This is a genomic window from Pseudomonas sp. MF08831 (genome assembly GCF_059862645.1).
The window spans coordinates 115,343-173,013 of record NZ_JCBCUX010000012.1; the positions used below are offsets into that span (position 1 = coordinate 115,343).

At 61.4% G+C, this 57,671-nt stretch carries 47 protein-coding genes and 1 pseudogene (1 of these 48 cut by a window edge); 25 read left to right on the top strand and 23 right to left on the bottom strand.

The annotated features are described in order from the left end of the window. Nucleotides 1-111: 111 nt before the first annotated feature. The 9 genes and pseudogenes from fdhA to AC19YS_RS22960 all read right to left on the bottom strand — a co-directional run bounded on the left by fdhA (nucleotide 112) and on the right by AC19YS_RS22960 (nucleotide 10,439). Complete coding sequence (gene fdhA, locus AC19YS_RS22920; protein WP_034116135.1) at nucleotides 112-1,311, bottom strand: formaldehyde dehydrogenase, glutathione-independent; 1,200 nt, start codon at nucleotides 1,309-1,311, stop codon at nucleotides 112-114. Between the two features lie 184 nt (nucleotides 1,312-1,495). Next, the gene (gene purU / locus AC19YS_RS22925) at nucleotides 1,496-2,353 is read right to left on the bottom strand and encodes a formyltetrahydrofolate deformylase (protein WP_500602716.1); all 858 of its coding nucleotides are present in this window, start codon (nucleotides 2,351-2,353) and stop codon (nucleotides 1,496-1,498) included. Between the two features lie 172 nt (nucleotides 2,354-2,525). Then, nucleotides 2,526-3,158: a sarcosine oxidase subunit gamma gene (locus tag AC19YS_RS22930; protein WP_106575580.1), complete on the bottom strand. Its 633-nt coding sequence runs from the start codon at nucleotides 3,156-3,158 to the stop codon at nucleotides 2,526-2,528. A gap of 122 nt (nucleotides 3,159-3,280) precedes the next feature. Next, complete coding sequence (locus AC19YS_RS22935) at nucleotides 3,281-6,298, bottom strand: sarcosine oxidase subunit alpha (protein ID WP_200622084.1); 3,018 nt, start codon at nucleotides 6,296-6,298, stop codon at nucleotides 3,281-3,283. Further along, nucleotides 6,295-6,597 (bottom strand): sarcosine oxidase subunit delta, encoded by a 303-nt coding sequence (locus tag AC19YS_RS22940; RefSeq protein ID WP_074847785.1) that lies wholly within the window; start codon nucleotides 6,595-6,597, stop codon nucleotides 6,295-6,297. The genes AC19YS_RS22935 and AC19YS_RS22940 overlap by 4 nt, the downstream gene beginning before the upstream one ends. Before the next feature lie 15 nt (nucleotides 6,598-6,612). Further along, entirely contained in the window at nucleotides 6,613-7,863 is a 1,251-nt protein-coding gene (locus AC19YS_RS22945; RefSeq protein WP_010207084.1) for a sarcosine oxidase subunit beta, read from the bottom strand. A gap of 22 nt (nucleotides 7,864-7,885) precedes the next feature. Further along, entirely contained in the window at nucleotides 7,886-9,139 is a 1,254-nt protein-coding gene (gene glyA, locus AC19YS_RS22950; protein WP_124418618.1) for a serine hydroxymethyltransferase, read from the bottom strand. Nucleotides 9,140-9,374: 235 nt separating this feature from the next. Next, nucleotides 9,375-9,482 (bottom strand): annotated as a pseudogene (locus AC19YS_RS22955) (TraX family protein); the annotation flags it as partial. Between the two features lie 228 nt (nucleotides 9,483-9,710). Beyond that, the gene (locus tag AC19YS_RS22960) at nucleotides 9,711-10,439 is read right to left on the bottom strand and encodes a TraX family protein (RefSeq protein WP_500602719.1); all 729 of its coding nucleotides are present in this window, start codon (nucleotides 10,437-10,439) and stop codon (nucleotides 9,711-9,713) included. A 90-nt stretch (nucleotides 10,440-10,529) separates the two neighbouring features. On the opposite strand from AC19YS_RS22960, the gene AC19YS_RS22965 reads away from it, so the two are divergent. Beyond that, the gene (locus AC19YS_RS22965) at nucleotides 10,530-11,570 is read left to right on the top strand and encodes a threonine aldolase family protein (RefSeq protein ID WP_106575584.1); all 1,041 of its coding nucleotides are present in this window, start codon (nucleotides 10,530-10,532) and stop codon (nucleotides 11,568-11,570) included. A 139-nt stretch (nucleotides 11,571-11,709) separates the two neighbouring features. On the opposite strand, the gene gbcB is transcribed toward AC19YS_RS22965, so the two are convergent. Continuing rightward, nucleotides 11,710-12,810 (bottom strand): glycine betaine monooxygenase reductase subunit, encoded by a 1,101-nt coding sequence (gene gbcB / locus AC19YS_RS22970; protein WP_119737577.1) that lies wholly within the window; start codon nucleotides 12,808-12,810, stop codon nucleotides 11,710-11,712. Between the two features lie 283 nt (nucleotides 12,811-13,093). Here gbcB and gbca point away from each other — a divergent pair, with 283 nt between their 5' ends. Next, the gene (gene gbca / locus AC19YS_RS22975) at nucleotides 13,094-14,389 is read left to right on the top strand and encodes a glycine betaine monooxygenase oxygenase subunit (RefSeq protein WP_106575586.1); all 1,296 of its coding nucleotides are present in this window, start codon (nucleotides 13,094-13,096) and stop codon (nucleotides 14,387-14,389) included. Nucleotides 14,390-15,254: 865 nt separating this feature from the next. Here gbca and etfB read toward each other — a convergent pair. From etfB to AC19YS_RS23005, 6 genes are all read right to left on the bottom strand, one after another. Continuing rightward, a complete protein-coding gene (etfB, locus tag AC19YS_RS22980; protein ID WP_500602721.1) occupies nucleotides 15,255-16,025 on the bottom strand; it encodes an electron transfer flavoprotein subunit beta in 771 nt (256 codons plus the stop codon). Nucleotides 16,026-16,035: 10 nt separating this feature from the next. Beyond that, nucleotides 16,036-17,256 carry an electron transfer flavoprotein subunit alpha gene (etfA, locus tag AC19YS_RS22985; protein WP_500602722.1) on the bottom strand — a complete coding sequence of 407 codons (1,221 nt, stop codon included), beginning with the start codon at nucleotides 17,254-17,256 and terminating at the stop codon, nucleotides 16,036-16,038. After that, complete coding sequence (gene dgcB / locus AC19YS_RS22990; RefSeq protein WP_119737565.1) at nucleotides 17,256-19,199, bottom strand: dimethylglycine demethylation protein DgcB; 1,944 nt, start codon at nucleotides 19,197-19,199, stop codon at nucleotides 17,256-17,258. Before dgcB ends, etfA begins: the two co-directional genes overlap by 1 nt. Before the next feature lie 158 nt (nucleotides 19,200-19,357). Next, nucleotides 19,358-21,418 carry a dimethylglycine demethylation protein DgcA gene (gene dgcA, locus AC19YS_RS22995; protein ID WP_119737562.1) on the bottom strand — a complete coding sequence of 687 codons (2,061 nt, stop codon included), beginning with the start codon at nucleotides 21,416-21,418 and terminating at the stop codon, nucleotides 19,358-19,360. Between the two features lie 16 nt (nucleotides 21,419-21,434). After that, the gene (locus tag AC19YS_RS23000) at nucleotides 21,435-21,965 is read right to left on the bottom strand and encodes a DUF5943 domain-containing protein (protein WP_106575592.1); all 531 of its coding nucleotides are present in this window, start codon (nucleotides 21,963-21,965) and stop codon (nucleotides 21,435-21,437) included. A 77-nt stretch (nucleotides 21,966-22,042) separates the two neighbouring features. Continuing rightward, nucleotides 22,043-23,020 (bottom strand): dipeptidase, encoded by a 978-nt coding sequence (locus tag AC19YS_RS23005; RefSeq protein ID WP_119737560.1) that lies wholly within the window; start codon nucleotides 23,018-23,020, stop codon nucleotides 22,043-22,045. A gap of 218 nt (nucleotides 23,021-23,238) precedes the next feature. On the opposite strand from AC19YS_RS23005, the gene AC19YS_RS23010 reads away from it, so the two are divergent. The 3 genes from AC19YS_RS23010 to AC19YS_RS23020 are packed head-to-tail and all read left to right on the top strand — an operon-like array spanning nucleotide 23,239 to nucleotide 24,617. Further along, complete coding sequence (locus AC19YS_RS23010; RefSeq protein ID WP_119737558.1) at nucleotides 23,239-23,640, top strand: lysozyme inhibitor LprI family protein; 402 nt, start codon at nucleotides 23,239-23,241, stop codon at nucleotides 23,638-23,640. 40 nt (nucleotides 23,641-23,680) lie between these two features. After that, entirely contained in the window at nucleotides 23,681-24,163 is a 483-nt protein-coding gene (locus AC19YS_RS23015) for a hypothetical protein (RefSeq protein ID WP_106575594.1), read from the top strand. Between the two features lie 37 nt (nucleotides 24,164-24,200). Continuing rightward, a complete protein-coding gene (locus tag AC19YS_RS23020; protein WP_106575595.1) occupies nucleotides 24,201-24,617 on the top strand; it encodes a DUF3010 family protein in 417 nt (138 codons plus the stop codon). A 124-nt stretch (nucleotides 24,618-24,741) separates the two neighbouring features. On the opposite strand, the gene AC19YS_RS23025 is transcribed toward AC19YS_RS23020, so the two are convergent. Both AC19YS_RS23025 and AC19YS_RS23030 read right to left on the bottom strand, forming a co-directional pair. Then, entirely contained in the window at nucleotides 24,742-25,908 is a 1,167-nt protein-coding gene (locus AC19YS_RS23025) for an AAA family ATPase (RefSeq protein ID WP_106575596.1), read from the bottom strand. 68 nt (nucleotides 25,909-25,976) lie between these two features. Further along, a complete protein-coding gene (locus AC19YS_RS23030) occupies nucleotides 25,977-26,921 on the bottom strand; it encodes a GlxA family transcriptional regulator (protein ID WP_500602723.1) in 945 nt (314 codons plus the stop codon). Between the two features lie 194 nt (nucleotides 26,922-27,115). Here AC19YS_RS23030 and AC19YS_RS23035 point away from each other — a divergent pair, with 194 nt between their 5' ends. The 6 genes from AC19YS_RS23035 (at nucleotide 27,116) to AC19YS_RS23060 (ending at nucleotide 32,554) form a co-directional block, all read left to right on the top strand. After that, nucleotides 27,116-28,060 carry a choline ABC transporter substrate-binding protein gene (locus AC19YS_RS23035; RefSeq protein ID WP_106575598.1) on the top strand — a complete coding sequence of 315 codons (945 nt, stop codon included), beginning with the start codon at nucleotides 27,116-27,118 and terminating at the stop codon, nucleotides 28,058-28,060. Nucleotides 28,061-28,137: 77 nt separating this feature from the next. Beyond that, entirely contained in the window at nucleotides 28,138-29,025 is an 888-nt protein-coding gene (gene cdhC, locus AC19YS_RS23040; RefSeq protein WP_179676557.1) for a 3-dehydrocarnitine:acetyl-CoA trimethylamine transferase CdhC, read from the top strand. Between the two features lie 164 nt (nucleotides 29,026-29,189). Beyond that, the gene (locus AC19YS_RS23045) at nucleotides 29,190-30,155 is read left to right on the top strand and encodes an L-carnitine dehydrogenase (RefSeq protein ID WP_119737551.1); all 966 of its coding nucleotides are present in this window, start codon (nucleotides 29,190-29,192) and stop codon (nucleotides 30,153-30,155) included. Between the two features lie 118 nt (nucleotides 30,156-30,273). Continuing rightward, a complete protein-coding gene (locus AC19YS_RS23050; protein ID WP_124418626.1) occupies nucleotides 30,274-30,753 on the top strand; it encodes a thioesterase family protein in 480 nt (159 codons plus the stop codon). Between the two features lie 9 nt (nucleotides 30,754-30,762). Continuing rightward, nucleotides 30,763-31,923, top strand: a complete 1,161-nt coding sequence (locus tag AC19YS_RS23055; RefSeq protein ID WP_500602724.1) for a gamma-butyrobetaine dioxygenase — start codon at nucleotides 30,763-30,765, stop codon at nucleotides 31,921-31,923. Nucleotides 31,924-32,290: 367 nt separating this feature from the next. Next, nucleotides 32,291-32,554, top strand: a complete 264-nt coding sequence (locus AC19YS_RS23060) for a hypothetical protein (protein WP_106575603.1) — start codon at nucleotides 32,291-32,293, stop codon at nucleotides 32,552-32,554. Between the two features lie 105 nt (nucleotides 32,555-32,659). Here the strand turns inward: AC19YS_RS23060 and gbdR are convergent, their stop codons facing one another. The 3 genes from gbdR to AC19YS_RS23075 form a co-directional block, all read right to left on the bottom strand. Further along, nucleotides 32,660-33,763, bottom strand: coding sequence for a choline metabolism transcriptional regulator GbdR (gbdR, locus tag AC19YS_RS23065; protein ID WP_005792167.1), 1,104 nt, complete (start codon nucleotides 33,761-33,763; stop codon nucleotides 32,660-32,662). 499 nt (nucleotides 33,764-34,262) lie between these two features. Then, entirely contained in the window at nucleotides 34,263-35,639 is a 1,377-nt protein-coding gene (locus AC19YS_RS23070; RefSeq protein ID WP_124418628.1) for an L-serine ammonia-lyase, read from the bottom strand. Between the two features lie 51 nt (nucleotides 35,640-35,690). Next, nucleotides 35,691-35,843: a hypothetical protein gene (locus AC19YS_RS23075; RefSeq protein WP_500602726.1), complete on the bottom strand. Its 153-nt coding sequence runs from the start codon at nucleotides 35,841-35,843 to the stop codon at nucleotides 35,691-35,693. 210 nt (nucleotides 35,844-36,053) lie between these two features. On the opposite strand from AC19YS_RS23075, the gene AC19YS_RS23080 reads away from it, so the two are divergent. From AC19YS_RS23080 to choV, 3 genes are all read left to right on the top strand, one after another. Then, complete coding sequence (locus AC19YS_RS23080) at nucleotides 36,054-37,001, top strand: choline ABC transporter substrate-binding protein (RefSeq protein WP_106575605.1); 948 nt, start codon at nucleotides 36,054-36,056, stop codon at nucleotides 36,999-37,001. A 66-nt stretch (nucleotides 37,002-37,067) separates the two neighbouring features. Beyond that, entirely contained in the window at nucleotides 37,068-37,913 is an 846-nt protein-coding gene (choW, locus tag AC19YS_RS23085) for a choline ABC transporter permease subunit (protein WP_015886271.1), read from the top strand. Beyond that, on the top strand, nucleotides 37,910-39,088 hold the full coding sequence (choV, locus tag AC19YS_RS23090) for a choline ABC transporter ATP-binding protein (RefSeq protein WP_106575606.1): 1,179 nt from the start codon (nucleotides 37,910-37,912) through the stop codon (nucleotides 39,086-39,088). Before choW ends, choV begins: the two co-directional genes overlap by 4 nt. A gap of 97 nt (nucleotides 39,089-39,185) precedes the next feature. Here the strand turns inward: choV and AC19YS_RS23095 are convergent, their stop codons facing one another. Next, nucleotides 39,186-41,120 (bottom strand): BCCT family transporter, encoded by a 1,935-nt coding sequence (locus AC19YS_RS23095; protein WP_500602736.1) that lies wholly within the window; start codon nucleotides 41,118-41,120, stop codon nucleotides 39,186-39,188. 391 nt (nucleotides 41,121-41,511) lie between these two features. Between AC19YS_RS23095 and betI the strand changes: the two genes are divergently transcribed. The 10 genes from betI to yccS all read left to right on the top strand — a co-directional run bounded on the left by betI (nucleotide 41,512) and on the right by yccS (nucleotide 56,410). Further along, on the top strand, nucleotides 41,512-42,105 hold the full coding sequence (gene betI / locus AC19YS_RS23100; protein WP_500602727.1) for a transcriptional regulator BetI: 594 nt from the start codon (nucleotides 41,512-41,514) through the stop codon (nucleotides 42,103-42,105). 110 nt (nucleotides 42,106-42,215) lie between these two features. After that, a complete protein-coding gene (gene betB, locus AC19YS_RS23105; protein ID WP_106575609.1) occupies nucleotides 42,216-43,688 on the top strand; it encodes a betaine-aldehyde dehydrogenase in 1,473 nt (490 codons plus the stop codon). 135 nt (nucleotides 43,689-43,823) lie between these two features. After that, entirely contained in the window at nucleotides 43,824-45,527 is a 1,704-nt protein-coding gene (betA, locus tag AC19YS_RS23110) for a choline dehydrogenase (RefSeq protein WP_119737535.1), read from the top strand. Nucleotides 45,528-45,723: 196 nt separating this feature from the next. Continuing rightward, nucleotides 45,724-47,166: a TldD/PmbA family protein gene (locus tag AC19YS_RS23115; protein WP_500602728.1), complete on the top strand. Its 1,443-nt coding sequence runs from the start codon at nucleotides 45,724-45,726 to the stop codon at nucleotides 47,164-47,166. Next, complete coding sequence (locus AC19YS_RS23120; protein WP_119737530.1) at nucleotides 47,166-48,482, top strand: TldD/PmbA family protein; 1,317 nt, start codon at nucleotides 47,166-47,168, stop codon at nucleotides 48,480-48,482. The genes AC19YS_RS23115 and AC19YS_RS23120 overlap by 1 nt, the downstream gene beginning before the upstream one ends. Nucleotides 48,483-48,778: 296 nt before the next feature. Continuing rightward, on the top strand, nucleotides 48,779-49,669 hold the full coding sequence (locus AC19YS_RS23125; RefSeq protein WP_500602729.1) for an alpha/beta fold hydrolase: 891 nt from the start codon (nucleotides 48,779-48,781) through the stop codon (nucleotides 49,667-49,669). Nucleotides 49,670-49,705: 36 nt separating this feature from the next. Beyond that, nucleotides 49,706-51,133, top strand: coding sequence for a multidrug transporter subunit MdtD (mdtD, locus tag AC19YS_RS23130; protein ID WP_119737527.1), 1,428 nt, complete (start codon nucleotides 49,706-49,708; stop codon nucleotides 51,131-51,133). A 198-nt stretch (nucleotides 51,134-51,331) separates the two neighbouring features. After that, on the top strand, nucleotides 51,332-52,669 hold the full coding sequence (gene dbpA, locus AC19YS_RS23135; protein WP_234452441.1) for an ATP-dependent RNA helicase DbpA: 1,338 nt from the start codon (nucleotides 51,332-51,334) through the stop codon (nucleotides 52,667-52,669). Between the two features lie 163 nt (nucleotides 52,670-52,832). Further along, nucleotides 52,833-54,011 (top strand): BaiN/RdsA family NAD(P)/FAD-dependent oxidoreductase, encoded by a 1,179-nt coding sequence (locus tag AC19YS_RS23140; protein ID WP_500602730.1) that lies wholly within the window; start codon nucleotides 52,833-52,835, stop codon nucleotides 54,009-54,011. Nucleotides 54,012-54,226: 215 nt separating this feature from the next. After that, nucleotides 54,227-56,410, top strand: a complete 2,184-nt coding sequence (gene yccS / locus AC19YS_RS23145) for a YccS family putative transporter (protein WP_106575617.1) — start codon at nucleotides 54,227-54,229, stop codon at nucleotides 56,408-56,410. A 111-nt stretch (nucleotides 56,411-56,521) separates the two neighbouring features. Here yccS and AC19YS_RS23150 read toward each other — a convergent pair whose 3' ends face one another. Continuing rightward, a complete protein-coding gene (locus tag AC19YS_RS23150) occupies nucleotides 56,522-57,259 on the bottom strand; it encodes a substrate-binding periplasmic protein (protein ID WP_179609937.1) in 738 nt (245 codons plus the stop codon). Nucleotides 57,260-57,457: 198 nt separating this feature from the next. On the opposite strand from AC19YS_RS23150, the gene AC19YS_RS23155 reads away from it, so the two are divergent. After that, nucleotides 57,458-57,671: the start of a GNAT family N-acetyltransferase gene (locus tag AC19YS_RS23155; protein WP_106575619.1), read on the top strand. The gene runs 239 nt beyond the window's last position; the window shows 214 of its 453 coding nt (coding positions 1-214); it begins with the start codon at nucleotides 57,458-57,460; the stop codon falls past the right edge of the window.

The window sequence follows — 57,671 nt, forward strand, 5'->3', positions numbered from 1 at the left end:
TCCCACATTTTGATCTTCGTCGGCCAGACGACCTGCTCACGGCGCTTGCAGGCTTAAGCACTCGACGCAAAAAGGGCGACCCATGGGTCGCCCTTTTGTTTGGCCTAAGCCTTACGCCGCACTGAACAACTTATGCGGATCAATCACAAACTTCTTCGGCACACCCGCATCGAACTCGCCGTACCCACGCGGCGCGTCATCCAGGCTGATGACCTGCACACCAACAATTTCAGCAATGTTGATGCGGTCCCACATGATTGCCTGCATCAGCTGGCGGTTGTACTTCATCACTGGGGTTTGGCCGGTGTGGAAGCTGTGGGATTTAGCCCAGCCCAGACCGAAGCGAATGCTCAGGCTGCCCATTTTCGCGGCGGCGTCGACGGCGCCTGGGTCTTCGGTGACGTACAGGCCAGGGATACCGATTTTGCCCGCCACGCGGACCACGCCCATCAGCGAGTTGAGCACGGTGGCCGGTGCTTCTGCCTTGGCGCCTTCATGGCCGTGGCCACGGGCTTCGAAGCCCACCGCATCGACGGCGCAGTCAACTTCGGGCTCGCCCAGCAGTGCGGCGATCTGTTCGTGCAGCGGCGTGTCTTTGGACAGGTCGGCAATTTCAAAGCCCTGCGCCTTGGCGTGTGCCAGGCGAATCGGGTTGACGTCGCCGATGATCACCACAGCGGCGCCCAGCAACCGCGCCGAAGCGGCCGCGGCCAGGCCAACCGGGCCGGCGCCGGCGATATACACCGTGCTGCCCGGACCAACGCCAGCGGTGACGGCGCCGTGGTAGCCGGTTGGCAGGATGTCGGAGAGGCAGGTCAGGTCGCGAATTTTCTCCATGGCCTTGTCGCGGTCCGGCAGTTTCAGCAGGTTGAAGTCGGCGTACGGCACCAGCACGTATTCGGCCTGGCCGCCGGTCCAGTCGCCCATGTCGACATAACCGTATGCGCCACCGGCACGGGCCGGGTTGACGGTCAGGCACACGCCGGTGTGTTGTTCTTTGCAGGAGCGGCAGCGGCCGCATGCGACGTTGAACGGCACCGAGACCAGGTCGCCGATTTTCAGGTTTTCGACGTCGCTGCCCTTCTCGATCACTTCGCCGGTGATTTCGTGCCCCAGGACCAGGCCGGTCTGGGCGGTGGTGCGGCCGCGCACCATGTGTTGGTCGGAGCCGCAGATGTTGGTGGAGACCACGCGCAGGATGACGCCGTGCTCAATCTTCCTGCCACGGGGGTCCTGCATTTTGGGGTAGTCGATTTTCTGTACTTCGACCTTGCCGTTGCCGAGATACACGACACCACGATTACCAGACATGCTTTCACCTCGCTGTTGTTTTTATGGAACCGCGTTGCCCAGGCAGGCAGCGCGTTTAAGTGCTCGGGTTACAGATGCTGTGTTTGCGTTGTTTGTCAGGGCCTCATCGGGGGCAAGCCCCCTCCTACATTTGACTGCATTCACCTATCAAAGGTGGGAGGGGGCTTGCCCCCGATGGCGTCAGTCAAAGCACCACCGTTCTATTGGCGTTCAAGAACACCCGCCGCTCAATGTGATACCCCACCGCCCGGGCCAACGTCAGCCCTTCGATATCCCGCCCCTTGGCAATCAAATCCTCGGGATAGTGGCTGTGGTCCACCACCTCCACGCCCTGGGCGATGATCGGGCCTTCATCCAGATCGTTATTGATGTAATGCGCGGTGGCGCCAACCAGTTTCACGCCCTTGTTGTAGGCCTGGTGATACGGCTTGGCGCCCTTGAACCCCGGCAGCAACGAGTGGTGGATATTGATGGCCTTGCCATCCAGCTTGCGGCACAGCTCTGGCGACAGCACTTGCATGTAGCGCGCAAGAATCACCAGTTCGGCGCCGGTCTCTTCAATCACTTGCCACACCTGACGCTCCTGGGACGGCTTGTCGTTGGGGTCGAGGGGGAAATGGTAGTAGGGAATCTGGTGCCAGTCGGCCAATGGCTTGAGGTCAGGGTGATTGGACACCACGGCGACCACGTCCATCGACAGTTGGCCGATGCGCTGGCGGTACAGCAGGTCGTTGAGGCAGTGATCGGCCTTGGAGACCATGATCACCACTTTTGGCCGGTAATTCGGCGCCGTCAGCTCGAAGATCATGCCAAACGCTTCACCGCGCGTGGCCAGGCCGTCGCGAAACGCCTGCTCGTCAAACCCGTCGGGCTGGCGGAATTCCACGCGAATAAAAAACCGGCCCGAGAGTCGGTCATCGAACGAATGGTGCTCGGTGACGTAGCAGCCCTGTTCGAACAGGTAGCGGGTGACCGCGTCCACCGTGCCGAGCACGCTGGGGCAGTCGGCGGTCAAAATCCATGTATCAAGTGCGCGGCTCATAGTGAATCCTCAGGCCCTTGTGGCGAGGGGGCTTGCTCCCCGTTGGGCGGCGAAGCAGCCCCAAAACCTGCCACTCGGCTGTTTCAGAAAAAATACGCGAATCCTGGGACCGCTGCGCGCTCCAACGGGGGGCAAGCCCCCTCGCCACAACAGCCCTCTGGTGTTCATTCGATCAGGCTTGGACGCTCAAGCCGAATTCGGCCGAGGCATCCTGCAGCCACAACCACCAGTAGTCCGAGAAGCTGCGACGAATCACCAGTTCCCAGGTGTCCTCAGCCGTGTGGCGGATCACCAGTTGGGACTTGGCGAACACCGTGCCCACCGCCTTGCCCACCGGGAAGTTGTTGGGGTGCACGTCGTAGCTGGTGGACTTCATCAGCACGTCGCGCACATTCGGGCCGCTGAGTTCGAGGATCTGCTGACCGCCGCTGACGTTGACGACCTGGATATGCAGGTCGCCCAAGGCAGCCCGCAGGTTTTGTTCGGCGGCGAATTCTTCACCGCTTGGCACCACCAGCAGCCACTCATCCGGGCCGAGCCATTGCAGGCTGGTTTCGCCGTTGATGATGACTTGCAGGGCGCCAGGCAGTTCGATGCCGAGGGCTTTGTGCACGCCGGCAGCGAAGGCCGCATCGTGGCCATCGCCACGGAGGGTCAGGTGGCCGAGCAGTTTCTTTTCACGCACGGTCACGCCGGCGTTCTTGCGGCCCTTGCCTACCAGGCTGGCGAGGTCGGCATGGTGCAGCGACGACTCGGCCTTGGCGCCGGCGGTGGGGCGTTGTTGGTAAACATTGGCTGCTGTCATAAAGCACCTATCTGAATTCTGTTGTGCGGCTACTGGCCTCATCGGGGGCAAGCCCCCTCCCACAGGGGAATGCATTTCACAATGTGGGAGGGGCTTGCCCCCGATGCAGGCACCTCGGTCTATCAGATGTTCTGCCGCTCACCTTTCGGGTCAAAGAACACCGAGGACACAATCTCCGCCTCGATCACGCTGCCATCGGCCTGCGGTGAGAACACCCGCTCGCCGATGCGCTTCAAACCGCCCTTCACCACCGCCATCGCAAACGAGTAACCCAGCGAGTTATGCGCATAGCTTGAGGTCACGTGGCCGACCATCTTCATCGGGATCGTCTGCTTCGGATCGAACACCAGCTGCGCGCCTTCCGGCAGCCACACCGTCGGATCAATCGGCTTCAAGCCCACCAGTTGCTTGCGCTCTTCGCGTACGCAGTCTTCACGGTTCATCCCGCGCCAGCCGATCCAAGAGAACGGTTTGGTGCGGCCTACGCACCAGCCCATGTTCAGGTCGTCCGGGGTCATCGAGCCGTCGGTGTCCTGGCCGACGATGATGAAGCCCTTCTCGGCCCGCAGCACGTGCATGGTCTCGGTGCCGTACGGGGTCAGGTTGTACTTTTTGCCCGCCTCGACGATCTGCTCGAGCACGCCCATGGCGTAGTCGGCCTGCACGTTGACCTCAAACGACAGCTCGCCGGTAAACGAAATACGGAACACCCGCGCCGGCACGCCGCCGACCAGGCCTTCTTTCCAGGTCATGAACGGGAAGCCGTCCTTGTCCAGGTCGATATCAGTCACTTCGGCCAGCAGCTTGCGGCTGTTGGGGCCGGACAGGGTCATGGTTGCCCAGTGGTCGGTGACCGAAGTGAAGTACACCTTCAGGTCTGGCCACTCGGTCTGTTGATAGATCTCCAGCCATTGCAATACGCGCGCGGCGCCGCCGGTGGTGGTGGTCATCAGGAAGTGGTTGTCAGCGAGGCAGGCGGTCACGCCGTCGTCGAAGACCATGCCGTCTTCCTTGCACATCAGGCCGTAGCGCGCCTTGCCCACGTCGAGCTTGGTCCAGGCATTGCTGTAGATGCGGTTGAGGAACTCGCGCGCATCCGGGCCTTGAATGTCGATCTTGCCGAGGGTGGACGCATCCAGCAGGCCGACGCTGTCGCGCACGGCCAGGCATTCGCGTTTGACGGCGGCGTGCAGGTCTTCACCGTTACGCGGGAAGTACCACGGGCGTTTCCACTGGCCGACGTCTTCAAACTCGGCGCCGTTTTTCACGTGCCAGGCGTGCAGCGCGGTGTAGCGCACCGGCTCGAAGATGTGCCCACAGTGGCGGCCCGCTACGGCGCCGAAGGTCACCGGCGTGTAGTTGGGGCGGAACATGGTGGTGCCCATCTGCGGGATGGTCACATTCAGCGAACGGGCCGCGATGGCCAGGCCGTTGACGTTGCCGAGCTTGCCCTGGTCAGTGCCGAAGCCCAGCGCGGTGTAGCGTTTGACGTGCTCGACCGACTCGAAACCTTCGCGGGTGGCGAGTTCGATGGCGGCGGCGGTCACGTCGTTTTGCAGGTCGACAAATTGCTTCGGCGCCCGTGCAGTGGCTTTCTCGTGAGGCACCTGGAACAGCGCCAGGGTCGGCTCTTCCAGACGGCTCAAGGCTTTGGGCAGCGTGCCTTCCACCGGCGCAAAACCGGCTTCGCTGGCCGCGCGCACGCCGCCTTCAAAGCCATCGGCCAGAGAATCGCCAAGGCCGTAGACGCCATTGATCCCACCCACGCACACGCGTTTTTGCGGTGCTTCGCCCGGCACAAAACCGAGGATGTCTTCACGCCAGGTCGGCTTGCCGCCCAAGTGCGAAGCCAGGTGAACCACCGGGCTGTAGCCGCCGGAGCTGGCGACCAGGTCGCAGTCGAGCCACTCACCGGGGCTGGTGACTTTGTGCGCTTTAACGTCAATGGCGGCGACGCGAGCAGCGGTCACGTGCTTGCTGCCACGCGCTTCGATCACGGCGCTGCCGGTGAGGATGCGAATGCCTTTGGCGCGGGCTTCTTCCACCAGCGCACCGCGAGGGTTGTGGCGCGCATCGGCCACGGCGACGACGGTAAGGCCCGCGTCGAACCAGTCCAGCGCCACGCGGTAGGCGTGGTCGTTATTAGTCGAGAGCACCAGCTTTTTACCGGGTGCCACGCCGTAACGACGCACGTAAGTCGAGACCGCGCCGGCGAGCATGTTGCCCGGCACGTCGTTGTTGCCGTACACCAACGGGCGCTCGCAGGCACCGGTCGCCAGCACCACGCGCTTGGCCCGCACACGGTGGATGCGCTGACGCACCACGCCAATCGGCGCGCGGTCACCGAGGTGGTCGGTGAGGCGTTCGTGAATGGTCAGGAAGTTGTGGTCGTGGTAACCGTTGACGGTGGCGCGGGGCAGCAGCACCACGTCCGGCAGAGCCTTGAGCTCAGCGATCACACTGGCAACCCACTCGGTGGCCGGCTTGCCGTCGAGGCTTTCGCGCGAATCCAGCAGCGAGCCGCCGAACTCTTCCTGCTCGTCGGCGATGATCACTCGCGCACCGCTGCGCGCAGCCGCCAGAGCAGCCGATAAACCGGCAGGGCCTGCGCCCACAATCAGCACGTCGCAATGACGGTTCATGTTGTCGTAGGTGTCCGGATCGTTCTCGGTGGGCGAGCGCCCCAGACCTGCTGCCTTGCGAATGTACTTCTCGTACGTCATCCAGAACGATTGCGGGTACATGAAGGTTTTGTAGTAGAAACCCGGTGGCATCAGCTTGCCGCCGACCTTGCCGAGAATGCCCATCATGTCGTTGTTCACGCTCGGCCAGCCGTTGGTGCTGGTTGCGACCAAACCCTGGTAAAGCGCCTGTTGCGTGGCACGCACGTTAGGGATTTGCGTGGCTTCGGTGGCGCCGATCTGCAGCACCGCGTTCGGCTCTTCGGCACCGGCGGCAAAGATGCCGCGCGGGCGCGAGTACTTGAAGCTGCGGCCGATGATGTCGACGCCATTGGCCAGCAAGGCGGCGGCCAGCGTGTCGCCCTCAAAGCCTTTGTAGCTCTGGCCGTTGAAGCTGAAGGTCAGGACTTTGTTACGGTCGATGCGACCACCGTTGGACAGGCGATTGATCTGGCTCATACCTTCTCTCCAGAAGCCTTGGCGGTGAATTGCGGCTGAGTGCCTATCTTGTAGGTTTCAAGAATTTCGTAGGTCACGGTGTCGCGCGTGGCGTTGAAATACTGGCGGCAACCGGCGGCGTGAATCCACAGCTCGTGGTGCAGCCCGCGGGGGTTGTCGCGGAAGAACATGTAGTCGCCCCACTGCTCATCGGTGCAGGCATTCGGGTCCAGCGGGCGCGGGATGTGCGCTTGGCCGGACGCGTGGAATTCCTCTTCGGAGCGCAGTTCGCCACAGTGAGGACAGAAGATATGCAACATAGGAAATTTCTCCTGTTAGTGGGCGACGGCTGCAGCGCCGTGTTCGTCGATCAACGCACCGTTGTGGAAACGGTCGATGGAGAAAGGCGCGGCCAGTGGGTGCATTTCACCCTTGGCGAGGCTCGCGGCAAACACGTTGCCTGAGCCCGGCGTGGCCTTGAAGCCACCGGTGCCCCAACCGCAGTTGAAGAACATGTTCGGCACTGGCGTCTTGGAGATGATCGGGCAGGCGTCCGGCGTGGTGTCGACGATGCCGCCCCACTGACGGTTCATGCGCACGCGCGACAGCACCGGGAACATCTCGACGATGGCCTGAATGGTGTGTTCGATCACCGGGTACGAGCCGCGCTGGCCATAGCCGTTGTAGCCGTCGATGCCGGCGCCGATCACCAGGTCGCCCTTGTCGGACTGGCTGATGTAACCGTGCACGGCGTTGGACATGATCACGCTGTCGATAATCGGCTTGATCGGCTCGGAAACGAGCGCTTGCAGCGGGTGGGATTCGATCGGCAAGCGGAAGCCCGCGAGCGAAGCCATGTGCCCGGAGTTACCGGCCGTCACCACACCGACGCGCTTGGCGCCGATAAAGCCCTTGTTGGTTTCCACACCGATGCACACGCCGTTTTCCTTGCGAAAGCCGATCACTTCGGTCTGCTGGATCAAGTCCACGCCGAGGGCGTCGGCAGCTCGCGCAAAACCCCAGGCCACGGCATCGTGACGGGCCACGCCGCCGCGCCGTTGCACGGTGGCGCCGAGTACCGGGTAGCGGGTGTTTTTCGAGCAGTCGAGGTACGGGATCTCGTCGGCCACTTGTTTGGCGTTGAGCAGTTCGCCGTCCACGCCGTTGAGGCGGTTGGCACTGACGCGGCGCTCGGAGTCACGGATGTCTTGCAGGGTGTGGCACAGGTTGTAGACGCCACGCTGGGAGAACATCACGTTGTAGTTCAGGTCCTGGGACAGGCCTTCCCACAGTTTCATCGCGTGTTCGTACAGGTGCGCCGACTCGTCCCACAGGTAGTTGGAACGCACGATGGTGGTGTTGCGCGCGGTGTTACCGCCGCCCAGCCAGCCTTTCTCGACCACGGCCACATTGGTGATGCCGTGTTCTTTGGCCAGGTAGTAGGCGGTCGCCAGACCATGCCCGCCGCCGCCGACGATGACCACGTCGTAGACCTTTTTCGGTGTGGGCGTGCGCCACATCTTCTGCCAGTTTTCGTGGTGGCTGAGTGAGTGCTTGAAGAGGCCGAAGCCCGAGTAGCGTTGCATAGTCATTACTCCAAAACCGCGCTCAGCGATAAACCGGGAAATCAGCGCACAGGGCAGACACGTGCTTGGCCACGTTGGCCTCGACATCGGCGTCGCCGAGGTTGTCGAGGATGTCGCAGATCCAGCCGGCCAGCTCGATGCACTGCGGCACTTTGAAGCCACGTGTGGTCACCGCTGGGGTGCCGATGCGCAGGCCCGAGGTCACGAACGGCGACTGCGGGTCATTCGGCACGGCGTTCTTGTTGACCGTGATGTGGGCGCGACCAAGGGCGGCGTCCGCCTCTTTGCCGGTGAGGCCCTGACGGATCAGGCTGACCAGGAACAGGTGGTTGTCGGTGCCGCCGGACACCACGTCGTAGCCACGTTTGATAAACACACTGGCCATGGCCTGGGCGTTTTCGATCACTTGTTGCTGGTAGACCTTGAAGCCAGGCTCCGCCGCTTCCTTGAAGCACACCGCCTTGCCGGCGATCACATGCATCAGCGGGCCGCCCTGGGCGCCGGGGAATACGGCGGCGTTGAGTTTTTTCTCAATCCCTTCGTTGGCCTTGGCCAGGATCAAGCCGCCACGCGGACCGCGCAGGGTTTTGTGGGTGGTGGTGGTGACCACATCGGCATACGGCAGCGGGTTCGGGTACAAACCGGCGGCCACCAGGCCGGCGACGTGGGCCATGTCGACGAACAGCAGCGCGCCAACCTTGTCGGCGATCGCGCGGAAACGCGGGAAATCCAGGGTTTTGGAGTAAGCGGAGAAACCGGCCACCACCATCTTCGGCTTGTGCTCCACCGCCAGGCGCTCGACTTCGTCGTAGTCGATCAGGCCGGTGTCAGTGTTGATGCCGTATTGCACCGCGTTGTACAGCTTGCCCGAGGACGACACTTTGGCGCCGTGGGTCAAGTGACCGCCATGGGCCAGGCTCATGCCGAGGATGGTGTCGCCGGCGTTCAGCAGCGCCAGGTACACCGCGCTGTTGGCGGACGAGCCGGAGTGCGGCTGCACGTTGGCGTAATCGGCGCCGAACAGCTGCTTGGCGCGTTCGATGGCCAGGGCTTCAACCTTGTCGACGTGCTCGCAGCCACCGTAGTAGCGCTTGCCGGGGTAGCCTTCGGCGTATTTGTTGGTGAGGCCGCTGCCCTGAGCTTCCATCACGCGTTTGCTGGTGTAGTTCTCTGACGCGATCAGCTCGATATGATCTTCCTGACGCTGCTCCTCGGCATTCATCGCCGCCAGCAAGGCGTCGTCATATCCCTGGATCTGGTCTTTTTTGCTGAACATCGCGTCTCTCCCAGCCTTTCGTATTGTTGAGGCCCGTGCAGGGCCTTTGATGCGATGGTAGGGCTGGCGCAGACAGGTCAAATGCCTACGGACGCCACGCAAAGGTGCGTTTACGACATAGCGGCAACAACACCGATCAAATGTGGGAAGGGGCTTGCCCCCGATAGCGGCGGATCAGCTTGCACCTAGGCTGGCTGACACACCGCAATCGGGGGCGAGCCCCCTCCCACAGGGGTTAGGCGATGATCTGACGCACGAGTAGCAGCAGCAGAAAATGCACGGGATAGAGGGCATACGCCCAGCGCCGCATGGCGGGCGGCGTCACAGGGTTGGCGTGTCGCAAGCCCCCTCCACAGGGGTTAGGCGATGATCTGGCGCACGAGTAGCAGCAGGAAATGCACGGGATAGAGCGCATACGCCCAGCGCCGCATGGGCGGTGGCGTCACAGGGTTGGCGTGTCGCGATAAGACGATCAAATGTGGGAGGGGGCTTGCCCCCGATAGCGGCGGATCAGCTTGCACCTAGGCTGGCTGACACATCGCAATCGGGGGCAAGCCCCCTCCCACAGGGGTTAGGCGATGATGTGGCGCACGAGTAGCAGCAGCAGGAAATGCACGGGATAGAGTGCATACGCCCAGCGCCGCATGGCGGGCGGCGAGACGTTTTGGGCATGTCGCAATAAGACCAAGCCAGCCAAAGGCGCGATCAGGCAGGCGGCCAACCCGGTCAGCGCCACGATTGAGCCGCTGTTGAGCAAAATCTGCCATTGATTCGCCGCCACGCAGACCAACCCCGGCAACACACCGAAATACCATGGCCGACTGAACACCAGCAGCATCGCCAGTGGCAGCAATACGCCAAAAAAACCGAACATCAAATGCGTGGAAAACACTGCGCCTAAAGTGAGGGCGATCAGCGCCAATCCTCGCTCAACAAGCGCCTTCTGCTGCCATCCTCTGGCAACCAGCAGGCCCAGCGCCAGGGTCGGCAACACGTTCAAGGTATCGGCATCGTCGATAAACAGTCGGTACGGCACTTCACTGATCACACTGAACAGCAACAACCAGCCCAGGTAACGCCATTGGCCCGTTACCGGCGCATCTTTGACCCGGTGCAGGTTCGCCGCAATCGCCAGGCAAAACCAGGGGAATGCCAGGCGCCCCGGCACGTACAGGCCATCCAGGCTCAAACCGACATAGCGCAGGTGATCCAAAACCATGCTCAGCAGCGCCAGCCACTTGAGCAGGTCCAGGGCGCCATCGCGCGCCTGCTTGGCAGGAATCGTTTCAGTACCGTGCATAATTCCCCAGTGACTTTGCATTTACAGTGCGTGCGCCCGCCCAACATTCTTGGTTACAGTGCGCACCAACATCGACCACAGGAATGGGCCATGACCGACAAGAGCCAACAATTCGCCAGCGACAACTATTCCGGCATTTGCCCGGAAGCCTGGGCCGCCATGGAACTCGCCAACCAGGGCCATCAGCGCGCCTACGGCGATGATGAATGGACCCACCGCGCCGCCGACGGTTTCCGCAATCTGTTCGAAACCGACTGCGAAGTATTCTTCGCCTTCAACGGCACCGCCGCCAACTCCCTGGCGTTGTCCTCGCTGTGCCAGAGCTACCATAGCGTGATTTGCTCGGAAACCGCCCACGTCGAAACCGACGAATGCGGCGCGCCGGAGTTTTTCTCCAACGGCTCCAAGCTGCTCACTGCCCGCACCGAAAACGGCAAGCTGACCCCGGAATCGATCCGCGAGATCGCGCTCAAGCGCCAGGACATTCACTACCCCAAACCACGCGTGGTCACCCTGACCCAAGCCACCGAAGTCGGCAGCGTGTACACCCCGCAAGAAATCCGCGCGATCAGTGCCACCTGCAAGGAACTGGGCCTGAACCTGCACATGGACGGCGCACGCTTTTCCAACGCCTGCGCGTTCCTCGGCTGCTCCCCGGCCGACCTGACGTGGAAAGCCGGCGTGGACGTATTGTGCTTCGGCGGCACGAAAAACGGCATGGCGGTGGGTGAAGCCATCCTGTTCTTCAACCACAAATTGGCTGAAGACTTCGATTACCGCTGCAAACAGGCCGGTCAGCTTGCATCAAAGATGCGCTTCCTCTCGGCGCCCTGGGTGGGCCTGCTGGAAAACGACGCCTGGCTCAAACACGCCCGCCACGCCAACCACTGCGCGCAATTGCTGAGCAGCCTGGTGGCGGACATTCCTGGTGTGGAGTTGATGTTCCCGGTGCAAGCCAACGGCGTGTTCCTGCAACTCTCGGAAGCGGCCATCGAGGCCTTGACGGCCAAGGGCTGGCGCTTCTACACCTTCATCGGCAAAGGTGGCGCGCGCTTCATGTGTGCGTGGGATACCGAGGAAGAGCGCGTGCGCGAATTGGCAGCCGATATACGCGAAGTGATGGGCGCCTGAATTCACCACTGAAGAAAATGTGAGAGGGGGCCTGCCCCCCGATAGCAGTCTTTCAGTCAATGCATCAGTGACTGTTCCACTGCCATCGGGGGCAAGCCCCCTCCCACATTTGCCCCTGCCCGCTTGAGGGTTCGGCCTATCAGAACTCGATCCGCACATCACCCTTCGGCACGCTGCAGCACGACAGGATGTAGCCTTCGGCCTCGTCTTCCTCGGTAATCCCGCCGTTGTGCTCCATCTCGACCTCCCCGCCCAGCTTCATCACCTTGCAGGTGCCGCAGATGCCCATGCCGCAGGCTTTGGGAATCAGCAAACCAAGCTTGGCCGCAGCGGCGTGGACGGTTTCGCCCGGCGCCACGCGAATGCTCTTGCCCGACGCAATGAACTCCACCTGATGCAGATCGGCCAAGTCGATTTCGGGGGCGTCGGCGGCCTGTTCGGCTTGCTCCACCGCGTCGGCACGCGCTTCCGGCGGCGTCGCGCCGAAGGACTCTTCGTGGTAGCGCGTCATGTCAAAGCCCGCCACTTCCAGCAGACGCTTCACCGCGTTCATGTACGGCGTAGGGCCGCAGCAGAACACTTCGCGCTCGAGGAAGTCCGGCACCATCAGTTCGAGCATCTTGTGGTTCAGGTAGCCGCGATAACCGGCCCAGGGCTCGCCGAGGCCGTGTTTTTCACAGATCAGGTGCAGGCTGAAGTTGTCGATTCGCGACGCCATGTGTTCCAGCTCGCGGTGGTAAATGATGTCTTTGGGCGAGCGCGCGCTGTGGATGAACGTCATGTCGACATTGGCGTTGGTGTCGTAATACCAACGCGCCATGGACATCACCGGCGTGATGCCGACGCCGCCGCTCAGATACAGCACTTTCGGGTTGCTGAAATCGATGGCATTGAACAGCCCCACCGGCCCGTGCACCGCCAGCTCCTGGCCTTCGTGCAGCGTGTCGTGCAGCCAGTTGGAGACTTTGCCGCCCGGCACGCGCTTGATCGTCACCGAAAAGCTGTACGGCACCGACGGTGAACTGGAGATGGTGTAGGAGCGCATGATCGGCTGGCCGTCGATTTCCAGCTCCAGGGTGACGAACTGCCCCGGCTTGAAAAAGAACAGGATCGGCTGGTCGGCCATAAAGCAGAAGGTGCGCACGTCCCAGGTTTCCTGGATGACTTTGACGCAACGGACAATGTGCCGACCATTGGCCCAGGTCTGGGTGGTGACCGGATTCAGGAAGCTGTTGGACATGCTGTTCTCCGCAGCCGTATATCGGCCTGATGGTGGCGATTCTGCGTAACGCGAGAAGCGTCCATTTACCTATCTGCGACATTCACATACTTATCGCGACCAGCCCCCATACCACGGGGGTTGCGCGTCGGGATCAGAGTGGGCCATGTCGCTAATGGACAAGGTTCTGGCCTTTGCCGGGCCCACACTCGCTCCCAACACAGACGCTTTCTTTACGCCTTGCTGCAAAACCTGATTAGCCACTTTTCGCCGGCCACACAGAATGGCCCTGAGGACACACACGATGGACGTCACCGCAACCTTAAGCTTGGGCGATCCGCTGGAACCCGCACGCAAGGCCACCGCGCAAATGCTGCAAGAGCGCGAGCGCACTTTTTCGCTGCCGCAGCCGTTTTACTCTGACGAGCGGCTGTTTGATATCGACATGCAGGAGATCTTCCAGAAAGAGTGGTTGATCGCCGGCATGACCTGCGAGATTCCCACCAAGGGCAACTACCTGACCCTGCAAGTGGGCAAGAACCCGATCATCGTGATCCGTGGCGCCGAGGGCGTGGTGCATGCCTTTCACAACGTGTGCCGTCACCGTGGCTCACGCCTGTGCACCAGCGACAAGGGCAAGGTCGCCAAACTCGTCTGCCACTACCACCAGTGGACCTACGAGCTGGACGGCCGCCTGCTGTTCGCCGGCACCGAGATGGGCGCCGACTTCGACATGAAGCAGTACGGCTTGAAACCCGTGAACGTGAAGACCGCCGGCGGCTACATCTTCATCAGCCTGGCCGAGAACCCGCCGGCCATCGACGACTTCCTGTCGACGCTGAACCACTACATGGAACCCTACGACATGGAAAACACCAAGGTGGCGATCCAGACCACCTTGTTCGAAAAAGCCAACTGGAAGCTGGTGCTGGAAAACAACCGCGAGTGCTACCACTGCAACGCCTCGCACCCGGAACTGTTGAAAACCCTGCTGGAGTGGGACGACGTCACCGATCCGCGCGCCGACCAGGCCTTCAAGGACCACGTCGCCGCTTCCGCCGCCGCGTGGGATGCCGAGAAGATCCCTTACGCCCACGCCAGCTTCGGCCTGCGTAACCGCATCGTGCGCATGCCGCTGCTCAAAGGCACTGTGTCGATGACCCTGGACGGCAAACAAGGCTGCAACAAGCTGATGGGCCGCATCAAGAACCCGGACCTGGGCTCGATGCGCATCCTGCACCTGCCGCACTCGTGGAACCACTGCATGGGCGATCACATCATCGTGTTCACCGTGTGGCCGATCAGCGCCCAGGAAACCATGGTTACCACCAAGTGGATCGTGCACAAGGACGCCGTCGAAGGCGTGGACTACGACGTGGAGCGCATGCGCAAGGTGTGGGACGCCACCAACGACCAGGACCGTCGCCTGGCCGAAGAAAACCAGCGCGGTATCAACTCCACCGCCTATCAGCCAGGGCCTTACTCCAAGACGTATGAGTTTGGTGTGGTGAATTTTGTGGATTGGTACAGCGAGCGTTTGCTGAGCAACCTGGGCGCCGCGCCTGCGCCGTATCTCAAGGGCGTGGCCGTACACGAGTAACTGACACGCGACCGATCAAAATGTGGGAGCGGGCTTGCCCGCGAATGCGGCGGATCAGCCAGCCCATCTGGCGACTGACACACTGCTTTCGCGAGCACGCCCGCTCCCACATTAGGTTTGCGCACTGCTCAAAATTTGATCAACTGCCTTGCAACCCTTTACAGCCCTGCCCTCCAGCCTTCGCCCAACAACTTATCCACAAAGCCACCCACAGCAATTGTGGGCAAGTGCACCTTCCTCTTCGAATTAAACGAAGAAAATCCGTGACTTATTCAAGCCTTGCAGTTTTCACCGTACCTGATCATTTATTAACCAAACCTCTGAAAGCCTCTGATCACGTGGCCTGTAGAACTACGCAAACACCTTATCCACAGAAGCACCAACAGACTTTGGGGGCAACTTTGTCAATGCTGTGGAAAACCGCGTCAAAGCTTCACAATTCAGGCGATTCAGGGGTTTCCGTCGGCAAACCAGACGAATTGATCATATTTTGAACAACCCACTGAAGGCCTTTGTTTATAAGGCCTGTAGCCGATAGCGAACATCTTATCCACAGAAGCGCCAACAGACTTTGGGGGCAAGTCTGTCTCGGGCGATGCCCACGCTTGTGGAAAAACCCAAGCAAAAACCGTCAGTTAGGCTGGTTGTTTTTCGTACAGCGGGCTGCAGGGCTTGATATACAGGGGGTGTGGACAGCCGCGAACAGGTTATCCACAGGTGGATCAACAGGGATTGTGGGTAAGCCCACTAATCAAATGTGGGAGCCGGGCTTGTCCGCGATGCAGGCAACTCGGTTTATCAGTTAGACCGACGTGAGGCTATCGCAGGCAAGCCAGCTCCCACACAAACCAGCTCCGACAGAAAATCACCGCACCACGCCTTCTTCAATAAGCAGCTTGAGAATGGCCTCGGCACCCGCCTCGGGGCTCAGCCCCTTGAGCACTTGTCCACCGCCGCCGCTGGCCTTGGCCGTGGCAGCCTTCATACGGTCGGCGCCGCTCTTGGCCTTGATCACCTTGAGGCGCTTGGGCCGAGGCTTGGCCGGCTGCAGCACCGCACCTGTGAATAACTCGTCCTGCTCGATCTCGACGTCATGGGCGGCCAATGCGCCGCGCTGCCCAGGGCCGTAGGCGCTTTGCCGCGGCTTGGGCGCGGCGTTATCCACCGTGGCCAGAAACGGCAGGCGCACTTTCAAGCGCCGCCGCTGGCCGCGCGGCAAGGCTTGCAGCACGTGGGCGATGCCGCCGTCGATGGACTCCACCTGCGCCAGCCCGACAATCAGCGGCCAGCCCAGTTGCTCGGCCAGCAGAAACGGCAACATGCCCGAGCCCTCGCCGGTTTCCGCCTGGCTGCCGGTGAGCACCACCTGGGCACCGGCATCGCGCAGGTAATCGCTGAGGGCCGGCAAGGCGTCAGCGCCGGCCGGTTGCTCAAGCACGTGCAATTGCGCCAAACCCATGCCCAGGTAACTGCGCAACGTCGGCTCGTGAATGTTGCCGGCGTGCAGCACCTGCAACTTATCCCCCACCATTTGCAGGCCCAACTCGACGGCGCGGGCATCCTGCTCCGCGCGGCGTGGCCGGCCGGAAGTGGGGTGGGCGCCAATGGATACCAAGCTGATTACAGGCGTTGTCATGGTCATTTCCTTAAGCCGCATCGCGCTTGGCGCCGTTACGGTAGGCCTCGACCGCAGCGATCAAGGCTTGCAGAATCGCGGCGCTCTCGCCGATCACCGACAGGTCGGCACGCTTGATCATGTCGCAGCCGGGGTCGAGGTTGATTGCCACCACCTTGTCGCAGGCGCCAATGCCTTGCAGGTGCTGGATCGCCCCGGAAATGCCCACGGCCACGTAAACCCGCGCGGTGACCCAGGTGCCACTGGCGCCGACCTGGCGATCACGCGCCATAAAGCCATCGTCCACCGCCACCCGCGAGGCGCCTTCGGTGGCGCCCAGCGCCGCGGCGGTCCGGTGGAACAGTGCCCAGTCCTTCACGCCATTGCCGCCGGAGAAAATAAACTCCGCTTCGGCCATGGGAATCGCGCCGGGGTCCACCGCCACCGCGCCGAGGTCTTCAATACGCGGCAAGCTGCGCGCCAAGGGTGTGGATAACTCCACGGGCAACGCTTCGTGACGTGTTTCGCTGACCGGTTCGGCGCACTCCACGGCCGCCAGGATCAGGCGCGGCAATGGCCGGGCCAGGTCTTCCTGGCCCGCACCCGCGCGGCCGATGCACTCCTCGCCCTTGATCTGCCACACCCGCGTAGCCGGGCGTTCCTTGAGGCTCGCGGCAAAGCGCCGCCCCAGCTCACCACCGCCGCTGCGGCTGTCCGGCAGCAGCCAGTGGCGCGGGTTGAACTGGTTATCCACAGCCCGCAGGCCTTGCACGCGTTGCTCCGGTGAATAACCGTCGAATGCGTGACCTTCCAACACCAGCAGGCGATCAACGCCCGCCGTGGCAAAGGCACTTTCCTTGTGCTCGCCAAACACCACCGCCAGCACGGCGCCGTCACTGCCGGCGAGTTGCCGCGCCAAGCCGAGCACGTCGCGGTCGTGGCTGCTCAGGCGGCCGCCAACCATGTCCGGCACCACGCTGATGTAAAACGCCGGCGCTGGCACCTGATGCAATGGCAACAGCACCTCCACCGCCGCTGTGCGCTTGGCCGCGCCGCCCTGCTGGGCACCGCTGCGGTCGATACGCTTGATACCGTTAGGGCCGATAAAACCGACCCCATGTACGTTCTTGCGGATGACGCCGTTGGGTCCCATCCAGCTGTGTTGCTGCGGCTGCATCGCCGCATGCAGCGGGTGCAGGCGGTTGCGGGCGATCCATTCGGCCCGTGGGTCGCGGCGGATAATGTCGCTCATCAATGCACCTCCGCAGGTTCACGTTGGGTTGCAGACTTGGCCGGTGCTGCGTCTTCAAGCAAAGCGTCAGCCACCAGTTCGGCGATGTCCTTGATCAATGGGCGTGGTTCAACCACGCCTTCCAGCATCGCCGTGCACTGTGGACAACCCACGGCCACCAGCTCGGCGCCGGTTTCGCGGATGTCGTCCATGCGCATGTCGGGAATACGTTGCTTGCCGGGAATGTCGGTGATCGGCGCACCACCACCGCCACCGCAGCAGCGTGAACGGAAGCCCGAGCGCTGCATCTCCTTGACCTCGATGCCCAGCGCGCGCAGCACTTGGCGCGGCGCCTCGTATTCGCCGTTGTAACGGCCCAGGTAACAAGGGTCGTGATAGGTCACGCTGTTGCCTTTGTGCTGACCCAGGTTCAACGCGCCTTCGCCGATCAGTTCGGCCATAAAGGTGCTGTGGTGCTGCACCCGATAGTTACCGTTGAAGGCGCCGTACTCGTTTTTCAGTACGTGGAAGCTGTGCGGGTCACAGGTGACGATGCGCTTGAAGCAGTATTTTTCCAGGGTCTGGATATTGCGCGTGGCCAACAGTTGGAACGTGGCTTCATCGCCCAGACGCCGCGCGACGTCGCCGCTGTCGCGCTCTTCCAGGCCGAGCACCGCGAAGTCGACCTTGGCCGCTTTCAGCACTTTGACGAAGGCGCGCAGGGTGCGTTGGTTGCGCATGTCGAAGGCACCGTCGCCGACCCAGAACAACACGTCGGCGCTGCCTTTTTCACTGAACAGCGGCAGGTTCAGATCCGCCGCCCAATTCAGGCGGCCGCCCGGTGCGAAACCGCCGGGGTTGTCGGTGGCGATCAGGTTTTCCAGGACTTCGGCACCCTTGTTCGGCGTCGCGCCTTTTTCCAGGGTGAGGTGGCGGCGCATGTCGACGATGGCGTCCACGTGCTCGATCATCATCGGGCACTCTTCCACGCAGGCGCGGCAGGTGGTGCATGACCACAGGGTTTCGGCATCCACCAGGCCGTTGACGATCGGCTGGTGCGGGTTGCCGCCGTGTTCGCCCACCGGTTTGCCGGGATACGGGCTGCCGGCGAACTTGGCATCAGTGCCACCGGCCAGGCCGACGACCATGTCCTGGATCAACTTCTTCGGGTTCAACGGCTGGCCGGCGGCGAACGCCGGGCACGCGGCTTCGCACTTGCCGCACTGCACGCAGGCGTCGAAGCCGAGCAGTTGGTTCCAGGTAAAGTCCTTGGGTTTTTCCACGCCCAGCGGCGCGGTTTTATCGCTCAAGTCCAGCGGCTTCAGGCCGGTGGAGCGGCCACCACCAAAACGTTCGGCGCGGCGGTGCCAGGCCAGGTGCAGCGCACCGGCGAAGGCGTGTTTCATCGGGCCGCCCCAGGTCATGCCGAAGAACATTTCCGACACGCCCCACAGCACGCCCAGGCTCAGTAATGCTGCCAGCAGCCAGCCGCCGAAGTCGGCCGGCAGAATCCCGGCCACCGGCAAAGTCACCAGGAAGAAGCTCACCGAGAACGCCATCAGGCTTTTCGGCAGGCGCATCCACGGGCCTTTCGACAGGCGCGGCGGCGGGTTGCGACGGCGCAGGTAGACAAACGTGGCGCCGACAAACATCAGCACCGACGCCAGCAGCAAGGCGTAGCCGAGGATGCGGTTATGCAGGCCGAAACCGTGCACCAGAATCGCCAGCAACGCCGAGAGCACAAAGCCCAGGGCGGTGGCGACGTGGGTGTTGGCGATGTATTTGTCGCGGGCCACCACGTGGTGCAGGTCGACCATGTAGCGCTTGGGCATGGCCAGCAGGCCGCCGAGCAGGTCGACCTTGGAGGCACGGCCGCGGCGCCACATGTTCACCCGGCGCAGGGCGCCCAGCAAAGCCAGGCCCAGCGCCGCGAACAAAAGAACAGGCAGCAAGGTGTTCAACATGGTGAAGCTCCCACAAACCGCACATATCTACTGTGAAACTGGCCTGAATGTGGGAGGGGGCTTGCCCCCGAAAGCGGTGGGTCAGCTACAGCTGTATCACCTGGCCCGCCGCCATCGGGGGCAAGCCCCCTCCCACCTTTTTGGCCGAGATCACCTCGTCAGAAATCCTTGCACAGGCGCAGGGCGTCATAGATCGCGGCGTGGGTATTACGCTGCGCCACACAGTCACCGATGCGGAACAGTAAGTACCCCTCGCCCGGCTCGCTCAGGCACGGCTGCGGCTTGATCGCGAACAGCGCTTCGATGTCCATCTGGCCTTTGTTGCGCGAACCCTGCTTGAGCGCGTAGTAGATCTCTTCATCCGGACGCACACCGTTCTCGACCACCACTTGATCGACCACGCGCTCTTCCTTGGCGCCGGTATATTCGTTCTCCAGCACCGCCACCAGCTTGTCGCCTTCGCGGTAGACCTTTTCCAGCATCATGTCGCCGGTCATGATCACTTCTTTGGGGTACATGCTGCGGTAGTAGGTCGGGAACGACGTGCCACCCACGGCCACGCCCGGCTTGATGTCGTCGGTGACGATTTCGACCTGGCTGCCTTTGTCCGCCAAAAAGTCCGCGACCGACATGCCGGTGAATTCACAAATGGTGTCGTACACCAGCACGTTCTTGCCCGGCGCGACCTTGCCGTCGAGCACGTCCCAACTGCTGACCACCAGGCCTTCTGCTGCGCCCCAGTGTTCGTTCTGCTCCAGGAACGGGTGCCCGCCGACGGCCAGCACCACCACGTCCGGGCGCAAGTCGAGGATCGCATCGGCGTTCGCCGCCACGCCCAGGCGCAGGTCGACGTTCAGGCGCGCCAGCTCAAGCTGGAACCAGCGCGTGATCCCGGCAATCTGGTCGCGCTGCGGCGCTTTGGAAGCAGTGGTGATTTGCCCGCCGATAAACTCTTTCTTCTCGAACAACGTCACGTCATGCCCACGCTCGGCGGCGACGCGGGCCGCTTCCATCCCGGCAGGCCCGGCACCGACCACCACGACTTTGCGTTTGGGCCCGGTGGATTTCTCGATGATGTGCGGCACGCCCATGTATTCACGCGAGGTCGCGGCGTTCTGGATGCACAGCACGTCCAGCCCTTGGTACTGGCGGTCGATGCAATAGTTGGCGCCGACGCACTGCTTGATCTGGTCGATCTGGCCCATCTTGATCTTGGCGATCAGGTGCGGGTCGGCGATGTGCGCACGGGTCATGCCGACCATGTCCACGTAGCCGCCTTCCAGAATGCGCGTGGCCTGGTTCGGGTCCTTGATGTTCTGCGCGTGCAGCACCGGGGCCTTGACCACTTCCTTGATGCCGGCGGCCAGGTGCAAAAACGGCTCCGGTGGATAACTCATGTTCGGGATCACGTTGGCCAGGGTGTTGTGGGTATCACAGCCCGAGCCGACCACACCGATAAAGTCCAACATGCCGGTGTCGTCGTAATACTTGGCGATCTGTTTCATGTCCTCGTGGGACAGGCCGTCCGGGTGAAATTCATCACCGCACAGGCGGATGCCGACGCAGAAATCCGGGCCGACCTCAGCCCGCACAGCCTTCAATACCTCAAGGCCGAAACGCATGCGATTTTCGAAGCTACCGCCCCATTCGTCAGTGCGCTTGTTGACGCGCGGGCTCCAGAACTGGTCGATCATGTGCTGGTGCACCGCCGACAACTCCACGCCGTCCAGGCCTCCGGCCTTGGCGCGCGCCGCCGCGCTGGCGTAGTTGCCGATCACGCGCCAGATTTCTTCCGGCTCGATGGTTTTGCAGGTGGCGCGGTGCACCGGCTCGCGGATGCCAGACGGCGACAGCAGCGTGGGCCAATGCTCACCGTCCCAACGTGAGCGACGGCCCATGTGGGTAATCTGGATCATGATCTTGGCGCCATGCTTGTGCATGGCATCGGCCAGGTTCTGGAAGTGCGGGATGATGCGGTCGTCGGCCAGGTTCACCGATTTCCACCAGCCTTGCGGGCTGTCGATGGCCACACTGGAAGAACCGCCGCAGATCGCCAGGCCGATCCCGCCCTTGGCTTTCTCTTCGTAATACTTCACATAGCGGTCGGTGGTCATGCCGCCGTCGGTGGCATACACCTCGGCGTGGGCGGTACTGAGCACGCGGTTGCGGATGGTCAGTTTGCCGATCTGGATCGGCGCGAACATTGCTTCGAAAGCCATGGCACGGTTCCTCGACTTACAGCGGCTTGACGGTGAACAGGCCGTCGTCGTGGCCCTCTTCGGAGCCTCCGTACACTTGCTCGGCCACGGTGCGGATCTGGCTGCCGCGCGCCTGCAGAATCTGGTCCATGGCGCCGGCAAACCAGCCGGTGAACATGTAGTCGACCTTGCGCCCGACCTTGCCGTACACGTAGACAAATGCCGAGTGCTCGAGCTTGACGCTGGCGGTGCCTTTGTCGAGGTCGATGTCCTGGATCTTGAACAGGCCCCAGCCGCGTTGCGACAAGCGTTTCATGTAGTGTTCGAACACCGCGACGCCTTCCAGGCCGTGGCATTCAGCTTCTTTTTCACACCAGTGCCAGGCGGATTTGTAGCCAGCCTTGTAGAGGATTTCGGCGTAGGCCTCGCTGCCCAGGACTTCTTCAATGCCCATGTGGTTGTTGACGAAAAAGTGGCGCGGCACGTACAGCATCGGCAGGGCGTCGGAGGTCCAGACACCGGTTTCGCTGTCGACTTCGATAGGCAATTGCGGGGCGATCTTGGCCATGGAAACTTAACTCCAGAAAATTCGTTTGAATGCCCCAGGCACCGGATGGCCTGGGGAAAAGAAGTGTTGGCGGTGGCTTATTCGCCCCAGACGTCCTTTAAGACGTTGACCCAGTTCTCGCCCATGATCTTGCGCACCACGCGCTCGCTGTGGCCGCGCTTGAGCAAGGTCTCGGTGAGGTTCGGAAACTCGCCCACGGTGCGGATGCCCAGCGGGTTGATGATCTTGCCGAAGCTGGTCAGGCGGCGGGCGTAGCCCTTGTCATGGGTCAGCATTTCGAAGAAATCCTGGCCATGGCCCTGGGTGAAGTCGGTACCGATGCCGATGGCGTCTTCGCCGACGATGTTCATGGTGTATTCGATGGCTTCGGCGTAGTCGTCGATAGTCGAATCAATACCCTTGGCCAAGAATGGCGCAAACATGGTCACGCCAACAAAACCGCCGTGGTCGGCGATGAACTTGAGTTCTTCATCGGACTTGTTGCGTGGGTGCTCTTTAAGCCCGGACGGCAGGCAGTGGGAGTAGCACACCGGCTTTTTCGATTCGAGGATGACTTCTTCGCTGGTTTTGGAGCCGACGTGGGACAGGTCGCACATGATGCCGACGCGGTTCATCTCGCCGACGACCTCACGGCCAAAGCCTGACAGGCCGCCGTCGCGCTCGTAGCAACCGGTGCCCACCAGGTTCTGGGTGTTGTAGCACATCTGCACCACGCCAACCCCGAGCTGCTTGAAGATCTCGACGTAGCCCAACTGGTCTTCAAACGCATGGGCGTTCTGGAAGCCGAAGATGATGCCGGTTTTGCCCTGTTCCTTGGCTTTGCGGATGTCGGCGGTGGTTTTCACCGGGATCACCAGGTCGCTGTTCTCACGGATCAGGGTCTGGCTGGCCACGATGTTGTTGATCGTGGCCTGGAAGCCTTCCCACACCGACACGGTACAGTTGGCGGCGGTCAGCCCACCTTTGCGCATGTCCTCGAACAGGTCGCGGTTCCACTTGGCAATGATCAGCCCGTCGATAACGATGCTGTCGGCGTGCAATTGCGCTGGGCTCATCAGGCGTCCCCTTATTGGCGATTCATGCGCCGAATCGTCTGCCGGCGCTTTGGGGCCAGCATATGCCCAGGGGCTGAACGAACCGGGTGCAAAAACGACAGGGGAATTGCCGAAAGCGTCAATCCGCGACAAAGGCCTACATGACACGTCTGACTGACGACTGTTCTTTGTCTTACGCTTGAGCCAGAATTCCGCATCACCTGAAATGAGACGGCGCAATGAAATCGATTTTCCTGGCTTTGGCACTCATCGCAACCGGCGTCCACGCGGCCGAAGACACCGACAACACGCCCTGCGATGGCATCGAAAACGACAAACAAACCCTGGAATGCGCCACTTACAACAAAACCACCGCCGAACAATTGCTCAAAGACAACTATCAAGGCCTGCTGGAACGCATGGGTTCGACCTATGGCAGCAACAAGTCGCAATTGGCCGACATTACCGCTCGTCTGAAGGATGCTCAGCAAAAGTGGGAAAAACTGCGTGACGCCGATTGCGCAGTGGACACCTTTCCGGCAGTCAACGGCAGCAAGGAATACGCGATTCAACTCAATGACTGCCTGGCGCGGATGAGTGATGAGCGGTCGGAGTTTTTGGAGTCGATCGGCCAGGAATAAGCCGGTTGCAAGCGCCAAGGATTATTGAAAAGGAATTCACATGTATTACCCACGCGAAGCGCAGAGGGATTTCCTCTACACGCGCGCCGCCCTGCTGTTTTTGGCCATGCTGATACTGTCGCTGATGCTGAGTTTGTCGGTGAGCCGGGGCGCACCTTTTGCACTGATAAAGGCGGCGCCCATCGAAACCATCGGGCACATCACCCAACTGGAACGCCTCAGCGCCTGGGCCTCCAGCATCAACGTGTATTACGCCTTCGAGCATGAAGGCCAACGCATCGAAGGCATGGTGAACAACAGCAGCTACGTCGACGACCCTGGCTACGAAGTGGGCGGCCCGGTCCCCGTGGTGTACTCAAAATGGTTTCCGACGGTGCATAACATCAAGGCGAACTTTAAATCGAGTTCGCCTAACTTCTACATCATGAGCGTAAGCGTCGGCCTGATGGTGGTGTTCTCGATACTGATGTTCTGGACGGCGCATCAGATCTATCAACATCAAGAAGAAGACCGGCATTACTGATACTCGCCACTCAGCCCCATTTTTAATAGGCCATTGAATGACTATCTGCGGCATCGAAATCAAAGGCAGCGAAGCCATCATTGCTGTCGCCTCTCAGGACAATCAGGCGCTGACCCACGTCGCCCTGGCCACCAAGAAAATCGCGCTTGAGGATGACGATGAAGCGGCGAACGTCAAAGCCTTCGCCGCCCAGGTGAAGGCGTTTGTGCAGGCAAACGCCATCACCCGCATCGCGATCAAGAAGCGCAGCAAGAAAGGCGAATTTGCCGGTGGGCCGACCACGTTCAAGATTGAAGGCGTGTTTCAGTTGCTGGAGGGGGTTGAGGTGACACTGCTGTCGCCGCAGACCATCAATGCGCAGAACAAGAAGCACAACTTTGAGTTGCCGGCTTCGCTGAACAAGTATCAGCACGAGGCTTACAAAGCGGCGTGCTCGGCGCTGGTAAAAAAATAAACCACGACGCATATCAAATGTGGGAGGGGGCTTGCCCCCGATGTCGGGGTGTCAGTCACTTATAGGCTGCTGACCCACCGCTATCGGGGGCAAGCCCCCTCCCACATTGGTATTGTGGTGCGCTTCAGCGCTTGTGCAGCAGCCAATCCCCGAATGACTTGTCTTCCAGGGCATACCCGCCACGGCTCGACTTCCACACCAGCTCCTTGTCGCGCAGCGCATCAATGCACGCCTGTATGGTCTGGGTGCCCGGCACCACATCGCTGCCCATGTCTTCCAGCGCCTTGCTGACCGCCGTGAGGGTGCTGTCGGTAAAAGGCGCAAAGGGTTCGTTGTTCTGCGAACGCGCCACCATCACCTCCAGCACAGCGCGCTGGGGGACGGTGAGGTTGTTCCAGGCACTTTCGAACTCCGTCCACACGCCCGCGCGCAGGAATTCGGCGCGACTGTGCAGCAATTGGCCCAGGTTGCTGGCCTCACCCAGTTCCAGCGCCACCTCACCGATGATGGTGCGCAGCATCTCGGGGCGACGGCCGACCAACTCAAACGCCTCATCAATGTCGGCGGCGTCGAACTGATTGGTGCTGGCCAAATGCGCGTTGAGGTGCGCGGTGTAGGCTTGGGTGAACGCTTTGCCGAGCAAGGGAAACGGCGTGATACTGGAGCCGAAGAACGGCTGGCTTTTGCCCAACACCAAATGCGCCAGCTTGTCGCGGTTCGAACCGGTGAACACCAGGCGCAAGCCGCTGCCCTCCTCGTCACGGCCTTGGTTGAGCTGATCCCGGGCGGCCTTCAACGCGAACATCGCGTTGATACCGGACTCGGTGGTTAAAGCATGCTGGGCTTCGTCAATCACCAGCACCACAGGTTTTTCCGCCGCGCTGTGCAGCAACTCCAGGGCTTGGGTCAGTGTGGCACCGACGGGCAATTGTGGCTTGGTGAAGTCCCAGGACAGGGTGCGCAGAAAGCTTAGTTTCTCGATGCCAATGTTCTTGGCCAATTTGCGAATGCCCTTCTCAAAGGGAACCAGCGCAGCGGCAATGGCGCTGGCGATCAATTCCGCCGGATCTTTCTCTTTATCGGCCCAGAGATCGACATACACCGCCAGCCAACCCCGCAGCTGACACTCGGGGATCAGGTCTTCACGCAAAAAGGTGCTTTTGCCGGTGCGGCGCGGCGCCGCCAGAAACAGGCCAGAGGTAAAATCCTGAATACCGGCCCCCACCAAACCGTCGGCAATACTGCTTGCCAGGGCGGGGCGGCGAAACACGAAGCCGCTGTTCTTCGACATGCTTTTATACTCAATTATGGAAAGGACTATAAATTATAGTGGCGAGTATAATTAACTATAATTGCCCGTCAAACCATCTCTCGTCGCCGATCCTCCCTTGGGCACTTGGCAAACCGCGCCCGATAGCTGCGCGTGAAGTAAGAAGGCGACTCAAACCCGCACGCAATACTCACCTCCAGCACACTCATGTCGCTCTGACGCAATAGCTGCCGGGCTTTTTCCAGGCGCAGGCCGAGGTAGAAGTTGCTTGGCGTGTCGTTCAAATGCAGACGAAACAACCGCTCCAACTGGCGCCGGGTGACTTTGATCGCCTCGGCCAGTGCCAGGGTGGTCAGCGGCGGTTCGGTGTGTTGTTCCATTTCACCGATCACTTGCACCAGCTTCTTGTTGTTGATGCCGTAACGCGTGGCGATCTGCATGCGCTGGTGGTCTTTGCGTGGGCGGATGCGCCCGAGTACGAATTGCTCGGAAACCTGGATCGCAAGGTCCGGGCCGTGGGCCTGGGCGATCAGGTCGAGCATCAGGTCGATGGACGCCGTGCCGCCCGCGCACGTGATGCGACGACGGTCGATTTCGAACAGCTCCTGGGTCACGGTGAGCTGTGGATAAGATTCCTTAAAGGCGTCAATGGCTTCCCAATGCAGCGTGAGGCGGTGGCCATCGAGCAAGCCGGCCTCGGCGAGCACACAGGCGCCCGTGTCGATGGCGCCGAGGGTGACGCCGTCGTGGTCGAGGCGGCGCAGCCAGTGCTCCAGCGCAGGGGTGGTGAACTTCAAGGGTTCGAAGCCGGCGACCACCATCAGCGTCGCGCCTTTTTTCAGCGGCTCCAATGCGGCGTCGGCGTTGACCGACATGCCATTGCTCGCCAATACCGCGCCGCCATCGGCGCTCAGCACGTGCCAGCGGTACAGCTCGCCGCGAAAGCGGTTGGCGACACGCAGCGGTTCCAGCGCGGAGATAAAGCCGATGGCCGAGAAACCCGGCATCAGCAAGAAATAGAAATCCTGGGACATGGTGGCGCTCTCGTAAGACGGGCAGCGTGTTCACTGTGATACGCCAGTTCAACCGGCCATTCAAGAGCACAGGTCGCTGCAGTGCAAGAGCGGGTCGCCGCCGTGCGTTTTGTCGAGCCCGAAGGTACGTAACTTGATGCCACGGCGCACAAAGACGCCGGAACCCACAATAACGACCTGCCGAGGGAACCACCATGAACCGACTGATCAGCCGCTGCGTGCTTGCACTCAGCGCCAGCGCCATTTTGAGCACCAGCGTACTCGCGGCCGATGCAGAATCTTGCCGGAACGTGCGCATGGGCGTGGTGAACTGGACCGACGTGATCGCCACCAGCGCCATGACCCAAGTGTTGCTCGACGGCCTCGGCTACAAGACCAAACAGACCAGCGCCTCCCAGCAAATCATCTTCGCCGGCATTCGCGACCAACGCCTGGACCTGTTCCTGGGTTACTGGAACCCGCTGATGACCCAGACCATCACGCCATTTGTGGACGCCAAGCAAGTCAAAGTCCTGGAAAAACCCAGCCTGGAAGACGCGCGCGCCACCCTCGCCGTGCCGACTTACCTAGCGGACAAGGGCCTGAAAACCTTCGCCGACATCGCCAGGTTCGAGAAAGAACTGGGCGGCAAGATCTATGGCATCGAGCCAGGTTCGGGCGCCAACACCCAGATCAAGGCGATGATCGCCAAGAACCAGTTCGGCCTGGGCAAATTCCAGCTGGTGGAGTCCAGCGAAGCCGGCATGCTCGCCGCCGTCGACCGCGCGGTACGCCGCAAGGAAGCCGTGGTGTTCTTTGGCTGGGCGCCACACCCGATGAACGTCAACGTTGCCATGACCTACCTCACCGGCAGCGACGACGCCCTGGGCCCGAACGAAGGCATGGCCACGGTGTGGAGCGTCACTTCGCCGACCTACGCCGAACAATGCCCGAACGTGCATAAGCTGCTGACCAACCTGACCTTCACCGCCGCCGACGAAAGCCGAATGATGCAGCCGTTGCTGGATCACAAAGACGCGCTCGAATCCGCCAGGCAGTGGCTCAAGGACCATCCGCAGGACCAGCAGCGCTGGCTTGAAGGCGTGACCACCTTCGATGGCAAACCGGCCGCAGCCAACCTGCAATTGACCAGCCAATAACCTGATCCGAATCACCGCGTCGCAGCCGCTGTTGGCTGCGAGCGGCATCACTACGCCCGCCTGTAAGGAACCGACTCATGAACCACGACGTCATCATCACCTGCGCACTCACCGGTGCTGGCGACACGACCGGCAGAAGCCCACACGTGCCGGTCACGCCCAAACAAATCGCCGCCGCCGCCGTGGAAGCCGCCAAGGCGGGTGCCACCGTGGTGCACTGCCACGTGCGTGACCCGCAAACCGGAAAATTCAGCCGCGACGTCGCGCTGTACCGCGAAGTGATGGAGCGCATCCGCGAGGCCGACATCGACATCATCGTCAATCTTACTGCCGGCATGGGCGGCGACCTGGAAATCGGCGGCGGCGAAAACCCGATGGCGTTCGGCCCCAACACCGACCTGGTCGGCCCGCTGACGCGCCTGGCGCACGTGGAAGAGCTGCTGCCGGAAATCTGCACCCTGGACTGCGGCACGCTGAACTTTGGTGATGGCGACACCATTTACGTCTCCACCCCGGCCCAGCTGCGTGCTGGCGCCAAGCGTATCCAGGAGCTGGGCGTGAAGGCCGAGCTGGAAATTTTCGACACCGGCCACCTGTGGTTCGCCAAGCAGATGATCAAGGAAGGTTTGCTCGACAACCCGCTGTTCCAACTGTGCCTGGGCATCCCCTGGGGCGCGCCGGCCGACACCACCACGATGAAAGCCATGGTCGACAACCTGCCCGCCGATGCGGTGTGGGCCGGCTTTGGTATCGGCCGTATGCAAATGCCGATGGCGGCCCAAGCGGTGCTGCTGGGCGGCAACGTGCGCGTCGGCCTGGAAGACAACCTGTGGCTGGACAAGGGCGTGCTCGCCACCAACGGCCAACTGGTGGAACGCGCCAGTGAAATCCTCAGCCGCCTCGGCGCGCGGGTCATGACCCCGGCGCAAGGTCGAATCAAGATGGGCCTGACCAAGCGCGGCTAACTTCCTGCCGAAACCGAATTGAAAAGGTGGGAGCGGGCTTGCTCGCGAAGGCGGTGTATCAGTCACCGAATGCAACAACTGACACACCGCCTTCGCGAGCAAGCCCGCTCCCACATTTGAACCGGTTCCTCACACAGAATTTGCGAATACTTTAGGAAATTGCCATGCGCTTTATCACTGAAATCAAAACCTTCGCCGCCCTCGGCAGCGGCGTTATCGGCAGCGGCTGGGTGTCTCGCGCCCTCGCCCACGGCCTGGATGTGGTCGCCTGGGACCCCGCGCCCGGCGCCGAAGCGGCCCTGCGCAAGCGCGTCGCCAACGCCTGGGGCGCGTTGGAGAAACAAGGTTTGGCACCGGGTGCGTCTCAAGACCGCCTGCGCTTTGTCACCACCATTGAAGCGTGCGTGAAAGACGCCGACTTCATCCAGGAAAGCGCCCCGGAACGCCTGGAGCTGAAACTGGAACTGCACAGCAAAATCAGCGCGGCGGCCAAGCCGAATGCACTGATTGGGTCGAGTACTTCGGGTCTGTTGCCGAGTGAGTTCTACGAAGGTTCCACCCACCCGGAACGCTGCGTGGTCGGCCACCCGTTCAACCCGGTTTACCTGCTGCCGCTGGTGGAAGTGGTGGGCGGCCAAAACACTGCGCCCGAAGCGATTCAGGCGGCGATCAAGGTGTATGAATCCCTTGGCATGCGCCCGTTGCACGTGCGTAAGGAAGTGCCGGGGTTTATCGCTGACCGCTTGCTCGAAGCGCTGTGGCGTGAGGCGCTGCACCTGGTGAATGACGGCGTGGCGACCACCGGTGAAATCGACGATGCGATCCGCTTTGGCGCCGGCTTGCGCTGGTCGTTCATGGGCACCTTCCTCACCTACACGCTGGCGGGCGGCGATGCCGGTATGCGCCACTTCATGGCGCAGTTCGGCCCGGCGCTGCAGTTGCCGTGGACGTATTTGCCGGCACCGGAGTTGACCGACAAGTTGATCGACGATGTGGTCGATGGCACCAGTGAGCAGTTGGGCACACACAGCATTTCGGCGCTGGAACGCTATCGTGATGATTGCCTGTTGGCGGTGCTTGAGGCGGTGAAGACCACCAAAGCCAAACACGGTATGAGCTTCGCTGAGTAACGGCTGTTGATTTCCTGTGAGAGCTGGCTTGCCTGCGACAGCGGTGTACGACTCACCGCCGCCATCGCAGGCAAGCCCGCTCCCACAGTTGACCGATTAATGACCTGGAATCCCAGACATGCCTGCATTGACCACCTACACCACCAAAATCCAGCCCGAGTGGGTGGATTACAACGGCCACCTGCGCGATGCGTTCTACCTGCTGATCTTCAGCTACGCCACCGACGCACTGATGGACACCCTGGGTTTGGACAGTGAAAACCGTGAGGCCAGCGGCCATTCACTGTTCACTTTGGAACTGCACCTGAACTACCTGCATGAGGTGAAACTCGGTGCCGAGGTAGAGGTGCGCACTCAGCTGATCGCCCACGATGCCAAGCGCCTGCACCTCTATCACAGCCTGCACCTGGTGGGCGACGAGAAGGAATTGGCGGGCAACGAACAGATGTTGCTACACGTCGATCTCGCCGGTCCGCATTCGGCGCCGTTTACCGAGACCACCCTGGCAAAACTCACCGCGATCAGCGCGCAGCAGGCCGAGTTGGCGCGCCCCGCCCTCCTCGGCCGCGTGATTGGATTGCCGCCCAAAAAACAATAAGGAGCCACCATGCAAACCGCCGCCGCTGTTGCCGATTTTCGTACCTACCCAACGATCAGCGACCTCGCCGAGGTGCAGGTGCTGACCGATCAGCTACGCGTGCAATGGGCCGATGGGCGGGTGAGCCCGTTTCATCATCAGTGGCTGCGCGACAACTGCCCGTGCGCGCAATGCGTGTACAGCGTGACCCGCGAGCAGGTGCTCGAGATTGTCGATGTCGACGAACACCTGACTGCCGTCAGCGCGCATATCGATCAGGGATGCCTGAGTGTGCAATGGAGCGGCGGCCATCGCAGCCATTACGATCCGGGCTGGTTGCGGGCCCATGCCTATGACGACGAATCACGCGCCGAACGCCGTGCAGCCAAGCCCGCATCGCAGCGATGGGACAGCACCTTCGTGTTGCCCGTTTTCGACTACGCGGCCGTGATGCAAGACCCGAACATCCTGCTGCAATGGTTGCTGGCCTTGCGTGACTCGGGCCTCACGCAAATCCGTGGCGTGCCCACCGAACCTGGCTCGCTGGCGCTGATCGCCAAGCGCATTTCGTTTATCCGCGAGAGCAACTTCGGTGTGCTGTTCAACGTGCAGTCCAAGGCCGATGCTGACAGCAATGCGTACACCGCCTTTAACCTGCCGTTGCACAGCGATTTGCCAACGCGCGAGCTGCAACCGGGGCTGCAATTTCTGCATTGCCTGGTGAACGAGGCCACGGGCGGCGAGAGCATTTTTGTCGATGGGTTCGCCATCGCCCATGCACTGCGCAGCGAAGACCCTGAAGCGTTTCGTGCGTTGTGTGAAATCCCCGTGGAGTTTCGCAATAAAGACCGTCACAGCGACTATCGCCGCCTGGCGCCGATCATTGCGCTGGATGCCTTGGGTGACGTGGCGGAGATCCGCATGGCCAACTTTCTGCGCGGGCCGTTCGAGGCGCCGGTGGAGCAGATGCCGTTGTTGTATCGCGCGTATCGGCGCTTTATTGCGATGACCCGCGAGGACCGTTTCAGGCTGGTCAAACGGCTGAATCCGGGGGAGTTGTGGTGCTTTGATAACCGCCGCACCTTGCATGCGCGCAATGCGTTTGACCCGGCTTCCGGGGCGCGGCATTTTCAGGGTTGTTACATTGACCGGGATGAGTTGCTGTCCAGGATATTGGTGTTGCAAAGGTAAACCGAGGTGCGCCCTTCGCGAGCAAGCCCGCTCCCACATTGGACTGCGTTCACAATTCAAAATGTGGGAGCGGGCTTGCTCGCGAAGAGGCCAGTGCAATCACCACCAACCCCAGGCAAAAAAAGCCCCGATCAAGCCGTGACTGGATCGGGGCAGAGTGCTTGGTGTGAGCGTGACATCCCGAGGGTGACCAAACCTTCAAGGTGCGTGCCTGGCATTCAGTGTGCCTATTACTTCTGTCGGTAAATGACCCGAAAACGACCTGCTCATAGCCATATGAGCCATTCGTCAATTCTGCCCTTGCCGACCGGCCAGGGGCCTACCAGAATCCCAGTCAGTCCCCGCTCCCTACACCAGGATGAACGTCATGATGCACGCGGATTTGATTGACCAGGATGACCTGCTGGGCCAACTGCGCTCGCTGGGTTTTGAAGTCTCCAGCGGTGCCACCGCCGAGCAGGCTTGCGAGTGCGCGGTACGTGGTTTGAGCGCTGCACGGGCCAAGGCGCTCAAGGGCATGGTGGAACAGATGTACACCGGCAGTGCGACGATCTTGCCGGCGGTGCGCCAGGCGATCGATAAGCAGTTGTTGCCGGCGTTGGTGCAGTTCAAGCAGAACTCTGGCGCCTGATAGATCGCTTTCGCAGGCAAGCCAGCTCCCACATTTGACCGAGTTCCATCTTTGAAATGCTGTCGAATGTGGGAGCTGGCTTGCCTGCGATGAAGCCGACTCGGTCTAGAGCCTCACACTCGCAAACGTCGACTCATTCCTGGCCTGGCTCAACGCCGACATCGGCCCGGACAACGGTGACAACACCAGCGCCTGTGGAATCGGCATCATCGCCACTTGCTGGGTGGTGTTGGACCCCACGCGCTCATCGCGCGGCGGAATGCCGAAGTATTCGCGGTAGCACTTGGAGAAGTGCGGCGTGGACACAAACCCGCACACCGAGGCCACTTCGATGATCGACATCGGCGTTTGCTTGAGCAGTTGCCGCGCACGAATCAGGCGCAGCTTCAGGTAATAACGCGACGGCGAGCAGTGCAGGTATTTCTGGAACAGCCGCTCCAACTGACGACGCGACACGGCGACGTACACCGCCAGCTCATCCAGGTCGATCGGCTCTTCGAGGTTGGCTTCCATCAGCGCGACGATTTCCTGCAGCTTCGGCTGGTTGGTGCCAAGCATGTGCTTGAGCGGCACGCGCTGGTGATCCTGTTCGTTGCGGATGCGTTCGTACACAAACATTTCGGAGATGGCGGCGGACAGTTCACGGCCGTGGTCGCGGCTGATCAAGTGCAGCATCATGTCCAGCGGCGCGGTGCCGCCGGAGCTGGTGAAGCGATTGCGGTCGAGGGTGAACAGGCGCGTGCTCATGGCCACGCGCGGGAAGGCTTCCTGCATCGACGCCAGGCATTCCCAGTGCACGCTGCAATCAAAACCGTCGAGCAAACCGGCGCAGGCCAAGGCCCAACTGCCGGTGCACACCGCGCCAAGACGACGCGACTGACGCGCCTGGCTTTGCAGCCACGACACGTGCTCACGGGTAACGGTACGCTGGATTCCCACGCCGCCGCACACGATCACAGTGTCCAGGGCCGGGGCTTTGTGCATGGAGGCATCGGGGGTGATTTGCAGACCGTCGCTGGCCCACACCTGGTTTCCGTCGACACTCAGGGTTGTCCAGCGATACAGCTCGCGGCCGGACAGCTGGTTGGCCATGCGCAGGGGTTCCACTGCCGAGGCCAGGGAAATCAGCGTGAAATTGTCCAGCAGCAAAAAGCCGATGGATTGAGGCGCACGGTTCTGGGGTTGAGCCCCGGAGTTGAACGACGTCATCGCGGTATCTCCTCACACAAAGCGGGTGATGGCCTCAGGCGAGGCTCTTGTTATTGCGCTCACCCTGGAAAGGAGAGGCTTTGAATTGATAGAGCAAATGCCATGCCTAAAATTGAATGGCCATTCAATAACTCCTGAAAACGACCTGATGACGCGTCTATATAAGCCCGCGTGGGAAGTGCGGGATAGGCCCCGAAAAGGACGTCGGAGCGCGCCCGCTCACAGGGTGTGAGCAGATCGGTAGCACTTGTGGGAAGGCGCTTTGCGGGCGTAGGAAACGTCTGTCACCGCACGCACGGGAACCCGGTGGGCGGACGGGAAATCGTTTGGGGGCTACTTATCTGTTTGCGACGCGCTAAAAGGTGGCGCTTTTGGATCCGGGTGTTCACTTTATGAGCAGTGTTGCTGCAACTAACGCTATCGCAGGCAAGCCAGCTCCCACATTTGGAATGCATTCCCTTGTGGGAGCTGGCTTGCCTGCGATGGCGGTATCACTGGATCAACACTCAACCGCACTCACCGCCAACCCGCCCCGCGAGGTTTCTTTGTACTTGTCATGCATGTCCGCGCCGGTATCGCGCATGGTGCGGATCACCCGATCCAGGGAGATGAAGTGCTGGCCATCCCCACGCAGGGCCATTTGCGCGGCGTTGATCGCTTTCACCGCCGCAATCGCATTGCGCTCGATGCACGGCACTTGCACCAGCCCGCCCACCGGGTCGCAGGTCAGGCCGAGGTTGTGTTCCAGGCCGATTTCGGCGGCGTTGCACAATTGTTCCGGCGTGGCGCCAAGAATTTCCGCCAGCCCCGCCGCGGCCATGGCGCACGCCGAACCCACTTCACCCTGGCAGCCGACTTCGGCGCCGGAAATCGAGGCGTTCTTTTTGCACAAAATTCCCACGGCCGCCGCGCTGAGCAAATAGTCGACCACGTTGGCTTCGGTGACCTCGTCGCTGAATTTCATGAAGTAGTGCAGCACCGCCGGGATGATCCCCGCCGCGCCATTGGTCGGTGCGGTGACCATGCGCCCACCCGCTGCGTTTTCCTCATTCACCGCCAGGGCGAACAGGTTGACCCACTCCATCGCGCTCAAGGTCGAGCCAATCACGTTCGGCTTGCCCAACTCCTGCAAGCTGCGGTGCAACTTGGCGGCGCGGCGCCGCACGTTCAAACCACCCGGCAAGATGCCTTCGTGCTTGAGGCCCTGCTCCACGCAATCCTGCATGGCGCGCCAGAGCTTCATCAGGCCGCTGCGGATTTCTTCTTCGCTGCGCCAGGTCTTTTCGTTGGCCAGCATCAACTCGGCCACGCGCAGGTTATGGGTTTTGCACAGCTGCAACAGCTCTACAGCGCTGGAAAAATCATACGGCAGCTCGGTACGGTCCATGTCAGCCACGCCGCTTTGCGCCTGGGCCTGGTCCACCACAAAACCGCCGCCGACCGAATAGTAGGTATCGCGGTGCAGCTCGCCGTCATCGCCGAACACCACAAGGGTCATGGCGTTAGGGTGAAACGGCAGGTTTTCGTCGAGCAGGCGCATGTCGCGCGCCCAGACGAAGGGCACCGGCAGGCGGCCGTCGAGCAAGAGCGTGTCGGTCTCGCGCAGGGTGTGAATACGCAAGCCGATGTGCGCCGGGTCGATTGCGTCCGGCCACTCGCCCATCAGGCCCATGATGGTGGCGGTGTCGCTGCCGTGGCCGATACCGGTGGCCGACAATGAGCCGTACAGCTGAACTTCAACGCGCCTGACCTGTTCCAACAGTTCACGTTCACGTAATGCCTGGACGAACAACGCCGCGGCGCGCATGGGGCCGACGGTGTGAGAACTAGAAGGCCCGATGCCGATCTTGAACAGGTCGAAAACACTGATAGCCATTGCGGTAGAACTCCTCGATAAGCACGGCCAGGCTTGAACGAGGTGCTACGCTCAGATCGCCCAGATGGCGGCATCATCAAGCTTTTGCTTGCCCTCACGGCGTTTCACACCGACGTAACCATGCTCACCAGCGTCGCTCCCGTGCGATCGGGCGTTTTGGCCGTTTTTAGCGGTGCAGATTGGTAAAAACTGCGGTTTTGCCATTGGAAAAACCTGTAAGCGACGTCACCGACACTGGATACGACCATCCCTGTACTGGATACGACGCCCCCTGTAGGCGTCAGATTTTCACTGGTACATGATCAGTCTCGACTCGTTTGCAAGGCACCGTGCCGTCGCCGCGATGCACGCCCCAACCGCAACACTTATAAAGCGCGGCGAATGCCGCCAGAAAAGACACAGGAGTCTACCCCGATGAAAGGTTCACCCTCGTTGTTGTTGGCCGCCATGCTGAGTCTGCCAGTCCTGGCACACGCTGCAGAACCGGAACAGTGCAAGACCGTCAACTTCTCCGATGTCGGCTGGACCGACATTACCGTGACTACCGCGACCACCAGCGAAGTCCTCAAGGGCCTGGGCTACAAGCCGCGCACCACGATGATTTCGGTACCGGTGACTTACAAGTCACTGGCCGACGGCAAGAACATGGACATCTTCCTCGGCAACTGGATGCCGACCATGGAAAACGACATCAAGCAGTACCGTGATGCCGGCACCGTGGAAACCGTGCGCGCCAACCTGGAAAACGCCAAGTACACCCTGGCGGTCCCGGAGGCGCTGTACAACAAGGGCCTGAAAGACTTCGCCGACATCGTCAAATTCAAGGATGAACTGGGCGGCAAGATCTACGGCATCGAGCCGGGCAACGACGGCAACCGCACCATCCAGACCCTCATCGACAAAGACGCCTTCGGCCTGAAAACCGCCGGCTTCAAAGTGGTCGAGTCCAGCGAAGCCGGGATGCTCTCGCAAGTGGAACGCGCCTCCAAGCGTGACCAGGCCATCGTGTTCCTGGGCTGGGAACCGCACCCGATGAACACCCGCTTCAAGATGAAGTACCTGACCGGTGGCGATGACTCGTTCGGCCCCAACTACGGCCAGGCCACCATCTACACCAACGTTCGCAAGGGCTACACCCAGGAATGCAGCAACGTTGGCCAATTGCTGAAAAACCTGTCGTTCACCTTGAACATGGAAAGCACCCTGATGGGTAACGTCCTCGACGACAAGATGAAGCCCGACGCCGCAGCCAAAGCCTGGCTGAAGAAGAACCCACAAGTGCTCGACACCTGGCTGGCCGGTGTGACCACCGTGGATGGCAAACCCGGTTTGGAGGCGGTCAAAGCTTACCTGGACAAGTAATCGCTGACCCCGGGCCGGTGCGCTGGCCCGGGATGTTTTCCCCTTCGCATGTGGACATTCACTACCATGCTGACTGAACAGAAAATCCCACTAGGCCAGTACATCGCTGCCTTCGTCGAATGGTTGACCCAACACGGCGCCAACTACTTCGACGCAATCGCATCGACCCTGGAAACGATGATCCACGGCGTGACGTTTGCGCTGACCTGGTTCAATCCGCTGGCATTGATCGGTCTGATTGCGCTACTCGCTCACTTCATTCAACGCAAATGGGGCCTGACAGTATTTGTCATCGCCTCCTTCCTGCTGATCCTGAACCTGGGGTACTGGCAGGAAACCATGGAAACCCTCGCGCAGGTGCTGTTCGCCACCCTGGTCTGCGTGGTCATTGGCGTGCCGCTGGGCATTGTTGCCGCGCACAAACCGATGTTCTACACCCTGATGCGGCCGGTGCTCGATCTGATGCAGACCGTGCCGACCTTCGTCTACCTCATCCCTACCCTGACCCTCTTCGGGCTGGGTGTGGTGCCCGGGCTGATTTCCACGGTGGTGTTCGCGATTGCCGCGCCGATCCGCCTCACCTACCTGGGCATCCGCGATGTGCCGCAAGAATTGATGGACGCCGGCAAGGCCTTTGGCTGCTCGCGCCGTCAGTTGCTCTCACGCATTGAACTGCCCCACGCCATGCCGAGCATTGCCGCCGGCATTACCCAATGCATCATGCTGTCGTTGTCGATGGTGGTAATCGCGGCCCTGGTAGGCGCTGACGGCCTCGGCAAGCCGGTGGTCAACGCACTCAACACCGCCGACATCGCCCTGGGCTTTGAAGCCGGCCTGGCAATCGTGTTGCTGGCCATCATGCTCGACCGCATCTGCAAACAACCCGACGCCAAAGTAGGGGGTGATGCATGAGCATTATCCGATTCGACAATGTCGATGTGATCTTCTCCAAAGACCCGCGCGAAGCCCTCAAGCTGCTTGACCAGGGCATGCACCGCAACGAAATCCTGAAAAAGACCGGGCAGATTGTCGGCGTTGAAAAAGCCAGCCTGGACATCGAGAAAGGCGAAATCTGCGTGCTGATGGGCCTGTCCGGTTCCGGCAAATCCAGCTTGCTGCGTTGTATCAATGGCCTCAACACCGTCAGCCGTGGCCAGCTGTTTGTGGAGCATGAAGGTCGCCAGATCGACATTGCGTCGTGCACCCCGGCCGAGCTGAAAATGATGCGCACCAAGCGCATCGCCATGGTGTTCCAGAAGTTCGCATTGATGCCGTGGCTGACGGTGCGTGAAAACATCAGCTTCGGCCTTGAGATGCAGGGCCGTCCGGAGAAAGAACGCCGCGCGCTGGTGGATGAAAAGCTCGAGCTGGTGGGCCTGGCCCAATGGCGTAACAAGAAGCCCGACGAGCTGTCCGGCGGCATGCAGCAGCGCGTCGGCCTGGCCCGCGCGTTGGCAATGGACGCCGATATCCTGCTGATGGACGAACCTTTCTCAGCCCTCGACCCACTCATTCGCCAAGGCCTGCAGGATGAACTGCTGGAGCTGCAACGCAAGCTGAGCAAGACCATTGTGTTCGTGAGCCACGACCTCGATGAGGCGCTCAAATTGGGTAGCCGCATCGCAATCATGAAAGACGGCAAGATCATCCAGTACAGCGTGCCGGAAGAGATCGTGCTGAACCCGGCGGATGACTATGTGCGCACCTTCGTCGCCCATACCAACCCGCTGAACGTGCTGTGCGGCCGCAGCCTGATGCGCACGCTGGACAACTGCACGCGGGTCAACGGCTCGGTGTGCCTCGATCCGGGCGGCGATTCCTGGCTGGACCTGGCCGAAGGCAACACGATCCAGGGCGCCCGCCAGAATGGAGCGGTGATGAACCTGCAGAACTGGGCACCGGGGCAAGCCGTGGAAGGGTTGGGCCGGGTACCGACGCTGGTGGACTCCAATATCGGCATGCGCGATGCGTTGCAGATTCGTTATCACACCGGGAACAAACTGGTGCTGCATAACAACAACCAGGTGGTGGGAATTTTGGGGGACAGCGAGCTTTACCATGCCCTGCTAGGCAAGAACCTGGGCTGAGCAGTGCACAGATCGGCTGAATGAACTGGGTCCTACATTTGACCCCATTCCAATCTTGAAACAGCGGCGCCAGGGAAGGCGCCACTCGGATTAACTATCAGCTATAGACACGGCCAAGGAGCTGCCGATGGCTTTCAAACTGATCGAGCACGTCCCGGGTGATCTGTTCCTGGGTAAAGCCCATCAGGTCGTACTCTTGAGGTCCGTTGTGCAGGTAGACCTCGGCCCGGTAGTAACGTGTGCGCTCTTCTTCGGGCAAGTCGCTCGGTGCCGACGAATACGCATCCAGGCTCACTTCATAGACAAACGGGTTGCCCTCTTCCATCTCGATGCGCACACCGATGCAACGCTTGGATTTGCCCAACAAGGTCTGCACTTCCAGCCCTTGCTCACGCAGCGCCGTCGCCGCCTCTTCCAAGGCCGGCGTTACGTGCTTGTCCATAAAGCGCTGCACGGTGGCCTGGCTCGGTTGCAGGTCCAGGGTAGTCAAACGCTCGCTGAAACCACGGCGGCCACGCTCAGCCAATTGCGCTTGCTCCTGTTCGATGGCCACGTCCTGGCGCATGGCCTTGTGCAAACCGAACATGAACAGAATCAGCACCACCGAGAACGGCAGCCCCGCCAGCACCACCATGGTTTGCATGGCTTCGAAGTTGCCGGCAAACAGCAGGCCGATGGTCACCAGGGTGATCACGACCGACCAGAAGATCCGCAGCCAGTGCGGCGCATCTTCGTCCACATTGCCGCCTTTGCACGACAGGTTGGCCATCATCACCGCGCCGGAATCCGCCGGGGTCAGGAACAACACAAAGCCCACGAAGATCGACACGCCGATCACGATTTTCGACGCAGGGTAATGCTCCAGCAATTGGTAGATGGCCATCGACGGTTGTTCCAGCGCCGTCTTGCCCAACTCCACGGCACCGTGGTTGAGCACCAGGTCCAGCGCCGAGTTACCGAAGATCGACAACCACGCCAAGGTGAAGCCCAGCGGGATCAGCAGCACGCCGGCCACCAGTTCACGCACGGTGCGGCCACGGGAAATACGCGCGATGAACATGCCCACAAACGGCGCCCAGGAAATCCACCAGGCCCAGTAGAACAGCGTCCACAGGCCCATCCAGCGCTCGGTTTTGTCGGCGTCGCCTTCGTACACATACAGGTCGAAGGTTTTCAGCACGATACCGTTGAGGTAGTCGCCGGTGTTCTGCACCAAGCCATTGAGCAGGTGCAGGGTGGGGCCGAACAGCAGCACAAAGATCAGCAAGCCGCTGAACAGCACGATGTTGAGGTTGGAGAGGCGGCGAATGCCGTTCTCCACACCCGACACGGCAGCGATGGTCGCCACGGTGCTCATCACGATGATCACGATCAACAGGTTGGTGTTGCTGTGCGCCATGCCGAACAGGTTTTCAAGCCCCGACGACACTTGCATCGAGCCAATCCCCAGGTTGGTCACCAGGCCCAGCAGGGTCACGAACATGCCGAAACCGTCCACCGCGTGGCCGGCCGCGCCCTTCACCCAACGCTCGCCCACCAGCGGGTACAGCGCCGAACGCAAGGCCAGGGGCTGGTTATGGCGATACGCGAAGTACGCCACGGCCAGGCCGACCAGCGCATAAATCGCCCAGCCGTGCAGGCCCCAGTGCAGGAACGTCAGTTGCAACGCCTGGCGTGCCGCGCCATTGCTGGCGGCCGTGCCTTCGGGCGGGTTGAAGTAGTGGTCCAAAGGCTCCGAGGCACCGAAGTACAACAGCGAGATGCCGATGCCCGACGAGAACAGCATGCCGGCCCAGGCGCCGTAGCTGAAGTCCGGGGTGTCGTCCTTGCTGCCCAGTTTCAACTTGCCGTAGGACGAAAACGCCAGGCCGACCACAAACACGAGGTAGGCAGCGATGACCACCATGTAGTACCAGCCGAAGCTTTTCGACAGCCACGCCTGTGCTACGCCGAGCATGCGCCCGGCCTCCTGCGGGGCGATGATCAGAATGGCTGTCAACAACAGAATGAGCGCGGTGGAGGTGTAGAACACCCAACCGTTGACCCGGACCTTTTCCGGCGGGGTCTTTATAAGAGAGGCAGAACTCATGGCGCAGATGCTCCAGGCAGTGCGAGAGAGAAACACAAGGCAACGGTTATCCCGGGACATCGATTTTTCGGCAGTCGACGGACGGGTGTTATAAAGACACCCCGAAAATTCTTGAGCCGCGCCGAAGCAGTGGCCAGGCCCTGATACGGCCTGTTTCAAGGGTTTTTGCAGGTGTCAGAGGCAGTGGCTCACAGGTAGGAAATATCTGCAGGTCGCGACCATTTGTCGCAGATCTTATTCTTTGTTGATTGAACGTTCAATCAAAACAAAATAGACTGGCCTTCAAGCCGACGGACGTTTATCGCCCACCGGCAGGCCTAAGGAGAGGTGCTACATGCCCAAGGTCGGTATGCAACCCATACGCCGCCAGCAGTTGATCGAAGCCACTTTGACGGCCATCGATCAGGTCGGAATGGGAGATGCCAGCATTGCGCTGATCGCCCGTTTGGCCGGCGTCTCGAACGGCATCATCAGTCACTACTTTCAGGACAAGAATGGCCTGATCGCCGCGACGATGCGGTACTTGATGAATGTGCTGATCGAGAACGTCCACGAACGCCGGCAAGCGTTAAAAGACGACAGCCCCCGTGCCCACCTGCAGGTGATCATCGGCGGCAACTTCGACGCCAGCCAAGTCAACGGCCCGGCGATGAAAACCTGGCTGGCCTTCTGGGCAACCAGCATGCACCACCCGGCATTGCACAGGCTGCAGCGGATCAACGATCACCGTCTGTATTCCAACCTGTGCTGCCAGTTTCGCCGAGTGCTGCCGCTGGAAGATGCACGCAGCGCAGCCCGGGGCCTGGCGGCTTTGATCGACGGTTTGTGGTTGCGCGGCGCCCTGTCGGGAGACGCTTTCGACACGGAGCAGGCGCAACGGATCGCTTACGAATACATGGATTTCCAATTGGCCAAACAGGTGAGTTAGAGCACACATAACCGCTCAACCCCTGAACGTCTGCCGCTCAGTGTTGCCAGAAACCCCATGGCTCACCGGCGGCGGGTAACGCCAACCACTTATGCACTTGCGAGGACTTTATGGCCCGTTTCGAACTGCAAAAACTCTACATTGACGGCGGCTACAGCGACGCTGGCAGCGATGCCACCTTCGAAGCCATCAACCCGGCTAACGGTGAAGTTCTCGCCCAAGTGCAACGTGCTACCAAGGAAGACGTTGAACGTGCCGTGGTCAGCGCCGAAAAAGGCCAGAAAATCTGGGCCGCGATGACCGCCATGGAGCGTTCGCGCATCCTGCGCCGTGCCGTCGACATCCTGCGCGAGCGCAACGATGAGCTGGCCGCGCTGGAAACCCTGGACACCGGTAAAGCCTTCTCCGAAACCCAATACGTCGACATCGTCACCGGCGCCGACGTGCTGGAATACTACGCAGGCCTGGTGCCGGCCATCGAAGGCGAGCAGATCCCACTGCGCGATACCTCGTTCGTCTACACCCGCCGCGAGCCGCTGGGCGTGGTCGCCGGTATCGGCGCGTGGAACTACCCGATCCAGATCGCCCTGTGGAAATCCGCACCGGCCCTGGCTGCCGGTAACGCGATGATCTTCAAGCCAAGCGAAGTCACCTCGCTGACCACCCTGAAACTGGCCGAGATCTACACCGAAGCTGGCGTGCCGGCTGGCGTGTTCAACGTCCTGACCGGCAGCGGCCGTGAAGTCGGCACCTGGCTGACCGAGCACCCGCGCATCGAGAAAGTCTCGTTCACCGGCGGCACCGACACCGGCAAGAAAGTCATGGCCAGCGCTTCGAGCTCTTCGCTCAAAGAAGTGACCATGGAACTGGGCGGCAAGTCGCCACTGATCGTGTTCGAAGACGCCGACCTGGATCGCGCGGCCGACATCGCGATGATGGCCAACTTCTACAGCTCCGGCCAGGTCTGCACCAACGGCACTCGCGTGTTCGTGCCCAAGCACCTGCAAGCGGCCTTCGAAGCCAAGATCGTTGAGCGTGTTGCGCGCATCCGCATTGGCGACCCGCAAGACGAGAACACCAACTTCGGCCCGCTGGTCAGCTTCGCCCATATGGAAAGCGTGCTCGGCTACATCGCCAAAGGTAAGGAAGAAGGCGCCCGCGTCCTGTGCGGCGGCGACCGTCTGACCGATGGCAACTTCGCCAAAGGCGCCTACGTGGCCCCGACCGTGTTCACCGACTGCACCGACGAGATGACCATCGTCCGTGAAGAAATCTTCGGCCCAGTGATGAGCATCCTCACTTACGAAACCGAAGAAGAAGTGATCCGCCGCGCCAACGACACCGACTTCGGCCTGGCTGCTGGCCTGGTCACCAAAGACCTGAACCGCGCTCACCGCGTGATTCATCAGCTGGAAGCGGGTATCTGCTGGATCAACGCCTGGGGCGAATCCGACGCCAAGATGCCGGTCGGTGGCTACAAGCAATCCGGTGTGGGCCGTGAGAACGGCATCAGCTCGCTGAACAACTTCACCCGCATCAAATCGGTACAGGTTGAGCTGGGCGACTACGCCTCGGTGTTCTAACACCCAAGCGTTGGATTGCCTGCGAGGCCGCCATCGGGGGCAAGCCCCCTCCCACATTTGGCATGCAGTCCCCTGTGGGAGGGGGCTCGCCCCCGATGAGGCCCGACCTGACCACACTTCAAAGAGGGTGCATTTATGTCCCAAGAATACGATTACATCATTGTGGGTGCCGGCTCCGCCGGTAACACCCTGGCGACCCGTCTGACCGAAGACGAAGGCGTCACCGTCCTGCTGCTGGAAGCCGGCGGCCCGGATTACCGTTTTGACTTCCGTACCCAAATGCCGGCCGCGCTGGCGTTCCCGCTGCAAGGCCGTCGCTACAACTGGGCCTACGAAACCGATCCAGAGCCGCACATGGACGGTCGCCGGATGGAATGCGGTCGCGGCAAGGGCCTGGGCGGCTCCTCGCTGATCAACGGCATGTGCTACATCCGTGGCAACGCGATGGACTACGACAACTGGTCGAAGCTGCCAGGTCTGGAAAACTGGACTTACCTCGACTGCCTGCCGTATTTCCGTAAAGCCGAAACCCGCGACATCGGCCCGAACGACTACCACGGTGGCGATGGCCCGGTCAGCGTGACCACGCCTAAGGCCGGCAACAACCCATTGTTCCACGCCATGGTTGAAGCCGGCGTGCAGGCCGGTTACCCGCGCACCGACGACTTGAACGGCTACCAGCAAGAAGGCTTCGGCCCGATGGACCGTACCGTCACGCCTAAAGGCCGTCGCGCCAGCACCGCACGCGGTTACCTGGACACGGCTAAAAAGCGTTCGACCCTGACCATCGTCACCCACGCCCTCACCGACAAAGTCTTGTTTGAAGGCAAGCGTGCCGTTGGCGTGCGTTACCTGATCGGCGCCGCCGAAGAGCGCGTTGAAGCCCGTGCGCGTAAAGAAGTATTGGTGTGCAGCGGCGCAATCGCGTCGCCGCAACTGCTGCAACGCTCCGGCGTCGGCCCGGCCAAGCTGCTCGAAAGCCTCGACATCCCGGTGGTTCACGACCTGCCAGGCGTCGGCGAAAACCTGCAGGACCACCTGGAACTGTACCTGCAATATGCCTGCACCCAGCCAGTGTCGCTGTACCCGTCGCTGCTCTGGTACAACCAACCGGCCATCGGTGCCGAGTGGCTGTTCAACGGCACTGGCATCGGCGCCAGCAACCAGTTCGAGGCCGGCGGTTTTATCCGTTCGCGCCCGGAATTCGAATGGCCGAACATCCAGTACCACTTCCTGCCGGTGGCGATTAACTACAACGGCAGCAACGGTGTGAAAGAGCACGGTTTCCAGGCGCACATGGGTTCCATGCGTTCGCCAAGCCGTGGCCGCGTGCAATTGAAGTCGAAGAACCCACGGGATTACCCGAGCATCCTCTTCAACTACATGGCCACCGAGCAGGACTGGCAGGAATTCCGTGACGGCATCCGCCTGACCCGTGAAATCATGCAACAGCCGGCACTCGACCAATACCGTGGCCGCGAAATCAGCCCGGGTATTGAAGTGCAAACCGATGAGCAACTCGACAAGTTCATCCGCGAGCACGCCGAAACCGCGTTCCACCCGTCCTGCTCGTGCAAGATGGGCACCGACGAGATGGCTGTGGTGGATGGCGAAGGCCGTGTGCATGGCATGCAGGGTCTGCGCGTTGTGGATGCGTCGATCATGCCAATCATCACCACCGGTAACCTGAACGCGCCGACGATCATGATCGCCGAAAAAATCGCCGACAAGATCCGTGGCCGTCAGCCGCTGCCGCGCAGCACTGCGGATTACTACGTGGCAGGCGATGCGCCGGTGCGTGGCAAACCAATGCGTGAAGTGGGCCCGACCGCGCAGTAACTGATACACCGCGGCGCTCCTATCGGGGGCAAGCCCCCTCCCACACTTGATCGGGTGCACAGGGTCAAAATGTGGGAGGGGGCTTGTCCCCGATAGGGCCCGACCAGACGCTGCAAAACCTCTTTCCTTGATCAGCTCCCAGCCCAGGCCTACTCTATTTGCCTGCCCGCGCCGAGCCGCCCACAAGGAAGGCCCCATGTTCGACCACCACACCACCCTCAAAAAACACTTCAGTGCCCTGCGCACCCGCGCCGAATTTTTCTCGCTGCGTTACGTCCGCGAATCCGGCCAATACCTGTCGGTCCGCAAAAACATCGCCGAGCCGCCCCACCTGAACCACGACGAGGGCGCCATGCTCACCGTGCGTCTGAACGGCGTGGAAGCCTACGCCGCCACCAACGATATCTCCCTTGCCGGCCTGCAAGCCGCCCTTGAGCGCGCTGAACAGCAAGCCCGGCGGATCTTGCCCCACGCCCTGCTCGACCTGCACACGCAGCCGGTCTCCAGTGACGTCGCCGACTACCTGTCACCGGACCTCGACCAGCCCTTCCCATCCTTGAGCGACTGCTACCAATTGCTGGGCGATGAGTCTGCCAGCGTGCCCAAGGACGAGCGTCTGGTCAGTTGGGAAGTCAGCCTGGGCACCACCCGCGTGGAGCAGATCTACCTCAACAGCGCCGGTGCCGAACTGCGCCAGGCTCAGCGTTTCGTCTACCCGGGCCTGAGCGTCACCGCGTTTGACGGCAACGACAGCCAGACCCGCACCCTGGGCGGCACCAACTTCGGCCAACAAGGCAGTGCGAACGTGATTCGCCGCTTCGGCCTGGCCGGCGCCGCCCGCCAAGTGGCCGACGAAGCCCTGCAACTGCTGCTCGCGCCCAATACACCAAACGGCCCGCGTGATCTGCTGCTGATGCCCGACCAGATGATCCTGCAGATCCACGAGTCCATCGGTCACCCGCTGGAACTGGACCGCATCCTCGGCGACGAGCGTAACTACGCCGGCACCAGTTTCGTGAAGGTCAGTGACTTCGGCCACCTGCAATACGGCTCGCCCTTGCTCAACGTCACGTTCGACCCGGACATCCCCGAGCAGCTCGCCAGCTACAGCCATGACGACGACGGCACCCGCGCCACCAAGCAGTTCCTGATCCGCGACGGTCTGCTGCTCAAACCATTGGGCGGCGCGCTGTCGCAATTTCGCTCGGGGCTCGGCGGGGTCGCTAACAGCCGCGCGTGCAGCTGGAACCGCGCGCCGATCGACCGCATGGCCAACTTGAACATCGAGGCCGGCGACAAAACCCAGGCCGAGCTGATCAGCGGTATCGAGCACGGCATTCTGATGAGCACCAACCGCTCATGGTCCATTGATGATGCGCGCAATAAATTCCAGTTCGGCTGCGAGTGGGGCCAACTGATCGAAAACGGCGAGCTCAAGGGCGTGGTGAAGAACCCCAACTACCGTGCGATTTCCGCGCAGTTCTGGCGCAAGCTCAGCGCCGTCGGCGACGCCAGCACCTTCAAGGTGTTGGGCACGCCGAATTGCGGCAAAGGCGAGCCCAACCAAGTGATTCGCGTGGGTCACGCGTCACCGGCGTGTGTGTTCAGTGATGTCGACGTATTTGGGGGAGATGCCTGATGAACAACTTCAAGGCACTGGTGAACTGGCTCAAGCAGGCCATCACCGACAAGGAACAATTTCACCTCGGCTACGCAGACGAATCATCCGAGTTCGTACGCTTCAACCACGCCCAGGTGCGCCAGGCCGGCCAGGTGCAACAGGCCAGCCTCAACCTCAAGCTGATCAACGACGGCCGCCACGCCGACCTCGGCATTACCCTGGCGGGTGAGCCGGAACTGGACCGCCAGCGCCTCGCCGATGGCCTGCAACAGTTGCGCGAAACCTTGCCTTTGCTGCCACAGGACCCGTACCTGCTGCTGAACCACAACGCCTGGCAAAGCCATAACGAGCAGCTACGGCCGCTGCCGGAACTGGCCCAGGTGCTGGAAGACATCAGCCAGGCCGCAGAAGGTGTGGACCTGGTCGGCTTTTACGCTGCTGGCCCGATCAGCCGTGGGTTCGCCAGTTCCGACGGCGCGTTCGGTTGGCACCAGGCCAACAGTTTCAACTTCGATTTCAGCCTGTTCCACGCCAATGGCGAAGCGGTCAAAGCCAGCTACGCCGGGCACACCTGGAACAGCGCCGAATTCGCCGCACGCTTCCAGCAGGCGCGCGAGCAACTGGCGTTTCTTGGGCGCCCGCTGCACCAGCTCGCCCCTGGGCAGTACCGCGCCTACTTGGCGCCGGCAGCGCTGGAAGAAATCATCAGCATCATCACCTGGGGCGGGTTTTCCGCGCAGGCCATCGCCAGCAAAGCCAGCTCGTTGCAAAAGCTGTATGCCGGTGAGCAGTCGTTGAGCCCATTGGTAAAAGTCGATGAGCAGATCAGCGGCTCGCTGAGCCAGGCGTTCTCCACCGAAGGCTACCCGCGCGGGGACGTCACGCTGATCAACGCGGGCAAAGCCGAGGGCCAGTTGATCAACTCGCGCAGCGCTGCCGAATACGGCCTGAGCACCAACGGCGCCAGCAGCGACGAGTCGCCCAGCGCCTTGCAGATGGCCGCGGGCAGCCTCGCCCAGGCCGATATCCTCAAGCAATTGGGCACCGGGCTGTACATCAGCAACCTGTGGTACTTGAACTACTCCGACCTGCCGGCCGCCCGCCTGACCGGCATGACGCGCTTTGCCACCTTCTGGGTGGAAGACGGCGAGATCAAGGCGCCGGTCAGCACCATGCGTTTTGATGACAGCGTCTATCAGTTGCTCGGTTCACAGCTGGAAGCGCTGACGGCTGAGCGGGAGTTGCTGTTGTCGGCCAGCACGTATAGCCAGCGCAATACCGCGTCCAACTTGTTGCCAGGCGCGTTGGTCAAACGCCTGACTCTCACCCTGTAAACATCACCCCCCTGTGGGAGCGGGCTTGCTCGCGAAAGCGTCGTATCAGTAAACATACCGTTAACTGACCCACCGTATTCGCGAGCAAGCCCGCTCCCACAGGGGGTCTCGCCGATTTCATACATCACTGCTCCACCCCCTCCTACTGTCATTTCCCTTCTTCGCCGCCCTCGAACACGGCCGGTTGTCGCCCGTAAAAAACCTCGTTATAACGGTTAGTGGCACCCCGCCACTAACCCCACGTGTGCGCACGTGATGCATGACCTTGCCTGGATTGGGCAAGCTGGAGCGTTGACATGGACCATGGAAGTTTTGTCATAGAAGGGCTGTTCAAACACTACAACGTTCACGTTGAGCAGCTCGGTAACGATTCGGAAAAGAAAACCGTCCTGATGGTCAATGGGGCACTGTCCACCACCCGCTCCTTCGCCCGCACCAGCAAATGCCTGGCGGAACACTTCAATGTGCTGCTGTTCGATCTGCCGTTCTCCGGCCTTTCGCGCGAGCACAACAGCAACCTTGACCTGGTCACCAAGGACGACGAAGTCCAAATCCTGCGTGCTCTGGTGGAACGTTTCCAGGTCAGCCACCTGGTGTCGGCCTCCTGGGGCGGCATCTCCACGCTGCTGACCCTGGCGCACAACCCGCCCTCTATCGAAAGCTCGGTGGTGATGGCCCTGGCGCCCAACCTCAACCAGGCCATGCTCGACTATGTGGAGCGCGTGCGCGTGTTGATCGAAGCGGATGACAAGTCCGCCGTCGGTCACCTGCTCAACGAGACGGTCGGCAAATACCTGTCACCCAGGCTCAAGCGCAATAACCACCGGCACCTGTCGAACATGGCCACCACCGAGTACCGCCAGGCGCGCTTTCATATCCACCAGGTGCTGGGGCTGGGCGATGGCAACTACTTGCCGGCGCTCACGCAGATCGAAACACCGGTGCATTTCATCAACGGCGCGCTGGATGAGTACACCCCGGCAGCGGAGGCCCGGCTGTTCAAACAACATGTGGGCCGCAGCACGTTCGCCGTCGCCGAACACACCGGCCACTTGCTCGACCTTGAATCCCGCGAGGCTGCGCTGGCGGTGCACCGTGCGCTGCTGGATTACCTCGTCAGAGAGCACGCGACATTGTCAGATTTAGACGAACCGCCAGTGGGAAAAGGAGCGACGGATGGCGCATAATCGCCGACACATAGCCTGCTAACAAAAAGGTAGCTCATGCCCAATCGCGCCCCTCTCGACGCCAAGACCGCCCGCTGGCTCCCCTGGGTGGTGGCGATTGCCTTCTTCATGCAGTCGCTGGATGGGACGATTCTCAACACCGCACTTCCGGCCATGGCCCGGGACCTCGCGGAAAACCCGCTGCGCATGCAAGGCGTGGTGATTGCTTACATGCTCACCGTCGCCTTGCTGATCCCGGCCTCGGGTTGGGTCGCCGACCGCTTCGGCACCAAAAAAATCTTCTTTGGCGCGATCATGCTGTTCAGCATTGGCTCGCTGCTGTGTGCCCTGTCCAGCAGCTTGACCATGCTGGTGGGCGCGCGGGTCATCCAGGGCTTGGGCGGCGCGCTGATGCTGCCGGTGGGGCGACTGGTCGTCTTACGCGCTTATCCGCGCTCCGAACTGGTGCGGATCATGGGCTTCATTACCATTCCCGGCCTGCTCGGCCCATTGCTCGGCCCGACCATGGGCGGCTGGATGGTGCAATACCTGACCTGGCACTGGATCTTCCTGATCAACCTGCCGGTGGGCATGATCGGATGCTACGCCGTGTGGAAATTGATCCCCGACTTGCGCGGCAGCGAGCGCACGCGTTTCGACAGCGTGGGGTTCGTGCTGTTTGGCGCGGCGATGGTGCTGATCACCATCGCCATGGAGGGCCTGGGCGAATTGCACTTGCCGCATTTGCGCGTGATGTTGCTGCTGTTCGGCGGGCTGGCGTGCCTGGCGGCGTATTGGCTGCGCGCCGGGCATATCGACAACCCGCTGTTCTCGCCGGTGCTGTTCAAGACGCGCACCTTTGCTGTGGGCATTCTCGGCAACCTGTTCGCCCGCCTGGGCAGCGGCGCATTGCCGTTCCTGGTGCCGCTGCTGTTGCAGGTGGCGCTCGGTTACTCGCCGTCCGAAGCCGGGATGAGCATGCTGCCCCTGGCGGCGGCGGCGATGTTTGCCAAGTCCATCGCCCGGCCGCTGATCGAGCGCCTGGGCTACCGCGTGGTGCTGACCGGCAACACCCTGGCGCTGGGCATCATGCTGGCGAGCATGGGCCTGGTCAGCGAGCAGACGCCCTATCCGCTTCTACTGGTAATGCTGGCGGTGCTGGGTGCGATCAACTCCTTGCAGTTCACCGCAATGAACACCGTCACCCTGATCGACCTCGACGACGCCCAGGCCAGCAGCGGCAACAGTTTGCTCTCGGTGGTGGCGCAGTTGTCCCTGAGCCTTGGGGTGGCGTGCGCCGGTGCGCTGCTGGGTGGTTTCACCGCTGAAGTGGGCAACGATGGGGTCGACACCGTGCTCGGCGCGTTCCAATTGACCTTCGTCACCGTGGGCATCATGGCGATGCTGGCGGCGGCGATCTTCCTGCAATTGTCGCCAAAAGACGGCAAGCGCGTGGTCAGCCGTGAGCACGACATTGAGCATTAGCAGCAGCCGCAAGCGTCAAGCTGTAAGCCTCAAGCCGGCGGCTTGCAGCGCGTAACATGCCGCTGCCCGCCTCCCCTCGTCTAGAACTTGCGAGAAAAACCCCGGCGGGCTGCTACACTGCGCGACATTTTGTTTTGCAGAGCCAGTCCCGTGACTACCATCGCCACCGCTTTTAATACTTTGCCTCTCTCCGCCGCCATGCTGGCTAACCTCGACTCGCTGGGTTATGTCGAGATGACGCAGATCCAGGCGCAAAGCTTGCCGGTGATCCTCAAGGGGCTGGACCTGATTGCCCAGGCCAAGACCGGCAGCGGTAAAACCGCCGCCTTCGGCATCGGCCTGTTGAACCCGATCAACCCGCGCTACTTCGGCTGCCAGGCGCTGGTGATGTGCCCGACGCGTGAGCTGGCCGACCAGGTCGCCAAGGAAATCCGTCGCCTGGCGCGCGCCGAAGACAACATCAAGGTGCTGACCCTGTGCGGCGGCGTGTCCCTCGGCCCGCAGATTGCCTCGCTGGAACACGGCGCCCACGTCATCGTCGGCACACCGGGCCGCATCCAGCAGCACCTGCGCAAGGGTTCGCTGGTGCTGGACGGTTTGAACACACTGATTCTCGACGAAGCTGACCGCATGCTCGACATGGGCTTCTACGACGCCATCGAAGACATCATCAGCAAGACCCCGGCGCGCCGCCAGACCCTGCTGTTCTCGGCCACCTACCCGGTGAGCATCAAGCAGCTGGCGTCCAAGTTCATGCGCGCGCCGCAGCAAGTGAAGGCCGAAGCGTTCCACTCCGACGACCAGATCGAACAGCGCTTCTACGAGATCTCGCCAGAAGAGCGCATGGACGCCGTGACCAAGGTGCTGGCGCATTTCCGCCCGGCCTCGTGCGTGGCGTTCTGCTTCACCAAGCAGCAAGTGCAGGAAACCGTGGATCACCTGACGTCCAAAGGCATTTCCGCCGTCGGCCTGCATGGCGACCTGGAACAGCGCGACCGTGACCAGGTACTGGCGATGTTCGCCAACCGCAGCACCTCGGTGCTGGTCGCCACCGACGTGGCCGCGCGGGGCCTGGACATTGACTCGCTGGACATGGTGATCAACGTCGAACTGGCCCGCGACTCGGAAATCCACATTCACCGCGTAGGCCGTACCGGCCGCGCCGGCGAAACCGGCATCGCCATCAGCCTGGTGGCGCCGTCCGAAGCGCACCGCGCCCAGGCCATCGAGCAACTGCAGAAGTCGCCGCTGAACTGGGACCAGCTGGACAACCTCAAGCCACAAAGCGGCGGCCCGTTGCTGCCGCAGATGAGCACCCTGTGCATCGCCGCTGGCCGTAAAGACAAGGTTCGCCCAGGTGACATTCTCGGCGCATTGACCGGTGAAGCCGGGATTCCGGGTGCCCAGGTCGGGAAAATCGCGATCTTTGACTTCCAGGCCTTTGTGGCCGTGGAACGCGGGATCGCCAAGCAGGCGCTGCAGCGTTTGAATGACGGCAAAATCAAAGGCCGTTCGCTGCGCGTGCGCATCCTGTAAAAAACACCGCGTTCCCATCGAAGGAACCAAATCAATGTGGGAGCCGGGCTTGCCCGCGATGCAGGCGACTCGGTCTGACAGATCGACCGAGTGGGTGCATCGCAAGCAAGCCAGCTCCCCCATTTGATTGCATTTCAGATCAATTTTTTGTGAGGACATTGCTGTGCGCTCGACCGAAGTTGTGATCATTGGCGCCGGCGCCGCAGGCTTGATGTGCGCGCTGACCGCCGCCGGGCGTGGGCGCAAGGTGATGTTGATCGACCACGCGAACAAGGCCGGCAAAAAGATCCTGATGTCCGGCGGTGGCCGCTGCAATTTCACCAACATGTACACCGAGCCGGCCAACTTCCTCTCGCACAACGCGCACTTCTGCAAGTCTGCGCTGGCCCGCTACACCCAGTGGGACTTTATCGGGCTGGTGGCCAAGCATGGCGTGCCGTACCACGAGAAGAAGCTCGGCCAGTTGTTCTGCGATAACAAGTCCAGCGACATCCTCGGCATGCTGCTCGATGAATGCATACAAGCCGGCGTGAGCATGCACCTGGACACGTCGGTTCACGAAATTGCCAAGCTGGAGGCCGGTTATCAGTTGCAAACCACCCTGGGTGAGTTGCGCTGCGAATCCCTGGTAATCGCCACGGGCGGCCTGTCGATTCCGACCCTGGGCGCGACCGGGTTCGGTTATCAGGTAGCCAAGCAGTTCGGCCATGAACTGCTGCCGACCCGCGCAGGGTTGGTGCCGTTTACCATCACCGACCAGCTCAAGGACTTGTGCGGCGAGCTGTCCGGCACCTCGGTGGACTGCCTGGTCAGCTGCAACGACCAGAGCTTTCGCGAGAACATCCTGTTTACGCACCGCGGCCTGAGCGGACCGGCGATCTTGCAGATTTCCTCGTACTGGGAAACCGGCGACACGGTCGAAATCAACCTGCTGCCCGACCACGACGCCCACGCCTGGCTGCAACAGCAACAGGTCGAGCGCCCCAACAGCGAGTTGAAAACCCTGCTGGGTGAGATCTTTACCAAGAAGATGGCCAACCTGCTGGCCGACACCTGGTTTGCGTCCAAACCGATGAAGCAGTACACCCACGCCGAAATCGCTGACATCGCGCAAAAGCTGTCGAGCTGGCAACTGGTGCCGGCGGGCACTGAAGGCTATCGCACGGCCGAAGTAACGCTGGGTGGAGTTGACACGCGGGAAGTGTCGTCCAAGACCATGGAATCGCTGAAAAGCCCTGGGCTCTACTTCATCGGCGAAGTGCTGGATGTGACCGGTCACCTGGGCGGGTTCAACTTCCAGTGGGCCTGGGCGTCGGGCTACGCCGCCGCGCAATACGCCTGACGCCGCTTAAACCTTGAAATGCAAAACCCTGTGGGAGCTGGCTTGCCTGCGCTAGCGGCGTTGGATTTACCATCGCTATCGCAGGCAAGCCAGCTCCCACATTAGATTTGGGGGCGCCTGGAAGTTATTTTGCGCAATTGATGTGATCGCCACGCTTGCCGTGACGTCCTTGATAGCTCAATTTAGCGGCATCGTCCCGGAAGACTCCAGCCTTCATGTCATCGACCTCGTTCAAGCAGTCCATGCGGCGCCTGTGGGCGCTGGATAAATTCAGTTACAGCGTACGGGTGTTCATCGCCCTCACCGGCAGCATGGCGCTGTGCTGGTATCAGGACGAAATGACGCTGCTGATCCCGCTGTTCCTGGGGATTATCGCCAGCGCCCTGGCCGAGACCGATGACAGTTGGCAAGGCCGCCTCAACGCTCTGGCGGTGACGCTGGTGTGTTTCAGCATCGCCGCGCTGTCGGTGGAGCTGCTGTTCCCTTACCCGTGGATTTTCGCGATCGCCCTGGCCCTGGCCAGTTTCTGCCTGACCATGCTGGGTGCGCTGGGCGAACGCTATGGCGCGATTGCTTCGGCGACGCTGATTCTGTCGGTGTACACCATGATTGGTGTGGACCAGCGCGGGGGCGCCGTCTCTGATTTCTGGCACGAACCGCTGCTGCTGGTGGCCGGCGCCGCCTGGTATGGTGTGCTCTCGGTGCTGTGGCAGGCACTGTTTTCCAACCAGCCGGTGCAGCAAAGCCTGGCGCGGTTGTTTCGCGAATTGGGGCGTTATCTCAAGCTCAAATCGTCGCTGTTCGAACCGATCCGCCAGTTGGACGTGGAAGCGCGCCGCCTGGAACTCGCCCAGCAAAACGGGCGCGTTGTAGCAGCGCTGAATGCGGCGAAGGAAATCATCCTGCACCGCGTGGGCAATGGTCGGCCCGGCTCGAAGGTCAGCCGCTACTTGAAGCTGTACTTCCTTGCCCAGGACATCCACGAACGCGCCAGCTCCTCGCACTACCCGTACAACGCACTGGCCGACGCCTTTTTCCACAGCGACGTGCTGTTCCGCTGTCAGCGCCTGTTGCGCCAGCAGGGCAAAGCCTGCGAAACCCTGGGCGAGTCGATCCAGCTGCGCCAGCCATTCATTTATGACGACAGCTTTGCCGAAGCGCTGGGCGACCTGAATGCCTCGCTGGAACACCTGCGCATTCAGAGCAACCCTGCCTGGCGCGGCCTGCTGCGCTCGTTGCGCGCCCTGGCAGCCAACCTGTCGACGCTTGACCGCCTGCTCGGCGACGCCAGCAACCCCGACGCCCTCGCGGACGCCACCGACAGCAACCTGCTGGACCGTGCGCCACGCAACCTCAAGGAAATGTGGACGCGCCTGCGCACGCAACTGACGCCGACCTCGCTGCTGTTCCGCCATGCCTTGCGCCTGGCCCTGGCGCTGACCATTGGCTACGGCACCCTGCATGCGATTCACGCCTCTCAGGGTTATTGGATCATCCTCACCACCCTGTTCGTGTGTCAGCCCAACTATGGCGCCACCCGGCGCAAACTCGGCCAACGGATCATCGGCACGGCCATCGGCCTGACCGTGGCCTGGGCCCTGTTCGACCTGTTCCCAAGCCCGCTGGTGCAATCGCTGTTCGCCATCGCCGCCGGCCTGGTGTTCTTTATCAACCGCACCACCCGCTACACCCTGGCCACGGCGGCGATCACCTTGATGGTGTTGTTCTGCTTCAACCAGGTGGGTGATGGCTACGGGCTGTTCCTGCCACGGCTGTTCGATACGCTGATTGGCAGCCTGATCGCGGGCCTGGCGGTGTTCCTGTTCCTGCCGGACTGGCAAGGCCGGCGCCTGAACAAGGTGCTGGCCAACACCCTGACCTGCAACAGCATCTACCTGCGCCAGATCATGCAGCAATACGCCGCCGGCAAGAGCGACGACCTGGCCTACCGCCTGGCCCGGCGCAACGCGCACAACGCGGATGCGGCGTTGTCCACCACGCTGGCAAACATGCTGATGGAGCCTGGGCACTTTCGCAAAGAGGCTGACGTAGGCTTCCGCTTTTTGGTGCTGTCGCACACCTTGCTCAGCTACCTGTCGGGGCTGGGCGCACACCGGGAAACCCAGCTGCCGGCTGAAGTGCGTGAGCACTTGATCGACGGCGCCGGCAACAGCCTGGCAGCGAGTATCGACGAGATCGCCACGGGGCTGGCCAACAAGCAGCCGATCGCGATTCAAAGCGACGCCGAAGAAGCCCTGGCGGCGGACCTGGAGCAGATGCCGGATGAGATCGATGAGGGGCAGCGGTTGGTGCAGACGCAACTGGCGTTGATCTGCCGGCAGCTGGGGCCGTTGCGCACGCTGGCGGCGCACCTGATCAAGGACACCCGCGCGGCTTAGGCCGCCTTAGCGAGCAAGCCCGCTGCCACACTCGACCGCATTAAAAAGGATGTACGCGGTTAAATGTGGGAGCGGGCTTGCTCGCGAAGAGGCCCGCAAGAACACGACAAACTACATCCCATGCGCCTTCATCAACCGCGCATAACTGCCATCGACCTTCATCTTGGCAATCTCGCGGTCGAAACCGGCAATGATCTGCGCATGCTCGGGGTTCTTCAGGCTGACCAGAATATGCAGGCTGTTTTCACTCAACGGCTGGGGTAAAAACTCCACCGCATTGCGCACACGCGGCGACTCGCGTGCCAGGTAATAGCGGGCGACATACTCGTCTTCCAGCGTCAGCCTCACGCGTTGCGCCGCGAGCATGCGCACGGCCATGGCGAAATTATGCACCGGCACTTTCTGCAACTGCGCATCCTGGTCGAACGCCGCCGAATAGGCATACCCGCGCACCACGGCGATGGGCTCACCGTGCAGCTGTTCCAGGTTCTGATAGTCGATGGGGTCATCCCGGCGCTTGATAAACCGCACGCGGTTGAGCAGGTATTCAGCGGAAAACTGCCCCAGTTGCGTGCGCGCCTCGTCGTACCAGGCATTGACCAACACGTCATAGCGGCCATCACCCACGCCCATCAACGCCCGCGCCCAAGGTACCTGCTCAAAATCACTGGCGTAGCCGGCGCGCGCCAGGGCCGTGCTGACAATGTCGGTGGCCAGCCCACCGTTGATCAATGTCGAATCGGTAAACGGTGGCCAGGCATCCGCTACCAAACGCAGACGTTGTGCGACCGCTGGCGTGGCCAGCAACAACACTCCTATCAAAGCAACGGCACGAGAAAATCGCGGCATGCTTAAAGTCCTTGGCGGGCAGGCAGTGGCCTGATAACAGTAGCTCATCAATGAACCTGCATTGCAGATTACACAAAGAACCGGGCCGCGCTCGCACTGAATGATGGCAAATTGACGCCATTCACAAAAATGCTGAATTTAGACAGTCGTGACCGTCACGCTTACTATCGGCAACAGCCATTAACAAGAGAACACACCATGACGGTTAATTGGGTCTGCAAACACCAGGAAGACTTGGGCAAGGACCAGCTGTACGCCCTTCTGCGCTTGCGCAGCGAGGTCTTTGTTGTTGAACAGCAGTGCGTGTATCCGGACCTCGACGGGCAGGACCTTTCGGGTGATACCCACCACCTGATGGCCTGGAAAGACGACGAGCTGGTGGCCTACCTGCGCCTGCTGGACCCGGAATCCC

Coding starts and splice junctions, on each gene's coding strand:
- betB (WP_106575609.1), top strand. CDS start 42,216: ATGGCCCGTTTCGAACTGCAAAAACTCTACATTGACGGCGGCTACAGC.
- dgcA (WP_119737562.1), bottom strand. CDS start 21,418: ATGGCTTTCGAAGCAATGTTCGCGCCGATCCAGATCGGCAAACTGACC.
- AC19YS_RS23080 (WP_106575605.1), top strand. CDS start 36,054: ATGAAAGGTTCACCCTCGTTGTTGTTGGCCGCCATGCTGAGTCTGCCA.
- AC19YS_RS22960 (WP_500602719.1), bottom strand. CDS start 10,439: ATGCACGGTACTGAAACGATTCCTGCCAAGCAGGCGCGCGATGGCGCC.
- choW (WP_015886271.1), top strand. CDS start 37,068: ATGCTGACTGAACAGAAAATCCCACTAGGCCAGTACATCGCTGCCTTC.
- AC19YS_RS23000 (WP_106575592.1), bottom strand. CDS start 21,965: ATGGCCAAGATCGCCCCGCAATTGCCTATCGAAGTCGACAGCGAAACC.
- dbpA (WP_234452441.1), top strand. CDS start 51,332: ATGCTGGCTAACCTCGACTCGCTGGGTTATGTCGAGATGACGCAGATC.
- AC19YS_RS23030 (WP_500602723.1), bottom strand. CDS start 26,921: ATGTCCCAGGATTTCTATTTCTTGCTGATGCCGGGTTTCTCGGCCATC.
- AC19YS_RS22965 (WP_106575584.1), top strand. CDS start 10,530: ATGACCGACAAGAGCCAACAATTCGCCAGCGACAACTATTCCGGCATT.
- AC19YS_RS23005 (WP_119737560.1), bottom strand. CDS start 23,020: ATGAGCCCAGCGCAATTGCACGCCGACAGCATCGTTATCGACGGGCTG.
- AC19YS_RS23020 (WP_106575595.1), top strand. CDS start 24,201: ATGACTATCTGCGGCATCGAAATCAAAGGCAGCGAAGCCATCATTGCT.
- AC19YS_RS22945 (WP_010207084.1), bottom strand. CDS start 7,863: ATGCAACGCTACTCGGGCTTCGGCCTCTTCAAGCACTCACTCAGCCAC.
- betA (WP_119737535.1), top strand. CDS start 43,824: ATGTCCCAAGAATACGATTACATCATTGTGGGTGCCGGCTCCGCCGGT.
- etfB (WP_500602721.1), bottom strand. CDS start 16,025: ATGACAACGCCTGTAATCAGCTTGGTATCCATTGGCGCCCACCCCACT.
- AC19YS_RS23015 (WP_106575594.1), top strand. CDS start 23,681: ATGTATTACCCACGCGAAGCGCAGAGGGATTTCCTCTACACGCGCGCC.
- AC19YS_RS23050 (WP_124418626.1), top strand. CDS start 30,274: ATGCCTGCATTGACCACCTACACCACCAAAATCCAGCCCGAGTGGGTG.
- AC19YS_RS23120 (WP_119737530.1), top strand. CDS start 47,166: ATGAACAACTTCAAGGCACTGGTGAACTGGCTCAAGCAGGCCATCACC.
- mdtD (WP_119737527.1), top strand. CDS start 49,706: ATGCCCAATCGCGCCCCTCTCGACGCCAAGACCGCCCGCTGGCTCCCC.
- AC19YS_RS22935 (WP_200622084.1), bottom strand. CDS start 6,298: ATGAGCCAGATCAATCGCCTGTCCAACGGTGGTCGCATCGACCGTAAC.
- AC19YS_RS23060 (WP_106575603.1), top strand. CDS start 32,291: ATGATGCACGCGGATTTGATTGACCAGGATGACCTGCTGGGCCAACTG.
- AC19YS_RS23045 (WP_119737551.1), top strand. CDS start 29,190: ATGCGCTTTATCACTGAAATCAAAACCTTCGCCGCCCTCGGCAGCGGC.
- dgcB (WP_119737565.1), bottom strand. CDS start 19,199: ATGTTGAACACCTTGCTGCCTGTTCTTTTGTTCGCGGCGCTGGGCCTG.
- gbdR (WP_005792167.1), bottom strand. CDS start 33,763: ATGACGTCGTTCAACTCCGGGGCTCAACCCCAGAACCGTGCGCCTCAA.
- AC19YS_RS23115 (WP_500602728.1), top strand. CDS start 45,724: ATGTTCGACCACCACACCACCCTCAAAAAACACTTCAGTGCCCTGCGC.
- choV (WP_106575606.1), top strand. CDS start 37,910: ATGAGCATTATCCGATTCGACAATGTCGATGTGATCTTCTCCAAAGAC.
- AC19YS_RS23035 (WP_106575598.1), top strand. CDS start 27,116: ATGAACCGACTGATCAGCCGCTGCGTGCTTGCACTCAGCGCCAGCGCC.
- AC19YS_RS22940 (WP_074847785.1), bottom strand. CDS start 6,597: ATGTTGCATATCTTCTGTCCTCACTGTGGCGAACTGCGCTCCGAAGAG.
- gbca (WP_106575586.1), top strand. CDS start 13,094: ATGGACGTCACCGCAACCTTAAGCTTGGGCGATCCGCTGGAACCCGCA.
- AC19YS_RS23055 (WP_500602724.1), top strand. CDS start 30,763: ATGCAAACCGCCGCCGCTGTTGCCGATTTTCGTACCTACCCAACGATC.
- purU (WP_500602716.1), bottom strand. CDS start 2,353: ATGAGCCGCGCACTTGATACATGGATTTTGACCGCCGACTGCCCCAGC.
- fdhA (WP_034116135.1), bottom strand. CDS start 1,311: ATGTCTGGTAATCGTGGTGTCGTGTATCTCGGCAACGGCAAGGTCGAA.
- AC19YS_RS23070 (WP_124418628.1), bottom strand. CDS start 35,639: ATGGCTATCAGTGTTTTCGACCTGTTCAAGATCGGCATCGGGCCTTCT.
- glyA (WP_124418618.1), bottom strand. CDS start 9,139: ATGTTCAGCAAAAAAGACCAGATCCAGGGATATGACGACGCCTTGCTG.
- AC19YS_RS23075 (WP_500602726.1), bottom strand. CDS start 35,843: ATGGCAAAACCGCAGTTTTTACCAATCTGCACCGCTAAAAACGGCCAA.
- AC19YS_RS23125 (WP_500602729.1), top strand. CDS start 48,779: ATGGACCATGGAAGTTTTGTCATAGAAGGGCTGTTCAAACACTACAAC.
- etfA (WP_500602722.1), bottom strand. CDS start 17,256: ATGAGCGACATTATCCGCCGCGACCCACGGGCCGAATGGATCGCCCGC.
- AC19YS_RS23025 (WP_106575596.1), bottom strand. CDS start 25,908: ATGTCGAAGAACAGCGGCTTCGTGTTTCGCCGCCCCGCCCTGGCAAGC.
- AC19YS_RS22930 (WP_106575580.1), bottom strand. CDS start 3,158: ATGACAGCAGCCAATGTTTACCAACAACGCCCCACCGCCGGCGCCAAG.
- betI (WP_500602727.1), top strand. CDS start 41,512: ATGCCCAAGGTCGGTATGCAACCCATACGCCGCCAGCAGTTGATCGAA.
- AC19YS_RS23010 (WP_119737558.1), top strand. CDS start 23,239: ATGAAATCGATTTTCCTGGCTTTGGCACTCATCGCAACCGGCGTCCAC.
- AC19YS_RS23150 (WP_179609937.1), bottom strand. CDS start 57,259: ATGCCGCGATTTTCTCGTGCCGTTGCTTTGATAGGAGTGTTGTTGCTG.
- cdhC (WP_179676557.1), top strand. CDS start 28,138: ATGAACCACGACGTCATCATCACCTGCGCACTCACCGGTGCTGGCGAC.
- gbcB (WP_119737577.1), bottom strand. CDS start 12,810: ATGTCCAACAGCTTCCTGAATCCGGTCACCACCCAGACCTGGGCCAAT.
- yccS (WP_106575617.1), top strand. CDS start 54,227: ATGTCATCGACCTCGTTCAAGCAGTCCATGCGGCGCCTGTGGGCGCTG.